Source organism: Rothia sp. CCM 9416 (assembly GCF_048513535.1).
Taxonomy (GTDB): domain Bacteria; phylum Actinomycetota; class Actinomycetes; order Actinomycetales; family Micrococcaceae; genus Rothia.
This window is the reverse complement of record NZ_JBLXXR010000002.1, coordinates 1-57671: the sequence shown is the minus strand read 5'-3', so window position 1 is coordinate 57671 and position 57671 is coordinate 1. Positions and strand designations below refer to the sequence as shown.

Annotated in this window: 50 protein-coding genes, 1 tRNA gene and 1 riboswitch (1 of these 52 running past the window's edge); of the genes, 14 read left to right on the top strand and 37 right to left on the bottom strand. The window is 58.5% G+C overall.

Annotation, left to right across the window (positions count from 1 at the left end):
- The 17 genes from ACN080_RS01335 to modA form a co-directional block, all read right to left on the bottom strand.
- Window positions 1-2715, bottom strand: partial view of a DNA-directed RNA polymerase subunit beta' gene (locus ACN080_RS01335; RefSeq protein WP_419099285.1) — the 5' portion only. 1176 nt of this gene lie to the left of the window's left edge; only the first 2715 of its 3891 coding nucleotides appear in the window; its start codon is at window positions 2713-2715; its stop codon lies beyond the left edge, outside the window.
- Window positions 2716-2784: 69 nt separating this feature from the next.
- Complete coding sequence (gene rpoB, locus ACN080_RS01330; RefSeq protein WP_419099284.1) at window positions 2785-6285, bottom strand: DNA-directed RNA polymerase subunit beta; 3501 nt, start codon at window positions 6283-6285, stop codon at window positions 2785-2787.
- Between the two features lie 346 nt (window positions 6286-6631).
- A complete protein-coding gene (locus ACN080_RS01325) occupies window positions 6632-8098 on the bottom strand; it encodes an L-serine ammonia-lyase (protein WP_419099450.1) in 1467 nt (488 codons plus the stop codon).
- 128 nt (window positions 8099-8226) lie between these two features.
- Complete coding sequence (gene gcvT / locus ACN080_RS01320; RefSeq protein WP_419112856.1) at window positions 8227-9345, bottom strand: glycine cleavage system aminomethyltransferase GcvT; 1119 nt, start codon at window positions 9343-9345, stop codon at window positions 8227-8229.
- A gap of 134 nt (window positions 9346-9479) precedes the next feature.
- Complete coding sequence (gcvP, locus tag ACN080_RS01315; protein ID WP_419112855.1) at window positions 9480-12323, bottom strand: aminomethyl-transferring glycine dehydrogenase; 2844 nt, start codon at window positions 12321-12323, stop codon at window positions 9480-9482.
- Window positions 12324-12495: 172 nt separating this feature from the next.
- A riboswitch (glycine riboswitch) is annotated at window positions 12496-12607 on the bottom strand.
- 169 nt (window positions 12608-12776) lie between these two features.
- Window positions 12777-13985 carry an MFS transporter gene (locus tag ACN080_RS01310; protein ID WP_419099281.1) on the bottom strand — a complete coding sequence of 403 codons (1209 nt, stop codon included), beginning with the start codon at window positions 13983-13985 and terminating at the stop codon, window positions 12777-12779.
- A 163-nt stretch (window positions 13986-14148) separates the two neighbouring features.
- The gene (gene narI, locus ACN080_RS01305; protein ID WP_419111572.1) at window positions 14149-14925 is read right to left on the bottom strand and encodes a respiratory nitrate reductase subunit gamma; all 777 of its coding nucleotides are present in this window, start codon (window positions 14923-14925) and stop codon (window positions 14149-14151) included.
- Window positions 14922-15752, bottom strand: coding sequence for a nitrate reductase molybdenum cofactor assembly chaperone (gene narJ / locus ACN080_RS01300; protein WP_419112854.1), 831 nt, complete (start codon window positions 15750-15752; stop codon window positions 14922-14924). The genes narI and narJ overlap by 4 nt, the downstream gene beginning before the upstream one ends.
- Before the next feature lie 2 nt (window positions 15753-15754).
- Window positions 15755-17389, bottom strand: coding sequence for a nitrate reductase subunit beta (gene narH / locus ACN080_RS01295; protein ID WP_419112853.1), 1635 nt, complete (start codon window positions 17387-17389; stop codon window positions 15755-15757).
- Window positions 17389-21111: a nitrate reductase subunit alpha gene (locus ACN080_RS01290; RefSeq protein WP_419112852.1), complete on the bottom strand. Its 3723-nt coding sequence runs from the start codon at window positions 21109-21111 to the stop codon at window positions 17389-17391. Before ACN080_RS01290 ends, narH begins: the two co-directional genes overlap by 1 nt.
- A gap of 139 nt (window positions 21112-21250) precedes the next feature.
- Complete coding sequence (locus ACN080_RS01285) at window positions 21251-22459, bottom strand: ThiF family adenylyltransferase (RefSeq protein WP_419112851.1); 1209 nt, start codon at window positions 22457-22459, stop codon at window positions 21251-21253.
- A gap of 16 nt (window positions 22460-22475) precedes the next feature.
- On the bottom strand, window positions 22476-22997 hold the full coding sequence (locus tag ACN080_RS01280; protein ID WP_419112850.1) for a molybdenum cofactor biosynthesis protein MoaE: 522 nt from the start codon (window positions 22995-22997) through the stop codon (window positions 22476-22478).
- Window positions 22987-23493 (bottom strand): MogA/MoaB family molybdenum cofactor biosynthesis protein, encoded by a 507-nt coding sequence (locus ACN080_RS01275; RefSeq protein WP_419112849.1) that lies wholly within the window; start codon window positions 23491-23493, stop codon window positions 22987-22989. The genes ACN080_RS01280 and ACN080_RS01275 overlap by 11 nt, the downstream gene beginning before the upstream one ends.
- The gene (moaC, locus tag ACN080_RS01270; RefSeq protein WP_419099273.1) at window positions 23483-24004 is read right to left on the bottom strand and encodes a cyclic pyranopterin monophosphate synthase MoaC; all 522 of its coding nucleotides are present in this window, start codon (window positions 24002-24004) and stop codon (window positions 23483-23485) included. The genes ACN080_RS01275 and moaC overlap by 11 nt, the downstream gene beginning before the upstream one ends.
- A 74-nt stretch (window positions 24005-24078) precedes the next feature.
- Window positions 24079-25407, bottom strand: coding sequence for a molybdopterin molybdotransferase MoeA (locus ACN080_RS01265; RefSeq protein ID WP_419112848.1), 1329 nt, complete (start codon window positions 25405-25407; stop codon window positions 24079-24081).
- On the bottom strand, window positions 25404-26264 hold the full coding sequence (locus ACN080_RS01260; RefSeq protein WP_419104848.1) for an ABC transporter permease: 861 nt from the start codon (window positions 26262-26264) through the stop codon (window positions 25404-25406). The genes ACN080_RS01265 and ACN080_RS01260 overlap by 4 nt, the downstream gene beginning before the upstream one ends.
- A gap of 10 nt (window positions 26265-26274) precedes the next feature.
- Window positions 26275-27051 (bottom strand): molybdate ABC transporter substrate-binding protein, encoded by a 777-nt coding sequence (modA, locus tag ACN080_RS01255; RefSeq protein WP_419112847.1) that lies wholly within the window; start codon window positions 27049-27051, stop codon window positions 26275-26277.
- A 128-nt stretch (window positions 27052-27179) separates the two neighbouring features.
- Between modA and moaA the strand changes: the two genes are divergently transcribed.
- The 4 genes from moaA to ACN080_RS01235 are packed head-to-tail and all read left to right on the top strand — an operon-like array spanning window position 27180 to window position 30502.
- A complete protein-coding gene (gene moaA / locus ACN080_RS01250) occupies window positions 27180-28322 on the top strand; it encodes a GTP 3',8-cyclase MoaA (RefSeq protein WP_419112846.1) in 1143 nt (380 codons plus the stop codon).
- 2 nt (window positions 28323-28324) lie between these two features.
- Window positions 28325-28591 (top strand): MoaD/ThiS family protein, encoded by a 267-nt coding sequence (locus ACN080_RS01245; RefSeq protein WP_419099268.1) that lies wholly within the window; start codon window positions 28325-28327, stop codon window positions 28589-28591.
- A gap of 7 nt (window positions 28592-28598) precedes the next feature.
- The gene (mobA, locus tag ACN080_RS01240; protein ID WP_419112845.1) at window positions 28599-29207 is read left to right on the top strand and encodes a molybdenum cofactor guanylyltransferase; all 609 of its coding nucleotides are present in this window, start codon (window positions 28599-28601) and stop codon (window positions 29205-29207) included.
- A gap of 56 nt (window positions 29208-29263) precedes the next feature.
- Window positions 29264-30502: a molybdopterin molybdotransferase MoeA gene (locus ACN080_RS01235; protein WP_419112844.1), complete on the top strand. Its 1239-nt coding sequence runs from the start codon at window positions 29264-29266 to the stop codon at window positions 30500-30502.
- A gap of 6 nt (window positions 30503-30508) precedes the next feature.
- Here the strand turns inward: ACN080_RS01235 and ACN080_RS01230 are convergent, their stop codons facing one another.
- The 12 genes from ACN080_RS01230 to ACN080_RS01175 form a co-directional block, all read right to left on the bottom strand.
- The gene (locus ACN080_RS01230) at window positions 30509-31150 is read right to left on the bottom strand and encodes a GNAT family N-acetyltransferase (protein ID WP_419112843.1); all 642 of its coding nucleotides are present in this window, start codon (window positions 31148-31150) and stop codon (window positions 30509-30511) included.
- A 176-nt stretch (window positions 31151-31326) separates the two neighbouring features.
- Window positions 31327-32274: an endonuclease/exonuclease/phosphatase family protein gene (locus ACN080_RS01225; protein WP_419112842.1), complete on the bottom strand. Its 948-nt coding sequence runs from the start codon at window positions 32272-32274 to the stop codon at window positions 31327-31329.
- Window positions 32275-32445: 171 nt separating this feature from the next.
- Window positions 32446-32823 (bottom strand): 50S ribosomal protein L7/L12, encoded by a 378-nt coding sequence (rplL, locus tag ACN080_RS01220; RefSeq protein WP_419110794.1) that lies wholly within the window; start codon window positions 32821-32823, stop codon window positions 32446-32448.
- Window positions 32824-32936: 113 nt separating this feature from the next.
- Window positions 32937-33446 carry a 50S ribosomal protein L10 gene (gene rplJ / locus ACN080_RS01215; RefSeq protein ID WP_419099262.1) on the bottom strand — a complete coding sequence of 170 codons (510 nt, stop codon included), beginning with the start codon at window positions 33444-33446 and terminating at the stop codon, window positions 32937-32939.
- 243 nt (window positions 33447-33689) lie between these two features.
- On the bottom strand, window positions 33690-34697 hold the full coding sequence (locus ACN080_RS01210) for an ABC transporter ATP-binding protein (RefSeq protein WP_419112841.1): 1008 nt from the start codon (window positions 34695-34697) through the stop codon (window positions 33690-33692).
- 108 nt (window positions 34698-34805) lie between these two features.
- Window positions 34806-35510, bottom strand: a complete 705-nt coding sequence (locus ACN080_RS01205) for a hypothetical protein (protein WP_419112840.1) — start codon at window positions 35508-35510, stop codon at window positions 34806-34808.
- A gap of 384 nt (window positions 35511-35894) precedes the next feature.
- Window positions 35895-36587, bottom strand: a complete 693-nt coding sequence (rplA, locus tag ACN080_RS01200; RefSeq protein WP_419111582.1) for a 50S ribosomal protein L1 — start codon at window positions 36585-36587, stop codon at window positions 35895-35897.
- 147 nt (window positions 36588-36734) lie between these two features.
- On the bottom strand, window positions 36735-37166 hold the full coding sequence (gene rplK, locus ACN080_RS01195; RefSeq protein ID WP_419099258.1) for a 50S ribosomal protein L11: 432 nt from the start codon (window positions 37164-37166) through the stop codon (window positions 36735-36737).
- A gap of 188 nt (window positions 37167-37354) precedes the next feature.
- Entirely contained in the window at window positions 37355-37852 is a 498-nt protein-coding gene (locus ACN080_RS01190) for an ABC transporter permease (RefSeq protein ID WP_419112839.1), read from the bottom strand.
- A gap of 33 nt (window positions 37853-37885) precedes the next feature.
- The gene (gene nusG, locus ACN080_RS01185; protein WP_419112838.1) at window positions 37886-38623 is read right to left on the bottom strand and encodes a transcription termination/antitermination protein NusG; all 738 of its coding nucleotides are present in this window, start codon (window positions 38621-38623) and stop codon (window positions 37886-37888) included.
- 103 nt (window positions 38624-38726) lie between these two features.
- Entirely contained in the window at window positions 38727-38990 is a 264-nt protein-coding gene (secE, locus tag ACN080_RS01180; RefSeq protein ID WP_419099255.1) for a preprotein translocase subunit SecE, read from the bottom strand.
- Between the two features lie 72 nt (window positions 38991-39062).
- A tRNA-Trp gene (locus ACN080_RS01175) sits at window positions 39063-39135 on the bottom strand.
- 245 nt (window positions 39136-39380) lie between these two features.
- Here ACN080_RS01175 and ACN080_RS01170 point away from each other — a divergent pair.
- Window positions 39381-40583, top strand: a complete 1203-nt coding sequence (locus tag ACN080_RS01170; RefSeq protein WP_419099254.1) for a pyridoxal phosphate-dependent aminotransferase — start codon at window positions 39381-39383, stop codon at window positions 40581-40583.
- Between the two features lie 334 nt (window positions 40584-40917).
- On the top strand, window positions 40918-41949 hold the full coding sequence (locus ACN080_RS01165; RefSeq protein ID WP_419099253.1) for a 6-phosphofructokinase: 1032 nt from the start codon (window positions 40918-40920) through the stop codon (window positions 41947-41949).
- A gap of 311 nt (window positions 41950-42260) precedes the next feature.
- Here ACN080_RS01165 and ACN080_RS01160 read toward each other — a convergent pair whose 3' ends face one another.
- From ACN080_RS01160 to ACN080_RS01150, 3 genes are all read right to left on the bottom strand, one after another.
- A complete protein-coding gene (locus ACN080_RS01160) occupies window positions 42261-43415 on the bottom strand; it encodes a YgfZ/GcvT domain-containing protein (RefSeq protein WP_419104837.1) in 1155 nt (384 codons plus the stop codon).
- The gene (locus ACN080_RS01155) at window positions 43408-44064 is read right to left on the bottom strand and encodes an FABP family protein (protein WP_419099251.1); all 657 of its coding nucleotides are present in this window, start codon (window positions 44062-44064) and stop codon (window positions 43408-43410) included. The genes ACN080_RS01160 and ACN080_RS01155 overlap by 8 nt, the downstream gene beginning before the upstream one ends.
- A gap of 240 nt (window positions 44065-44304) precedes the next feature.
- Window positions 44305-45054: a hypothetical protein gene (locus ACN080_RS01150; protein WP_419099250.1), complete on the bottom strand. Its 750-nt coding sequence runs from the start codon at window positions 45052-45054 to the stop codon at window positions 44305-44307.
- A 148-nt stretch (window positions 45055-45202) separates the two neighbouring features.
- On the opposite strand from ACN080_RS01150, the gene ACN080_RS01145 reads away from it, so the two are divergent.
- The 8 genes from ACN080_RS01145 (at window position 45203) to ACN080_RS01110 (ending at window position 53555) form a co-directional block, all read left to right on the top strand.
- Window positions 45203-45889 carry a winged helix-turn-helix transcriptional regulator gene (locus tag ACN080_RS01145; RefSeq protein ID WP_419099249.1) on the top strand — a complete coding sequence of 229 codons (687 nt, stop codon included), beginning with the start codon at window positions 45203-45205 and terminating at the stop codon, window positions 45887-45889.
- A 39-nt stretch (window positions 45890-45928) separates the two neighbouring features.
- Window positions 45929-46972 carry a mycothiol synthase gene (mshD, locus tag ACN080_RS01140; RefSeq protein WP_419112837.1) on the top strand — a complete coding sequence of 348 codons (1044 nt, stop codon included), beginning with the start codon at window positions 45929-45931 and terminating at the stop codon, window positions 46970-46972.
- Between the two features lie 69 nt (window positions 46973-47041).
- On the top strand, window positions 47042-49270 hold the full coding sequence (locus tag ACN080_RS01135; protein ID WP_419112836.1) for an RNA degradosome polyphosphate kinase: 2229 nt from the start codon (window positions 47042-47044) through the stop codon (window positions 49268-49270).
- A 133-nt stretch (window positions 49271-49403) separates the two neighbouring features.
- Window positions 49404-50405 carry an NUDIX hydrolase gene (locus ACN080_RS01130; protein WP_419110800.1) on the top strand — a complete coding sequence of 334 codons (1002 nt, stop codon included), beginning with the start codon at window positions 49404-49406 and terminating at the stop codon, window positions 50403-50405.
- A gap of 55 nt (window positions 50406-50460) precedes the next feature.
- Window positions 50461-51279, top strand: a complete 819-nt coding sequence (locus tag ACN080_RS01125) for a thymidylate synthase (protein WP_419099245.1) — start codon at window positions 50461-50463, stop codon at window positions 51277-51279.
- A gap of 9 nt (window positions 51280-51288) precedes the next feature.
- The gene (locus tag ACN080_RS01120; RefSeq protein ID WP_419112835.1) at window positions 51289-51885 is read left to right on the top strand and encodes a dihydrofolate reductase; all 597 of its coding nucleotides are present in this window, start codon (window positions 51289-51291) and stop codon (window positions 51883-51885) included.
- 83 nt (window positions 51886-51968) lie between these two features.
- Window positions 51969-53108, top strand: coding sequence for an aspartate-semialdehyde dehydrogenase (gene asd / locus ACN080_RS01115; protein WP_419112834.1), 1140 nt, complete (start codon window positions 51969-51971; stop codon window positions 53106-53108).
- A 9-nt stretch (window positions 53109-53117) separates the two neighbouring features.
- Window positions 53118-53555, top strand: a complete 438-nt coding sequence (locus ACN080_RS01110; protein ID WP_419112833.1) for a GntR family transcriptional regulator — start codon at window positions 53118-53120, stop codon at window positions 53553-53555.
- A gap of 59 nt (window positions 53556-53614) precedes the next feature.
- Here the strand turns inward: ACN080_RS01110 and ACN080_RS01105 are convergent, their stop codons facing one another.
- The 5 genes from ACN080_RS01105 to ACN080_RS01085 form a co-directional block, all read right to left on the bottom strand.
- The gene (locus ACN080_RS01105) at window positions 53615-54025 is read right to left on the bottom strand and encodes a PGPGW domain-containing protein (protein ID WP_419104832.1); all 411 of its coding nucleotides are present in this window, start codon (window positions 54023-54025) and stop codon (window positions 53615-53617) included.
- A gap of 16 nt (window positions 54026-54041) precedes the next feature.
- Window positions 54042-55133 carry a UDP-N-acetylmuramate dehydrogenase gene (locus ACN080_RS01100; protein ID WP_419112832.1) on the bottom strand — a complete coding sequence of 364 codons (1092 nt, stop codon included), beginning with the start codon at window positions 55131-55133 and terminating at the stop codon, window positions 54042-54044.
- A 90-nt stretch (window positions 55134-55223) separates the two neighbouring features.
- Window positions 55224-56459 (bottom strand): MFS transporter, encoded by a 1236-nt coding sequence (locus ACN080_RS01095; protein WP_419104830.1) that lies wholly within the window; start codon window positions 56457-56459, stop codon window positions 55224-55226.
- Between the two features lie 206 nt (window positions 56460-56665).
- Window positions 56666-57130 carry a MaoC family dehydratase gene (locus ACN080_RS01090; protein ID WP_419111591.1) on the bottom strand — a complete coding sequence of 155 codons (465 nt, stop codon included), beginning with the start codon at window positions 57128-57130 and terminating at the stop codon, window positions 56666-56668.
- Window positions 57127-57576 (bottom strand): FAS1-like dehydratase domain-containing protein, encoded by a 450-nt coding sequence (locus tag ACN080_RS01085; RefSeq protein ID WP_419099237.1) that lies wholly within the window; start codon window positions 57574-57576, stop codon window positions 57127-57129. The genes ACN080_RS01090 and ACN080_RS01085 overlap by 4 nt, the downstream gene beginning before the upstream one ends.
- Window positions 57577-57671: the final 95 nt, after the last annotated feature.

Below are 57671 nucleotides of genomic sequence, written 5' to 3'. Positions count from 1 at the left end.
CTCAACATTCTCGTGCAGGGTTACTGCACCGCTAGCCTGGTCAACCTGAACCAGGGGCAGAGCCAGACCACGGTGGGTACCACAGTCGTGCTCACGCACAATGACGTCCTGCGAAACGTCCACCAGACGACGGGTCAGGTAACCCGAGTTAGCGGTACGCAGCGCGGTATCAGCCAGACCCTTACGAGCACCGTGGGTAGCGATGAAGTACTCCAGAACCGACAGGCCTTCGCGGTAGGAAGACTTAATCGGGCGAGGCATAATTTCACCCTTGGTGTTAGACACCAGACCACGGATACCGGCAATCTGACGGACCTGCATCCAGTTACCGCGAGCACCAGAAGTAACCATGCGGTTAATGGTGGTGTTCTTCTCAGCCAGATTTTCCTTCATAGCCTCAGCAACCTCATCGGTTGCCTTAGTCCAGATGTCAATCAGCTCGGTACGACGCTCATGGTCGTCAATCAGACCCATAGCGAACTGGGACTCGATGTTAGCAGCCTGAGCCTCGTAGCCTTCCATAATGGCGGGCTTGGTGGGAGGCGCAGCGATATCGGTAACCGCAACGGTCACACCTGAGCGTGAGGCGTAGTAGAAACCGGTGTTCTTGAGTTCATCCAGTGAGCGAGCAACCACGTGCATGGGGTACTTCTCAGCCAGATCGTTAATCAGGGCACCCAGGCTCTTCTTGTCTGCGACACCGGTATACCAGGGGTAGTCAGCGGGCAGGGTCTGGTTGAAGATAACCTGACCGACGGTGGTCTCCACCAGCACGGGCTGACCGGGCTCGTAGCCCTCGGGGGCTTCCCAGCCCTCGTAGGGTACAAAGTCGTCAAGAACGATCTTGACCTTGGTGTAGAGCTCAATCTCGTGGCGGTCCAAAGCCATAATGGCTTCGGCGTATGAGGAGAACAGACGACCCTCGTTCTTCTCACCCTCCCGAGCGGTGGTCAGGTGGAAGAGACCGATAATCATATCCTGGTCAGGTACCGCAACAGGGCGGCCATCTGAAGGCTTCAGGATGTTGTTAGAGGAGAGCATGAGGATGCGAGCCTCAGCCTGCGCCTCGGGTGAGAGAGGCAGATGCACAGCCATCTGGTCACCGTCGAAGTCCGCGTTGAAAGCGGAGCAAACGAGCGGGTGCAACTGGATAGCCTTACCTTCAACCAGCTGGGGTTCGAAGGCCTGAATACCCAGGCGGTGCAGGGTAGGTGCACGGTTGAGCAGAACGGGGTGCTCGGTGATGATCTCTTCGAGAACGTCCCAAACCTGGGGGCGGAAACGCTCAACCATGCGCTTAGCAGACTTGATGTTCTGAGCGTGGTTCAGATCAACCAGGCGCTTCATGACGAAGGGCTTGAAGAGCTCCAGCGCCATCTGCTTAGGCAGACCGCACTGGTGCATCTGCAGAGTGGGGCCACCGACAATAACGGAACGGCCTGAGTAGTCAACGCGCTTACCCAGAAGGTTCTGGCGGAAACGCCCCTGCTTACCCTTAAGCATGTCCGAGAGGGACTTGAGGGGGCGGTTACCGGGACCGGTCACAGGGCGACCGCGGCGACCGTTATCGAACAGGGAGTCAACAGCTTCCTGAAGCATACGCTTTTCGTTGTTGACGATAATCTCGGGGGCACCGAGTTCCAGCAGACGCTTGAGGCGGTTGTTGCGGTTAATAACGCGACGGTAGAGGTCATTCAGGTCGGAGGTGGCAAAGCGGCCACCGTCAAGCTGAACCATGGGGCGCAGTTCCGGAGGAATAACGGGAACGTAATCCAGAACCATACCCAGCGGGGAGTTATCGGTGGTCAAGAAAGCGTTGACAACCTTCAGACGCTTGAGCGCACGGGTCTTCTTCTGACCCTTGCCGGTCTGAATGATGTCCTTGAGAGCCTCAGCTTCCGCTTCCATGTCAAAGCTCTCAAGACGCTTCTTGATAGCCTCAGCACCCATGGAGCCTTCAAAGTACATGCCGTACTTATCGACCATGCCACGATAGAGCGACTCGTCACCTTCAAGGTCAGCGACCTTGAGGTTCTTGAAGCGATCCCAGACGCGCTCGAGCTGCTCGATTTCGCGTTCTGCGTTCTTACGAACCGCAGCCATCTGACGCTCAGCGGCATCACGGAGCTTACGCTTCTCAGCGGCTTTACCACCCTCAGCCTCAACGCGAGCGAGTTCCTCTTCGGTCTCGCGAGCAATCAGGTTAATGTCGGCGGCAAGCTGATCCTCCAGGACCTTCTTATCGCGGTCGTGAGCGGCCTGCAGGTTAGGCAGGTCCTCGTGGCGGGCTTCTTCGTCAACATGAGTAATCATGTAGGCGGCGAAGTAAATAATCTTTTCCAGGTCCTTAGGAGCCAGGTCAAGCAAGTAGCCCAGACGGGAGGGGACACCCTTGAAGTACCAGATGTGGGTGACAGGAGCTGCCAGCTCAATGTGACCCATGCGCTCACGGCGCACCTTGGCACGGGTGACCTCTACGCCACAGCGCTCACAGATGATGCCCTTAAAACGGACACGCTTGTACTTACCGCAGTAGCATTCCCAGTCGCGGGTGGGGCCGAAGATGCGCTCGTCGAAGAGGCCTTCCTTCTCGGGCTTTAGGGTTCGGTAGTTGATGGTTTCAGGTTTCTTAACCTCGCCGTAGGACCAATCCAGAATATTCTGGGAGGTCGCCAGGCCAATACGCATCAAACCAAGTGAAGATTCGTTGGACATTTGGTCCTTATCTCTTTCCTAGTGTTTTGAAGTCTTTGAGAACAGATGAGGAATCTAACCGCTTAGGGGTTAGACCTCTTCGACAGAGCTGGGCTCTGCGTGGGACAGGTCAATACCCAGGTCATCTGCTGCACGGAAGCCTTCTTCTTCTCCATCGCGCATTTCGATGGTCTTACCGTCAGTTGAGAGAACCTCAACGTTCAGGCAGAGGGACTGCATTTCCTTGATCAAGACCTTGAAGGACTCGGGAACACCGGGTTCGGGGATGTTCTCGCCCTTAACGATAGCCTCGTAGACCTTAACGCGGCCGTGGACGTCATCGGACTTGACGGTCAGGATTTCCTGCAGGGTGTAAGCGGCACCGTATGCTTCCAGTGCCCACACTTCCATCTCACCAAAGCGCTGACCACCAAACTGGGCCTTACCGCCCAGGGGCTGCTGGGTAATCATGGAGTAGGGACCGGTTGAACGAGCGTGGATCTTATCGTCCACCAGGTGGTGCAGCTTGAGGATGTACTGGTAGCCCACCGAAACGGGTTCGGGGAAGGGCTCACCGGAACGGCCATCAAGCAGACGTGCCTTACCGGAACGGTCAATCAGACGATCGCCGTCGCGGTTGGGGTTAGCGTGATCAAGTAGCTCAAAGAGTTCCTCTTCACCGGCACCGTCGAATACCGGGGTTGCCACGTTGGTGGGGCCGGTTTCCTTGGGGAAGTTGTGAAGCTTATCGAGCCAGGCGGGGTTGCCCTCAATCTTCCAGCCCTGCTTAGCCAACCAGCCGGTGTGAACTTCGAGTACCTGACCGATGTTCATACGACCGGGAACGCCCAGCGGGTTGAGGATGACGTCAACGGGGGTGCCGTCTTCCATGAAGGGCATATCCTCAACGGGGAGGATCTTGGTGATAACACCCTTGTTACCGTGGCGACCTGCCAGCTTATCGCCAACAGTGATCTTGCGCTTCTGAGCAACATAGACACGGACCAGCTGGTTAACACCGCTGGGCAGGTCTTCGTCTTCGTTTTCGCGGTCAAAGATACGAACGCCAATAACGGTTCCGGACTCACCGTGGGGAACCTTCAGGGAGGTGTCACGGACTTCGCGGGACTTCTCACCGAAGATAGCGCGCAAGAGGCGCTCTTCGGGGGTCAGCTCGGTCTCGCCCTTGGGGGTGACCTTACCGACCAGGATGTCGCCGGCTTCAACCTCTGCACCGATGTGGATGATGCCGCGCTCATCAAGAGCAGACAGGACCTCTTCGGAGACGTTGGGGATATCGCGGGTAATCTCTTCGGCACCCAGCTTGGTGTCGCGGGCATCAATTTCGTGTTCCTCAATGTGGATTGAGGTCAGCACGTCATCGGAGATCATGCGCTGGGACAGGATGATACCATCCTCAAAGTTGAACCCTTCCCAGGACATGTAAGCAACCAAGAGGTTTTTACCGAGGGCAAGCTCGCCCTTGTCGGTGGAGGGGCCATCGGCAATCAAGCCGCGAGCTTCAACCCGGTCGCCCACCTTAACAACAACACGGTGGTTGTAGCAGTTACCGGGGTTGGAGCGCTGGAACTTGAGAATCGGGTAGGAGGTGGTGGTGCCGTCATCGTTGCGAACAACAACCAGGTCAGCTGACACCTCAGAAACCACGCCAGCTTTCTTAGCCAGAACAGAGTCACCGGAGTCAATCGCTGCATAGCGTTCCATGCCGGTACCTACAACGGGAGCCTCAGACTCCAGAAGGGGAACAGCCTGACGCTGCATGTTAGCACCCATGAGTGCTCGGTTAGCGTCATCGTGTTCCAGGTAAGGAATCAGAGCGGTTGCAACAGACACCATCTGGCGGGGTGAAACGTCCATGAACTCAATCTCGGAGGCATCAACCAGAACAGCTTCACCGGATCCATCGCCTGCACGGCAAAGGACCTGCTCTTCAGAGAAGGTCATGTCGGCGGTCAAGGGGGCGTTAGCCTGCGCAATGGTGTTGCCCTTTTCATCGTCGGCGGTCAGGTACTTGACCTCGTCGGTGACCTTACCGTTACGAACGATACGGTAGGGGGTTTCGATGAAACCGAAGGGATTGATGCGGGCGTAGGTTGCCAAGGAGCCAATCAGACCGATGTTGGGGCCTTCAGGGGTTTCGATGGGGCACATACGGCCGTAGTGGGAAGGGTGGACGTCTCGAACTTCCATGCCCGCACGGTCACGGGACAGACCGCCGGGGCCCAGTGCGGACAGACGGCGCTTGTGGGTTAGACCTGCAAGCGGGTTGTTCTGGTCCATGAACTGGGAGAGCTGGGAAGTGCCGAAGAATTCCTTGATAGAGGCAACAACCGGGCGGATGTTAATCAGGGTCTGAGGGGTGATAGCCTCAACGTCCTGGGTAGTCATACGCTCGCGGACAACGCGCTCCATACGGGACAGGCCGGTACGAATCTGGTTCTCGATCAGTTCGCCCACCGCACGGATGCGACGGTTGCCGAAGTGGTCGATATCATCAACGTCAACGCGGACGTCAACTTCCTGGCCGTCACGGACACCCTTGATAGTGGTGCCACCTGCGTGCAGAGTGACCAGGTAGCGAATCATAGCCGCGATGTCGTCCTGAGACAGAACAGAAGCAGAAGGATCGTTAACGGGAGTATCAAGGCCCAGCTTGCGGTTAACCTTGTAGCGGCCGACCTTGGCCAGGTCGTAGCGGCGGGGGGTGAAGTACATGTTGTCCAGCAGAGCCTGAGCAGCATCAACCGTCGGGGGTTCACCCGGGCGCAGCTTGCGGTAGATATCCAGCAGAGCCTCGTCGCGGGTCTGGACGGTGTCCTTCTCAAGGGTGGCGCGGATTGAGTCGAATTCACCGAATTCAGACAGAATCTTAGCCTCGCTCCAGCCAAGAGCCTTAAGCAGGGTGGTCACGGACTGCTTACGACGGCGGTCAAGACGGACGCCGACCTGGTCGCGCTTATCGATTTCAAGTTCAAACCATGCACCGCGGGAAGGGATAATCTTCGCGCTGTAGATGTCCTTATCGGAGGTGCGGTCTGCGGTCTTTTCGAAGTAGGCACCGGGTGAACGGACTAGCTGCGAAACGACGACGCGCTCGGAACCATTAATCACAAAGGTGCCGGATTCGGTCATCAGGGGAAAATCGCCCATGAACACGGTCTGCTGTTTGATTTCGCCCGTGTTGTTATTCATGAATTCGGCCTTGACGTACAGCGGAGCCGAGTAGGTCGCGTCGCGATCCTTGCACTCTTCCATGGTGTACTTGGGGTCAGCGAACTCGGGATCGGAGAAGGACAGGGACATGGTGCCCTGGAAGTCCTCGATCGGAGAGATTTCTTCGAAAATATCTGCCAGGCCAGAAGTTTGGCTGACGGAGGTGTCACCGGTTTCGGCGGCTACAGCGGCTTTTGCCGCCCAGCGTTCGTTACCGACGAGCTGATCAAAGCTGTCGAGCTGGAGCGCCAGCAGGTTGGGTACCTGCAGGGGCTCAGCGATTTTTGCGAATGAGATTCGACTGTGCGAATCTACGCCGTTAGCGGCTTTAGTATGAGAGGTGCTCGAGGCGACCAAGATGGGATCCTTCCACAGACATGTCTGTTCGTACCCGCTCCCCCGCCAGGGGTGGTACGCGAAGAACCCTGAAAAAGACAACTTGCTAAATGGGCACCTGTGCCGTGCTGGTTAGCTAGAGTATGTTCGAGGGTACTGGGGCGTACTTAAAACCTGTAACAACCTGCCCACCGCTATATGAAGGCACAGAAGATTAGGGAAGCGCAAATATTCATACTACAGCAAGCCAGCAAACTTGTCTATACCGAATATGGCCGCTTTGTGCAACCCTCCCCCTCAGAGGCCCCTTTGCCTACCAAAGGCCGCTACCCCCTCTAGAACGGTAGCGGCCCCCATGTTTTGGCTTCTAGCACTCCACCACGTTGACCGCCAGGCCGCCCATGGAGGTCTCCTTGTAACGGTGGGACATGTCCTCACCGGTCTGGCGCATAGTCTCAATCACCTGGTCCAGGGAAACACGATGCTGGCCGTCCCCACGCAGGGCCATCTTGGCCGCAGTCACAGCATTTGAGGCCGCCATAGCATTGCGCTCAATACAGGGAATCTGCACCAGGCCACCCACCGGGTCGCAGGTCAGGCCCAGGTTGTGCTCCATAGCGATCTCGGCAGCGTTCTCTACCTGCTCATTGGTTCCGCCCATCACCTGGGCCAAACCGGCAGCGGCCATAGAGGAGGCGGTCCCCACCTCACCCTGGCAACCCACTTCAGCGCCCGAGATAGAGGCTCGTTTCTTGTAGAGCGCACCGATGGAGGCGGCGGCCAAGAAGAAGTCCACCACAGCATCATCCACCACTTTCTGCCCGCGGTGGCGCACCGCTGGAACGTAGTTCAGGGCGTAGTGCAGGACGGCGGGAATAATCCCCGAGGCACCGTTTGTGGGAGCAGTGACAATCCGGCCGCCAAAAGCGTTTTCCTCGTTGACCGCCAGCGCTATGAGGTTCACCCAGTCGATAGCGAACTCGGGTGATTTTTGGGGATCCTCAGCCAAGAGGTCACGGTGCCACTGGCTGGCACGGCAACGCACTTTCAAAGGCCCGGGCAGATACCCCATACGCTCTAAGGAGGAACCGATACACTCCTTCATGACCTGGCGGATGTGGAGGATACCCGCGCGAACTTCTTCTTCGGACCGTACGGTTTTCTCGTTCTCCATTTTGAGCTGGGCAATAGAAAGACCCGCGGTGTTGGCCATATCCAGCAGCTCAGCACCCGATCCGAAGGGGTAGGGAGCCTGGGTTAGCCCGCTAGAGCCAGCACTTTCCTCATTCTCTTCCACGATGAAGCCACCGCCAATGGAGAAGTAGGTACGCTCTAAGAGCACCTGCTCCCCCGCTTTTGCGGTCACCTTAATGCCGTTGGTATGACGGGGCAAGACGGTCAGCGGTCGCAGGGTAATATCCAGCTCGCGGTAGTTAACAACCGGACCTATTATCTTGGGGGTAGCTGCACCGGGGGCGCCCTCGGCAAAGGCGGCTGATGGGTAGCCGGCAAGGGGCAGAGTGCCATCGACCTGGTTACGGTCCATGAGCGCTTCAGCTGCCAGGATATCAATAGTTTCAGGAACAAAACCGCACAGGCCTTTGAGGGCAGCGCTCATAGTTCCGTGACCTGCCCCGGTGGCAGCCAGCGACCCGTACAGGTCAATGTGCACACCGGTGACACGGTCGAGATTGCCCGCATCAATCAGCTCAGCAATAAAACGGTTGCTTGCCCGCATAGGGCCTACAGTGTGTGAACTAGAAGGCCCAATACCAATAGAGAAAAGCTCAAAAACACTGATGTCATATTCCAGGGCTTCAGCCTGCCTCTGGATACTCGGCTGGGGCGTCTTGTGCCCCGGGGAAAAATCAGGGACGTAATCAATCTCCAAGAACTTTCTGGCCTTTCCTTAAAGAGAGCGGGTGGCCTTTCAAGGGGCCACCCGCTCACCAGATTCTCTACTTACTTCTGGCGGGTGTAAAAAGGTAGTTCAACAATGTCGAAAGGTGCTACCTTACCACGGATATCGACGCTGACTGTAGCTCCCGTTTGAGCGTACTCACTGGCTATAAGAGCCATCGCAATGGGGTATCCCAGGGTCGGTGAGGGAATCCCCGAAGTGATTTCACCGATCACCTGTCCCCGCTCGTCCAAGAGCTGGGACCCGGCCCGCCCGGGGCGCTTGCCCTGGGCCTTCAAACCAACCAGGCTACGGGCGGGAGTCTGCTCTGCGGCCTCGGCCAGGGCAGCCCGACCCAGGAAGTCTGCGCTCTTCTTGGTCAGGGCAATCTCTACCAGCTTGCCCATGCCCGATTCCAAGGGGGTAATGTCCAGGCCCAGCTCGTGGCCGTAGAGGGGCATGCCTGCTTCAAGGCGCAGTGAATCACGGGCGGCCAGGCCAGCGGGCAGAATACCGTGCTTCTGTCCGCGCTCGGAGGCCAGCGCCCACAATTCAGCTGCTCTCTCGTTGGCAACATAGAGCTCAAAACCGTCCTCGCCGGTGTAGCCGGTGCGGGCCAGGAGTACACTCACGCCGTTCAGTTCCAGGGGCACCGCCGCGTAGTAGCCCAGGGAGGTGACCAGCTCGGAATCAGACGGGTCCATATCCAGCACAATGGCCTCGGAGGCAGGGCCCTGGATAGCAACCAGTGAAGTGCTAGTGGTTTCGTCGGTCAGGGTCACGTCAAAGCCCTCGGTGCGAGCGCTCATAGCTTGATAATCAACTGCTACGTTGGCAGCGTTGGGAATGACCAGGAACTCTTCTTGGCCCAGCCGGTAGGTGATCAGGTCGTCAATAACCCCGCCTGCCTCATTCAGGAGCAGGGAGTATTTGGCTTTGCCGACCTTGAGGATAGACATATTAGAGAGCAGGGCGTAGTCCAGGAAGGCGGCAGCATCGGGACCGGTGACGCGGAACTCCCCCATGTGGGAGAGGTCAAAGAGGCCAGCTGCGGAGCGGACCGCGCGGTGTTCTTCAACATCGTTGGTGTATTTGAGGGGCATGTCCCAGCCGCCAAAGTCGGTGAAGGAGGCACCCAGGTCGGCGTGGACCTGGTAGAGGGAGGTTTTCTGGGGTGACACGGTGAACCTTTCAGGCAAAAAGAAGGGGTGATGGAGTGCCGCCCCGCCCCCGGTGAGGGCGGTGGCAGCCGGGGCAGACTCTCGGTCGCTAGAAGGACTCAGTGGGCAGGTGCCCCAGGGTCTGGGCGCACGTCTTAAGCGCTCGGAGCTTCTAGGTCGAAGGCTTCCATGGGCGGGCACTCGCACACGAAGTTACGGTCGCCGCCAGCGCCGTCAATACGGGATACCGGGCTGAAGTACTTGTTCTGGCGCAGGGCCGGGAGTGGGTAGGCTGCCTGGCTTCGGCTGTAGGGGCGGTTCCACTCATCGGCGGTGACGGCCTCAACGGTGTGCGGGGCCTTACGGAGTACAGACTCTTCGGCGCTCACCCTGCCATCAATGACCTCCTGAATCTCGGCGTGAATCTGGGTCATGGCATCGATGAAACGGTCCAGCTCAGCTAGGGATTCTGACTCGGTGGGCTCGACCATGAGGGTACCGGGCACGGGGAAGGCCAGGGTGGGGGCGTGGAAGCCGTAGTCCATGAGGCGCTTGCAGACATCCTCGGCGGTGATGCCGGAGGCGGCGGTCAAATCTCGCAGGTCCAGGATGCATTCGTGGGCCACCAGGCCGGTGTCGCCGCTGTAGAGCACGGGGTAGAGTTGGCCCAGCTTCTTGGCAATGTAGTTGGCCGAAAGGATAGCTACCTCGGAGCAGGCGCGCAAACCATCGGCTCCGGTCATGGCAATGTACATCCAGGAGATAGGTAGCACACCGGCTGAACCGAACATGGCCTGGGAAATGGGCAGGGGTGCCTGGGTTAGCTTGCCCTGCTCATCGGCTTGGTAACCGTTACCGGGCAGGTACTTCTGCAGGTGGGCACCCACCGCAACCGGTCCAACGCCGGGGCCGCCACCACCGTGAGGAATAGCGAAGGTCTTATGCAGGTTCAGATGCGAGACATCCCCGCCGAACTTACCGGGCTGGGCAAGTCCCATCTGGGCGTTCAGGTTAGCGCCGTCCACATAGACCTGTCCCCCGGCCTGGTGGACCAGCTGGCAGACCTCAACAACCTGCTCCTCGAAGACACCGTGGGTGGAGGGGTAGGTAATCATGATGCCCGCAATGGTATCGCCGTACTTGGCGATCTTGGCTTTGAGGTCCTCTACGTCAATGGAGCCATCGGGTGCGGTGGCAACACCGGCTACGCTCAGACCGGCTAAGGCGGCGGAGGCAGCGTTGGTACCGTGGGCGCTCATAGGGATCAGGACCACGGTGCGCTGGGTGTCGCCCCTGGCTTCGTGATAGGCGCGGATAGCGCGTAGGCCGGCGTACTCACCCGATGCCCCGGAGTTAGGCTGCAGGGAGATAGCGTCGTAGCCGGTAATCTCAAGGAGCCAGGCGGAGAGTTCCTCAATCAGGGCCTTCCAGCCGGCGGCCTGGTCAGCGGGTACGTTGGGGTGGATTCCGGCAAATTCAGGCCAGGAGATGGGTTCCATCTCGGAGGCCGCGTTGAGCTTCATAGTGCAGGAACCCAGCGGAATCATGGTGCGGTCCAGGGCCAGGTCCTTATCAGCCAAAGAACGCAGGTAACGCATCATGGAGGTTTCTGACCGGTAGAGGTGGAAGACCGGGTGGGTCATGTACTCATCGGTGCGCAAGAGGGTTTCAGGAATCTTGTAGGCATCGCTCTCCCCCAGGGTGCCGCCCAGGGCAGTGACCAGGTCTTGGAGTACCTGCTCGCTGTGAGATTCGCCCACCGAAATGGAGATGCGGTCAGCGGAGAGGCGGCGGATGTTGATTCCGGCTTCCAGGGCTTTATCTACCAGCTGGTCGGCCTGCCCGGGGGCCTCAAAGGCTACGGTGTCAAAGAAAGTCTCGTGGACCGGGTGCAGGCCTACCTGGGCCAGAGCTTCAGCGACCCGTGCCGCCTTATCGTGCAGGCAGGTGGCAATGGCGCGCAGACCTTCGGGGCCGTGATAGACGGCGTAGGCACCTGCGGCAATAGCTAGCAGGGCCTGGGCAGTACAGATGTTGGAGGTGGCCTTTTCGCGGCGGATATGCTGTTCGCGGGTTTGCAGGGCCAGGCGGTAGGCGGGCTTACCGAAGGCATCCTTGGAGACACCGACCAGACGACCGGGCAGGTTGCGTTCCAGACCTTTGGTGACGGCCATGAAAGCGGCATGGGGGCCACCGTACCAGAAAGGCAGACCGAAACGCTGGGAGGAGCCAACAGCGATATCGGCCCCCTGGTGACCGGGTGCAACCAGCAGGGTCTGGGCTAACAGGTCAGCGATGACGGTGACTAGGGCACCACGTTCTTTGGCGGCCTGGATGAGCGGGGCGATGTCTCGGACCTGGCCGTCCTGGCCCGGGTTAGAGATGATGATGCCGTAGAGGTCGCCCTCGGGCAGGCCCTTTTCAAAGTCGGTAATAACGAAGTCAATGCCCAGGGCTTGGGCGCGGCCGCGTACCACGGCCAGGGTTTGGGGTAGGGCGCGGGAGTCGATGGCGAAGAAGCCGTTTTTGACCTTGCGGTTGGCTCGCTGCATCATGACGGCGGCTTCGGCGACTGCGGTTGCTTCATCGAGCAGGGAGGCGTTGGCGATAGGCAGGCCGGTCAATTCCATGACCGTGTTCTGGAAGTTGAGGAGGGCTTCTAGGCGGCCCTGAGAGATTTCAGGCTGGTAGGGGGTGTAGGAGGTGTACCAGCCGGGGTTTTCTAGGATGTTGCGGCGGATGACGGCGGGGGTGATGGCATCGTAGTAGCCTGCTCCAATCATCTGGTGCTTGACCTGGTTAAGGGCAGCGTAGGAGGCAATTTTTTGCTGGGCTTGGTGCTCGCTCAGGGGTGCAGGCAGGTTAAGGTCATCGGCCAGGCGGATGTTGGCGGGGATGACCTCGTTGATGAGGTCGCTCAGGGACTCGTAGCCGAGGGCGGAAAGCATGCTTTCCTGGTCAGCGGAACGGGGCCCAAGGTGGCGGTCAAGGAAGGACATGGTAACTCTCCAAGGTAAAAGTTAAACCTGCCTACAGGGTGCCCTGTAGACGGTGTCCTCCCCGCTCTGTTACAACCTGAGAGTTTTGGTTCGCGGCTTCCCTTTCACGCCTGGAAAGCGGGTGCGAATTTTGCCCCTTCGGTGGGGGTTTGACGCCCCTCTCCAGAGTTGCCTTAGCTGAGCGGTACGTGTGCCTGAGAGTTTCCCGGGGAGGGTTTGCTCCTTCGGCGCCGGCCTGGCGGTCCCTCAACCGCCGGGTATCCGGTCTCTCCCGCGCCAGTTATTAGCGACGTTTTAGTTTATCAACCCTTATTGTGCCACACATTACACAGGGGTACCATACTGGGGTACCAGATAGGGGCACAGAACTGGTTTGAAGAGTCTCAACGATTAAGCCAAACACCGCCCCTGCCCGTAGCAGAAGCGGTGTTCACAGTGGATAAAAACTGGAGTTTAGGCTTTTTTATCTGACTTCATCCAGAGTGAGATAGCCAGAGAAACCAGGCAGGCAGCAGAGAGGGCAAGAAGGCCCCAGGAATAGTGGCCGGTTGATGTGTAGGCGGCCCCCATAATCAGCGGAGGGAAATAACCGCCCAAACCACCAGCGGCAGAAACAAGGCCCGATACAGTACCGGTTTCTTGAGGCTTAACAACCTTACCCAGCCAGCCATAGATGGTGCCGGTGCCAAAGCCCACAAAGATAGCCATCAGCACGTGCAGCAAGGTATTGGCTGCGGTACTGGCAGGTTCAAAGGAGATCAGTACGGCTAGAACAGCCATAGCTAAGAAGGCTATCAAGGTGGTGAGCTTGCCCCCGAACTTATCTGCCGCTACGCCACCGCAGGGCCGGGCAAGCACGGCGCAGACGGCGAAGAGGGCTGCGAAGCTACCACCTGCAACGGCTTCGTAGCCGTAGACGTTTTGCATGTAGGTGGAGAGGAAGTTGGAGAAGGCAACGAAGGCCCCAAAGACTACAGCGTAGATGAAGCAGAGCTGCCAGGTGATGAGTTCCTTGGAGACAGCAAGGATCTTGGGCAGCATTGGTTGAGGGGTGCGGGCCTTCATAACCGGTGAATCACGGATAACCAGCCAGACCACTGCTGCATAGGCCAGGGCTACACAGGCCATAATGACATGGGTTGGGAAATAACCGAAGGCTTTGAGCATGCGAGGGTTGAAAAAGGCCGCGCAGGCTGTACCGACCATACCCATACCGAAGATACCCGTTGCTAGACCCTTGCGGTGGGGTTCAAACCAGGCGGCTGAGAAAGGGATTCCAACAGCAAAGATAGCGCCCCCGATGCCCAGGAAGAAGGCGGTGACCAGCAACAGGGTGAAGTTACCGGTTTGTCCAACTAAACCGGTGATGAAGACCATGGAACCGGTGAGGGTAAGCATGATGGTAAACATGATCCGCCCACCAAATCGGTCGGTGAGGGCACCTACCGGGATGCGGGCAACAGAACCTACGATGACGGGAGTTGCGATCAGCAGGGAGCGCTGGCCTTCGGTCAGGCCATATTCTTGGGTGTAGTACTTGGCCAGGGGGCCAATCATGGTCCAACCCCAGAAGCCGATCATGGAGGCGAGCGCCGCCATAATGACGTACTTGAACTGGCCAGCTAGCTGTGGGTCTTTTGCAGCAAGAGCTCTTGTAGACATAGTGTTTTCCTTAGTATCAGTCTTTGAAGCAGGTGATCTGTCTCAATGGGGCGGGGATTCCCTGCAGCCGGCTGGCTGGGGCTGGCATGAATTGCGACGAGCCCCCCCCCCCGGGCCAGGGGCAAGAAGGATAGCCGGCTAAGGGGAATCCTCGCGCCTTTCTTTAGTGGTGGTGGTTCTGCCGTTCGACGGCGCGAGCGTCTTTGTTGACAGAGTCTGCGGTTCCTACCGGTGACCAGCCGCGCTGGTAGTTGCGTTTGCCGCGGGAGCGGTAGACGATGTAGGGCCGGAAGATGTAGTGCAGGGGTGCGGTGAAGGCATGGACCAGGCGGGTGAAGGGCCAGAGGCAAAAGAGGATCATGGCGACAACCACGTGGATGTGGAAGGAGGTGGTGGCGCTGGCCATGGCTTCGACGTTGGGTTGGAAGTAGAAGAGGGAGCGGAACCAGACAGAGACGGTTTCGCGGTAGTTGTGGTGACCTTCGATTTCCATGGCGTTGAAGAGGGTGGCAACTGATCCGAGGACGATAGCGCTGGTGAGGGCAACATACATCATTTTGTCGTTCCAGGTGGTGGCCCGGAAGACGGTTGCGCTGGTGCGGCGGCGGTAGATCATGGCGAAGAGGCCAATGAGAGTGGCGACCGCTGCCACTGAGCCAAGGATGAGAGCGTTGAGGTGGTAGAAGTGCTCTGAGATGCCTACGGTATCGGTCCAGGACTTGGGAATAAGCAGGCCCACGATATGACCTACCAGGACCACGAGGATTCCGTAGTGGAACATGGGTGAGGCGATGCGTAGAAGTTTGGACTCGTACATCTGTGATGAGCGGGTGGTCCAGCCGAACTGGTCGGTCTTGTAACGCCAGATGGTGCCGCCGATCACGGTGGCTAGGGTGATGTACGGGAAGATCCCCCAGAGGAAGAAATCAAGGGCGTTCACTGGTGTGCTCCGTTCTGTGTGTGGGGCATAGCGGGGGCGAGACTGGGTGGGGCGGTGTTTTTGTCCGCACCGATCTTCGCTCCGGGGGTTTGCTCGTGGGGCAGAAGAAGAGGTAGCAGGCGGGGGTCACCCGGTGCTAGGGAGAGGCCTACGCTCTCTGCCGGTGGCCCTGCGGTGACGAGTTTTTGTACTTCCTCCTGGGTTTGGGGTGAAACTCCAGGCAGGGTGTGGCAAACAGCTTCAATCAGCCGGTGGTAGGGCAGCTTGTCATCGCGTAGGGCTAGGCGCAGCAGTTCCAGGGAGGGTCTGTAGGCCTGGAGGGCGGCCCGCCCCGCCCTGGCGTTGACCAGGGCGGTGAACTCAAGGACCATGGGCAGGTAGTCGGGTAGTTCCCCGTGCAGGGTGGTGACCATGCCGGAGTCCCGGTACATCTGTTTGAAGCGGGTGAGAGCCTCACCGCGCCGCCGGGTGTCACCTTCGGTCCAATAGGACAGGTGGAAGGCGTGGCGGCGAGAGAGGTCATATTCCTGCACATACTCGGCCTGAATTTCTTCCAGGCTGTGCTCTTGGTACCAGCGGCTGATGGCGGCAACACCTTCTAGAAGGTCGGTATTGCCGGTTTCAGCGGCGAGTTGGCTGAGTTCAGGTAGTAGGGCCTGAGTCTCTTGGCAGGGGTAACGCATGAGCACGGAGGTGACCTGGTAGATTACGGCATCCTCAGGGGCACCACTGCCCCAGTCCATGTCAAAGGGGTCGCCCGATGCCGGTAGTTCGGGCTCCACCTCAGAGGGGTTACGTTTGAGGAGCTTGGAGAAAAAACCAGCCACGCCTAGACCTTCTTGCTGCCGGAGGTATCGGGGAAGAGGGAGTCGGGGCGGGTTTTGCCGTCCCAGAGGAAGATATCGACTTTGCCGTCGGCACGTTGGGCGTTGGCGTAGCTGCCGGCCGATACGGGAACCGGGCGGTCACCTGGGTCGGTGAAGGCGCTGTCGTAGAGCATGCCGGGGCCGCCGTCGGTATCCAGGGAGCAACCGATTTCTTCCAGGTTGTGGGCATCTTCCAGGTGGGCTGGAGGAATGACGTAGCGTTCCTCGTACTTGGAGATAGCCATGAGACGGTACATCTCGTACATTTGGGCACCGGTCATGCCCACTGCCTGGGCGATCTCCTCCTTGCCCACCCCACCTAAGGTGATGTCACGCATGTAGGCACGCATAGCGGCCAGCTTCTTGAGCACATTGACCACGATGGTGGTGTCCCCGGCAGTGAAGAGCTCGGCTAAGTATTCCACGGGAATACGCAGGGCATCGATAGCACCAAAGAGGTTGTCCTGGCTCTCGGCATCGTGACCCTGCTCCTGGAGCAGGTCGATGATGGGTGAAAGCGGCGGGACATACCAGACCATGGGCATGGTGCGGTATTCGGGGTGCAGAGGAAGGGCGATCTTCCATTCCTTAGCCAGCTTATAAACCGGTGACTTCTGGGCAGCTGTCATCCAGGAGTCGGGGATACCCTGTTTGGCGGCCTCGCGGATTACCTCAGGGTCGAAGGGGTCAAGCATGATGTCCAGCTGTGCCTGGTAGAGCTGCTTTTCGTCGGGAACGCTGGCGGCCTCGGTCACCCGGTCAGCGTCGTAGAGGAAGATGCCGATGTAGCGCATGCGGCCCACGCAGGTTTCGGCGCAGACGGTGGGGATACCGTGCTCGATACGGGGGTAGCAGAAGGTACATTTTTCGGCTTTACCGCTCTTATGGTTGAAGTAAATCTTCTTGTAGGGGCAGCCGGTGATGCACTGACGCCAGCCACGACACTGGTTCTGGTCCACCAGCACGATGCCATCCTCCTCGCGCTTGTAGATAGCGCCGGAGGGGCAGGATGCCATGCAGGAAGGGTTGAGGCAGTGCTCGCAAATGCGGGGCAGGTAGAACATGAAGGTGCGTTCGAACTCGAACTTGATCTTCTCTTCTGACTGCTGGCGCACCTTCTCAACCAGGGGGTCCAGGTGGCCGTTTTCGGTCGCGCCGCCCAGGTTATCGTCCCAGTTGGGGCCCCACTCGATGGAGGTGTCCTCACCGGTAATCAGTGACTTGGGGCGGGCGGTGGGGAAATCATCGCCCAGCGGTGCGCTGGTCAGGTTCTCGTAGTCGTAGGTCCAGGGTTCGTAGTAGTCCGAGAGCTCGGGCTGGACCGGTGAAGCAAAGAGGGTAAAAAGCTTCTTGAAGCGGTTACCGCTCTTGAGTTCTAGACGGCCGCGCTTGTTGAGAACCCAGCCGCCCTTCCACTTCTCCTGGTCTTCGTAGCGGCGGGGGTAGCCCTGGCCGGGGCGGGTTTCAACGTTGTTGAACCACACGTACTCGGTGCCAGCCCTGTTGGTCCATGCCTGCTTACAGGTCACGGAGCAGGTATGGCAGCCCAGGCACTTATCGAGCGCCATAATCATTGATACTTGGGCCATAACGCGCATTAGTAGGTTACCTCCTGCTTGCGGCGGCGGATTCTGGAAACAATATCTCGCTGGTTACCGGTAGGTCCCAGGTAATTGAAGGCATAGGCCTGGTGGGCGTAGCCACCGATAATGTGGGTGGGTTTAACCATGATGCGGGTGACCGAGTTATGGATACCACCGCGCTTGCCGGTGCGCTCGGCCTTGGGCACGTTGACCAGGCGTTCCTGGGCGTGGTGCACGTAGACAACGCCTTCGGGCATACGGTGGGAAACCACCGCACGGCCCACAAAGACACCGTTGGTGTTCTCGCACTCAATCCAGTCGTGATCTTTCACGCCAATCTTTGCTGCATCCTGAGGGCTCATCCAGGCGTGGGTGCCACCGCGTGAGAGCGTCTGCATGTAGAGGTTGTCGTGGTAGGAGGAGTGGATAGCCCACTTGTTGTGGACGGTGACGTAGCGGACGGCAACGGAGAGGTCGCCGGTCTCGCCCAGCTCGGGCTCGCCAAAGAGGTTGTGCATATCTAGCGGGGGGCGGTAGACCGGGAGCTGCTCCCCCATCTCGCTCATCCAGTCGTGATCCAGGAAGAAGTGCATACGACCGGTCAGGGTGTGGAAGGGCTTGAGCTGCTCAATGTTCAGGGTGAAGGGCGCGTAGCGGCGGCCACCTGTTTCTGAACCTGACCATTCGGGTGAGGTGAAGACGGGAACCGGGCGGTCCTGGGTGTCGCGGAAGCGGATGCGCTTCTCTTCGTTGCCCTCGGCCAGGTGGTGCATCTTTTTGCCTACCCGTTGCTCCAGGGCTTTGAAGCCCTTAAGGGCAACCGGGCCGTTGGAGGTACCCGAGAGCGCCAAGATGGTGTCGGCCAGCTTGACGTCGGTATCTAGGGCGGGAAGACCCGCGCCCTTACCGCTGCCCATCACGCCGTGTTCTTGGGCTAGGGTTGCCAGCTCGTCGTTTACATCGACGGTCACGAACTTGGTGGTGGTTCCCAGTTTGGAGAGCAGGGGCCCCACCGAGGTGTACATGTCATAGAGAGCTGGGTAGTCACGTTCCACCACAGTAAAGACCGGCATATTCTTGCCCGGAATGCCCTGGATCTTCTGGTTCTTCCAGTCCGGGGCGTGACCACCGGGCTGGGCAATCTGGCCGGGGGTATCGTGCTGCAGAGGCACAGAGACCAGGTCCTTACGCACCCCCAGATGCTTCTTAGCCAGCTTGGAAAAGACGTAGGCCAGTTCCTTGAAAATCTGGTGGTCGGTCTTGGTTTCCCAAGGCGGGTTAATTGCCGGTGAGAAAGCGTGAATGTAGGGGTGCATATCGGTCGAGGAAATATCGTGTTTCTCGTACCAGGTAGCGGCAGGGAATACGACATCCGAGGACAGGGTCGAGGAGGTCATGCGGAAGTCGGTGGTGACCAGCAGGTCCAGTTTGCCCACCGGTGCATCGTCCTGCCAACCTACTTCATCGGGGCGGTTCTCGGCGTCCTTGCTGATCTTGGCGTTCTCATTACCCAGCAGGTGGCGCAGGAAGTACTGCTCACCCTTAGCCGATGAACCCAGTAGGTTATTACGCCAGAGCATGAGGGTGCGGGGCCAGTTAGCCGGTGCGTCGGCGTCTTCAACGGAGAACTCCAGATCCCCGGAGTTCAGGCGCTGGGCTACGTAGTCAGCGGGTGACTGGGCGGTACCGGCCTCCGTTGCTTCTGCACCCTTATCAGCCAAATCCAGGGAGTTCTCGGGGAACTGCGGGTAGAAAGGAGTCCAGCCCATGCGCACGGCGCGGGCCAAGAGGTCAGCGGTATGCACGCCGGCCAGTTCGCCCTTGGCCAGCGGTGACTGAAGCGAATCAGCAGAGTATCCGTCCTGACGGAACTGGTCGGTGTGCATATACCAGAAGCTGGTGCCAGCCTGGGTACGCGGTGGGCGGTACCAGTCCAGGGCGTTAGCCATGTGTGCCCAGCCGGTAATCGGGCGGGCTTTCTCCTGGCCAACGTAGTGGGCCCAGCCACCACCGTTACGTCCCTCGGCACCGCACATCATCAGCAGGGCCAAGATGGAGCGGTAGGTGGTATCACCGTGGTACCACTGGCAGATACCGGCGCCCATGATAATCATGGTACGACCGCCTGAATCAATGGAGTTCTGGGCGAACTGACGGGCAGTACGAATCACAGCATCGGCGGGTACCGAGGTAATAGCCTCCTGCCAGGCAGGAGTGTACTGGGTCTCTGCGTCCTCGAAGTTCGCTGCCCAGTGACCGGGCAGGCAGGGGCGGCCCACCCCGTACTGGGCCAGCATCAGGTCGAAGACGGTGGTAACTTCGTGGCCCTCAACAATAATGGTGGGAACGCCACGGGTCACTACCTTGCCTCGGCCTGAGGGCTCATCAAAAGCGGGGAGCTTAAGCTCAGCGGCACTGGTCAGGGTAGCTTGGGGCAAATCTAGGATAGAGAGCGCCGGCCTTACCCCCTCTAGGTCAAGGTTCCACTTACCCTCGTCCTGAGCGTTGTAGCGGTAACCCATAGAACCGTTGGGCACCACGACCTCGCCGGTTTCACGGTTGAAGAGGGCGGTCTTGAAGGCGGCATCGGCAGCATGGCGGTGAGCGGCCAGGTCAGCGGCGGTCAGGAACTTGGAGGGAACCTTGCTACCGTCTTCACGGGTTTCTAGGGTCACCAAGAAGGGAAAGTCGGTGTAGGTGCTGGTGTAGTCCTCAAAGAACTCCACCCGCTGGTCCACAAAGTTCTCTTTGAGAATGACGTGGCCCATGGCCATAGCCAGGGCGGCATCGGTGCCGGGCTGGGCGGGGAGCCATTCGTCGGCAAACTTGGTGTTGTCGGCGTAGTCCGGGGAGACAGAGACAACCTTGGTGCCACGGTAGCGAACCTCGGCCATCCAGTGGGCATCGGGGGTGCGGGTCACCGGAATGTTGGAGCCCCACATCATCAGGTAGGTAGCGTCCCACCAGTCGCCGGACTCCCGCACATCAGTCTGGTCACCAAAGACCTGGGGTGATGCTACGGGCAGGTCTGCGTACCAGTCGTAGAAGCTGGTCATCACACCGCCCATGAGTTCGATGTAGCGGGCACCAGAGGCGTGGGACACCATGGACTTAGCCGGAATGGGCGAGAAGCCGATGTTACGGTCAGGGCCGTAGGTCCTAATGGTGTGAATCTGGGCGGCGGCCACCATTTCTAGGGCTTCTGCCCAGCTACCGCGCACCAGGCCGCCCTTACCGCGCGCGCAGGTGTAGGCACGACGCTTGGCCGGATCCGAGACAATGGAGGCCCAGGCTTCAACGGGATCCCCCAGGCGGGTGCGAGCCTCGCGGTACATTTCCAGGAGTACACCGCGAATGTAGGGGTACTTCACGCGGGTGGGCGAGTAGGTGTACCAGGAGAAAGCCGCGCCACGGGGGCAGCCGCGCGGTTCGTATTCGGGGCGGTCGGGGCCGACTGTGGGATAGTCGGTTGCCTGGGCTTCCCAGGTAATCACACCGTCTTTGACGAAGACCTGCCAGGAGCAGGAGCCGGTGCAGTTGACACCGTGGGTGGAGCGGACTACCTTGTCGTGGCTCCAGCGGTTGCGGTAGAAAACGTCACCGGAGCGGCCACCGGTGAGGAAGGCGGCGCGGCCGTCGTCGGTTTCGTCCCACTTGGTAAAGAACTTGCCGAATTTGATGAGCTTATCGGTCATCGGCCCGTCAGGGCCTGCTGTGTGTGATGCCTGCTGAGTCATGAGTTTTAGTTTACCCAATAACTCGCATAAAAAATACCGAATAAAATTGTGTGCTAATTACCCTCCGCTACCCAGCAGAAAACGGCCTATTGGCCGGGGTCTATCAACAGCTTTGAGAGGGGCGCCGCCACCCCTTTTTTTATTCCGAGCCCCCAGTACTCAGCCAGGCGTCCAGGCCACCCTCTATGCTGTAGAGGTCACTAAAACCTGCGGCCGTCAGCAGCTTAAGCGCCTTGAGGGAGCGCACTCCGGCGGCACAGTAGAGGGCATAGCGGCCCTGGCGGCTGGGCAAAATAGCATCAATCGTCGGTTGCAGGCTGGTGTCCTGCCCAGCTTGCTCAATAAGAGACAGGGGTAGGTTAAAGCTCCCGGGCACAGCCAGCGCCCTATGCTCGTGGGGTTCGCGCACATCAAGGAGCGGCACATCGGCAAAATAAGGGGAGCCGATGATATCTGACCAGGTAACCTCAAGGCCGTACTGGTCAGGCTCGGCACCGTCCGGCTCAGGGAGCTGGTGCGGGCCTGTATTAAGCGCGGAGTTCTTGGCGGCCTCCCCCACCGGCCCGGTGGCAGAAAGAGGCTGGGAGGTCTGAGCACTAGAACCTGAATACGCCCGAGAGGCAAGCAACGGAATGTATTCCCACCTGCCGGTGAGCCCGCTGTAGTAGCCCACCTGGCCCAGCAGGGGTTGCCCGATACCGGCAAGGAGCTTGACCGTTTCAAGGGCCATAGCTGCGCCCACCACCCCAGCCAGGGCACCTATTACGCCGGCTCTTGCACAGTTAGGCACCGATCCCGGATCAGGTTCTGCCGGGTAGAGGTCCTCATAGCGGGGGCCGCGACCCGCCCAGAAAACACTCATCTGAGCATCAAAGCCCAAAATAGCGCCCCAGACGTGGGGGATGCCCAGGTGGGCCGCCGCACGAGAGGCTGTGTAGCGGGTTGGGAAATTATCGCTACCGTCCACCAGAACATCAACATCAGCCAGCAGATCAGCGGCGTTCTCATCACTTAGCCGCACTTTGAGGGAGTCAACCTGCACCAGAGGGTTGAGTTCACGCAGGGTCTGGGCCGCCGAATCAGCTTTCGAGCTACCCACCCGCGCGTAGGAATGAATAACCTGACGGTGCAGGTTCGACAGCTCAACCGCATCATCATCGAGCACCGTAATACGGCCAATCCCCGCGCCAGCCAAATACAGCAGGGCCGGGGAGCCCAAACCGCCCGCACCAATGACGGCAACATGAGCCCGGCTGAGCTTTTCCTGGCCTGCCTGCCCCAGCTCGGGTAGGATCATCTGCCTCCCGTAGAGGCGGTAGGCAAGGGGCGGGAGTTCGGGTGAGATCATGCGTTTTTCCTTCCGGCTACCGGGCGGGGGTGTCTATACCCACCCACTGCACTGATCCGTCGGTTAGTTCCTGTTCTTTCCAGATGGGCACCTGAGCTTTGATGCGGTCAGCGGCCAGGGAACAGGCGGTAAATGCGGTCCCCCGGTGGGCAGCGGCCGCCAGCACAGTCAAGGCTGACTGCCCGATAGGGATAGGGCCTACCCGGTGGGCGGCCCAGAGCCGGACCCCCGGGATCTCCTGTGCTACCGCTGCAAGGACATCTGCCAAAAAGTCAGCGGCCTGCGGGTGGGCACTGTAGGACAGGGCATGGACAGCCTGCCCGTGGTCGTGGTCGCGCACTATACCGTCAAAGACCACCAGGGCACCCATGGCAGCTGTCATGGTGGCCGCCTTGGCCTCTACCAGGAGCGGTTCCAGGGGCTCCTCGGTCACGGCAGTGAACACCACCTGAGATTCGGTAGGTTCTAGCGGTTTGCCTGCATAGGGGTTAGCCGTCGAAGCATCAAGCTGGGCATTCTGAGCGTCTTTAGTGGTCATGATAGTCCTCAAGCTGGCGGCAGATATGGGAGATAAGCGGGGTGAGTACCGTACAGCCGTCGCGCACCCCGCCCTTGGACCCGGGCAGGGTCATGATGAAGCTACGCCCGATCACACCGGCCACCCCGCGCGAGAGCACCGCCGCTGGTGTGTTCTGAAGCCCCTGCGCCCAGAAGGCCTGCATGATGCCGGGTACTTCTTTTTCTAGGTGGGGGCGTACAGCCTCTACGGTCATATCGTCACTGTTCAGGCCGGTGCCACCGCTGGTCAGGATAAAGGTGGGCAGGTTCCCAGCCTTGACCAGCTCATCAAAGTAGGGGCCGAAATCAGCATCGGCCACCACCACGGGGGCAGGGGTTTCAAAGCCCATCTGGCGCAACCAGTCAACGGCCAGGGGGCCGGATTCATCGGTGTAGATACCGCGGGCGGCGCGGGTGGAGGCCACAATCACCAAACCGGTGGAGTCCCTCGGCAGGGTGTAGGCCTTACTCATCATTCTTTGCCCCCTTGTGGGCGGCGGGCGATTGGCCTGCAACCGTCCAGTCACCGGACTTACCGCCGCTCTTCCCAAGCACACGGATACCGCTGATAAGGGCCTGCTTATCGACTGCTTTGACCATGTCATAGAGTGTCAGGGCAGCGCCGCTGACGGCAGTCAGGGCCTCCATCTCAACCCCGGTGACCCCGCGGGTTTTAACCAGTGCCTCAAGACGGATCCGGTCCTCCAACCGTTCAAAGTCCAGGGTGATTTTACCCAGGGGTAGGGGGTGGCAGAGGGGGATAATATCGGAAGTTTTTTTAGCCGCCATAATGCCTGCAACCCGGGCCAAGGGCAGGGCATCGCCCTTGGGTAGGTCGGCACCGTAGATTTTGTCGATAACATCGGGCCGGGTGATCAGGTAGCCCTCGGCAATAGCGGTGCGGGTGGTGCTATCTTTACCGGTGACATCGACCATGTGGGCGGTGCCGTCAGCTCTCAGGTGGGTTAGGTTATTGGTGTGGGTCATAGCGTCCTTGGGTTCTGCCGATGATGACGACAGCAATAAATAGGTATCTATTATACGGTATTGGTTTTTGTTGCTCAGAGCTGGTAGTAGCGCACGGTCTCTCCCCCCTTATAGGTCACGCCGGGTTCCAACTCAATCAGGGCATTAGCTTGAGCCGCGCGGTGGAGCAGGTGCGAACCGGTGGCCGTATCCGGTTCGACCAGAGCCTGCCGTGCTCCGCCCTCGGTCACCAGGTAGCGTAAGCGTGCGCGCAAGAACTGGGTCTTCTGGGCAGGAGCCTGTATGCGCTCTCCCAGCACCAACCGGCCTACTGTGCGTTCGGGTTCCTGGCCTTTGAGCCTGCCCAGGACGGGGCGAATAAGGAGGTGATAAGAAATCAGGGTGCTCACGGGGTTACCGGGTAGGCAGAGCACCGGGACGGTGAGGCCCGCTGTTTCCAGCAGGGCGAGCCCTTGGGGGCCTGCAGGCTGTTGGCTGACATGACCAAACCAGCAGTCGGTGACGCCAACTCCCTCGGGTGAGTGCTCGGCCAGGTGTGTTAAGGCCCGGCGAATGACCTCGTATTTGCCGTGGCTAATCCCGCCGCTGGTTACCACCAGGTCAGGCTTTTGACGGGCCAGCTCCCCCACCAGAAGGTTGATAAAGCTCTCCACTGCATCGGTGGACGATACCCGCTGCACCTGGCATCCGTCCTCCTGGGCAAGGGCCTGCAGCATAGGTCCGTTGGCATCAAAAATACGGCCAGCCTGCAGCTGGGTGCCCCCGTTAGTCAGCTCATCACCACCGGTGACGACTAAGAGCCGGGGCGGGGAGTAAATCTCTACTTTCTCTATGCCCTGGGCTGCTAAAGCTCCTGCGAGCGCCGGAGTCACGGTGCTCCCGGCAGGTGCCAGTAGGTCACCGGCTTTAATGTCCTCGCCGGTACTGCGCACAAACTGCCCCGGTGGGGCGGGGGCAAGTTCCACAAACTCCCCCTGAGCGGCAAAGCCGGCATCATCGCCCGGTCCGCTGAGGGGGCGGCTTTGTTCCACAGGAACCACAGTCTCATAGCCTTGGGGCAGGGGTGCGCCGGTCATGATGGGGTAGGCAATACTGTCCTTGATTTCTAGGTTTTTCGGTGCAGAACCGGTGGCAATGTCCTGCCCCACTCTAAAGGTTCGGTTAGCTTGCCCACCGGCCTGTGCGGTCAGGGCGTAGCCGTCCATCTGGGAGTTGGCGAAGGAGGGCGCGGGGTAAAGGGCCTGCAGATCGCTGGCAAGCTGACGACCTAGGCATTGATCCAGCGGTAGGATTTCGGTGCGCCGGTGCAGCCTGGTGACCAGCAGATCGCTGACCGCCTGGGCGTAGTCGCCCGGAGCGATAGGGGCACGGTCTGGCAGGGAGCTGGGCAGGTGGGTGGTCACGGGCGAAGCCTTCCTTTCAGTCTGCGAAGCCACAGGGCACAGCCTAAGGCGGCCAGAATCATCAGGTAGAGGGCAATGAGCATGAGCGCCCCGCCCAGGGCTTGGGTCATGTCGTTGGAGCTGAGCGCCAGCTCGATAGCTAGGGGGATGGTACGGGTGGAGCCCGCCACGTTACCGGCGAAGGTGACGGTGGCACCGTATTCTCCCAAGGCCCGGGCAAAGCTGAGGACGGCGGCTGTGAGCAGGCCCGGGGCGGCCAGCGGCAGGAGAACCCGGCTGGTGACTTCGGCAGGGCTGGCTCCTTCGAGCCTGGCGATTTCTTCATATTCCACGGGTAGTGCTCTGAGGGTGGTGACGGTGGTGGCGATAAAGAAGGGCAGGGCCACAAAGATTTGGGCCAGCAGGACGGCCAGCGGGGTGTAGCCCACAGATAGACCTGCGGTTTCGAGCCAGCTACCAACCAGCCCCCGTCTGCCCCAGAGGAAGAGTAGCGCCAGGCCCGAGACAACCGGTGAGAAGATAATGGGGGCGTAAATCAGCCCGTAAAGCACCCAGGTCAGGGGTAGGGCGCGGGTTCGTTCAAGAACGGTTGACAGCACCAGCGAAGTAGGAGTTCCCAGGAGGGCGCAGATAACGGTGGCCCCCAGGGCGGTGAGTGTTGAGAGACAGGTGGCTTCAAGTACTCCGGGGTCGTTGAGTAACTGGGGTAACTGCCGCCAGGGGATTCTGGTGAGTAGGGCAAGGAGCGGGCCCAGGATGAGCGCAAGTACTGCAAGGGCTGGTAGAGCCGCATGAGCTGGTACCGAGGTAAAGAGCTTTGCTCGACCTCTTGCGGAGGTGTCCCTGTTTTTGCTCATGGAATCTAGTTTAGGCGGGGTTGAAGCCGTAGTGGGCAAGAATGGCGCTAGCCTGTTCTGATTCGGCGAGCCAGCTGGCAAAATCTCTGGCTGTGGGGTTAGCCTGCCCCGCCTCAGTGAGGGCCATGGGGTAGCTATTGGATTCCAGACCGGGCAGTTCAATAATCGTAATGTTTTGGCTGGCGGAGAGCGCCTTAGCATCGGTGGAGTAGATAAAGCCGGCGTCGGCTTGGCCGCTTGAGATTTTGGTGGCAACGGCTGAGACGTTGGCTTCTTGGGTGGATTTTGCCGGTGTGATATCGGTTTGGGCCAGTTCTTGCTGGGCCAGTCGACCGCAGGGTACCTGGGGTGCGCAGAGGGCGGTAATGACACCGGGTGAGGCAAGATCATTGACTGAGCCGACGCTCGCTGGGTTACCCGGGGCTGTGGCTAGGACGAGTTTATTGCTTGCAATGACCTGCGGACTGGCTTGGGCTAGAGCGTCTATGTTGGCTTGGGCTGTCTTCATGGTGGCGGTGTCTGCCGTGATGAGCAGGTCAGCAGAGGCTCCTTCCCCCATCTGGGTCACCAGTTGGGACGAGCCTGCGTAGGTGGCGATAATCTCTACGTCAGGGTGTTCGGTGCGGTAGGCGGTTATGAGTTCTTCACCGGCTTGTCCCAGGGAAGCGGCGGCAAAGACCGTGACGGTGTGATCTGTCGTCTCTATTTGGGCAGAAGATGAGGCGCAGGCTGCCAGAGGCAGGGTCAGGCAGGCCAGGAGGCCGATAGTGGTTCTAATACGGGGCATTATGACTCCTGGTGGCCTGGGCAGACTGTTTTCTATAGATTAGTGTAGAGCAGAGTGGTGTTCGAGCTCAGGTTTCGATACCCTAAATATTACATTTTAAATACGAATTAACCTGTGGAAGTGTGGGTATGCCCCAGTCCTCTCAAACCAGTGACGCTATTAGCCTGGGGGCAAGTATCCCGGTGCGAGTCCCCCCAGCAGGGCGGGGCTCCGGCCTACCAGCCAGCGGCCCCCTTGCTGACCGCTGGGGCAGGGTTGCTACCGATTTGCGCATCTCACTCATGGATAAGTGCAATCTGCGCTGTGTCTACTGCATGCCGGTAGAGGGTCTTGACTGGCTCCCTACAGCCAGCCTTCTAACCGCCGATGAAATCTTCCGGCTGGTTGATGTTGGGGTGCGAGATCTGGGTATTGAGGAAGTTCGGTTTACCGGAGGGGAGCCGCTGGTTCGTGCCGATCTGCCGCACATTATCCGCCAGATTCGCTCGGCTTACCCCCACCTGCCTATCGCTCTAACCACCAACGGCATTGGCCTAGATAAGAAAGTAGACGCGCTCCTTGAGGCAGGCCTGAACAGGGTCAATGTTTCTCTGGACACCATCTGCCCCGAAACCTTTGCTCAGCTGACCCGCAGGGATAAGCTAGCCAGCGTGCTAGCCGGTATTGATGCGGCGGCTCAAGCGGGTCTGAGCCCTATCAAAATCAACGCGGTTCTGATGCGCGGCATCAACGACGCGCAGGGCCACCAGCTTCTAGCCTGGGCGCTTGAGGGCGGCTACCAGCTCCGCTTCATTGAGCAGATGCCCCTGGATGCAGACCGCTCCTGGACCAGGGAGGGCACCATCACCGCCCATGAGATCCGTGACAGCTTGGCCGCCCACTACGACATGGTTCCGCATGGTCGGCCCAGGGGAGCTTCCCCCGCCCAGCTCTGGGACGTTTTCCCGCTGGGGAGCACCGGGCAGTTGCCGGAGCTGTGGCCGCAGGCCTTGGGTCAGGTCGGTATTATCGCGTCAGTGACCGAGCCCTTCTGCTCGGCCTGCACACGCACCCGGATTACCGCTGACGGTAAGGTGCGCTCCTGCCTATTCTCGCTGACCGAAACCGATCTTATGGGCGCTCTGCGTGGCGGTGCAAGTGACCGGGAACTAGCCAATATCTGGCGGGGTGCCATGTGGACCAAGCCCAGGGCGCACGGTAAAGACCAGGCAGGTTTCGAGGCCCCCGACTTTACCCAGCCCGATCGTTCCATGAGTGCCATTGGAGGCTGACCATGCAGATTAACTTTTTTGCCGCGGCCCGAGCGGCAGCTGGTGTTCCCTCGCTGACCCTAGAGAGCACTGAGCTAACAGAAACCACCTTAGAAGCCCTTACGGCTTACCTGCTAACCCGGTACCCGGGAGCTACTCCCTCGGGTCAGACCCTAGCCGATATTCTGCCCCAGTGCACTTTCCTGATTGATGGGGTGGCTACCTCCGCAAAGGGCAGCCTTCGGGGCGCAAGCAGGGTCGATGTTCTACCTCCTTTTGCTGGCGGGTAAAAGAAACATGGAACAGGCCCTTTCTTTTTCAGCCCTGATTCTGGCCGGTGGGCGTTCGAGCCGGTTGGGTGGAGCCCCTAAGGCCCTGCTCACGGACGGCCACCAGACCCTGCTAGAGAACGTCCTCTCAGCCTGCCAGGGAGCCAGCTACCGTGTGGTGGTTGGCCCCGATTCTCTGCCTCTACCCCGCCAAGTGCTGATTACCCGTGAAAGCCCTGCTTTTAGCGGGCCCGCCGCTGGAATCACAGCAGGTACCCGCGAACTGGTTAAGCATCTAGCACCCGAAGCTCAGCACCAGCACTGGGTTCTTCTACTTTCCTGCGACCTGCCTCGGGTGCACAAGGCCGTGCCTGTGCTCTTGGCCGCCGCGGCTCATGCCCCCCTGCAGGTACAGGGCTTCTGGGCGCTAGCAGAGGGCATCACTCAGCCGCTGCTGGGTATCTACCGTCTCGATTCGCTCACTGCCGCCTTTAACCGGGACACGGCTCATGCCTCAGTACGCCGTTTCCTGGTACAGCTCGCACCGCAAGAAATCCCCCTGGAGGCAGCCTGGGCAACCGATATTGATACTTGGGAGGCGGCCCGTGCCGCAGGCTACAGCTACCCAGCCCCATAAGAACCGCATAAGCCCACACATCCCTTAGTCCGCCACTGCCAACGAAAGGCCCACCCGTGCATTCTGTGAGCTGGAACCATGCCCGTGCGCTCCTCTACCGCGACGGTCAGGCTCTGCCCCTACCCACCGAGTGGGTACCCCTGGGGCAGGCCATCGGGCGGGTTCTTGCCGAGCCGGTGCGCACGGTCTTACCGGTGCCCCACTACGATTCATCGGCCATGGACGGTTTTGCGGTGAGTGGCCCGCCGCCCTGGCAAATTCTCTGGCCAGCCCCGGCTGAACCGGGTGAGAATATCCACCGGCAGGTTAGCCCCCTCCTCCCCGGTCAAGCTAGGCCCATTCTGACTGGCGGCCTACTCCCGCCGGGGGCCGATGCAGTCCTGCGGCAGGAAGAGGCACTGGTTACCAGCCATAGGCTTAGCCCACGGTCGGGGGCTTTCTCCCCAGAGCGCCCCTACCCGGTAGCCGGGGCAGATATCCGCAGGGCCGGGGAAGAACTGCCCGCTGGCTCACAGGTAGCACAGGCCGGGACTCTGCTCAGTGCCCGCCATATCGGCGCCCTTGGCGTGCTGGGTCTTGATTGGCTGACTCTGTATCAGCAACCCCGCATAGCTATCGCCTATACCGGGAACGAGGTCATTACCAGTGGACTGCCCCAGCCCGGTCAGGTTCGGGACGCCTTTTCCCTGCAATTCCCGCAGATTCTTGCAGACTTTGGTGCTCGCTGTGTCAGCACCACCCGTCTGGTAGATACCCAGGAGGACTTCTTTACCTGGCTCACCACCGCCGAGGCCGACCTGCTCCTGCTGACCGGTGGCTCGTCCACTTCCAGCGCCGACTGGCTGCGCCGTACCCTGTCAGAAATGGGCGCTAACTATCTCTTCGAGTCAGTCTCTGTGCGCCCGGGCCACCCCGCTCTGGCCGCCAGGCTCCCCCACACCGCCAACCCAGCAGCGCCCCTGGTTCTGGGCTTACCGGGCAACCCGCTTGCGGCTCACACCGCCCTCTACTCTTATCTGCCTGCCTGGGTGGCAGGTTGCTACGGGCAAGATCTTCAGGAACTGCCCCTAGGCACCCTGGCAGACGCTATCCCCGGCTATCGGAAAGCAGAACTCCGGTTGCTCCCGGTTACCCTCGATACACGGGCCAATGGCCATGTGCTTACCCCGCTTGCCAAAACCCGCTCCCACATGCTCACCAGCTTTGCCTATGCGCAGGCTCTTGCCCTGATCCCTGCCCAGGGGGCTGAGGCAGGTTACCAGGTGCCTTATCTTCCACTTGTCTCTGCGCACTAAGCTGACTTATGAACCTTGGGGCTTAGCCTGTGCTTTTTCCAGCTGGCTGATGGGGGCCGGGTGGAGCATGCCCAGGGTAGGTTTACCGCTTTTGAATCTGAAGAGTTCTACAAAACCGTGGCGGGAGTATAGAGCGGCATTTCTGTAGGTTGAAGCTTCCAGGTAGGCCGGGTACTCACCCAGCTTTTCCCGGCGAAAATCAAGCAGTAGTCCCCCTACCCCCTGGCCGCGGGCTGTCTCGTGGACGCCAATAGTGTAGAGGTACCAGTGATCAAATTTGGGGCGGGCGGCCAGGAGCCTAAGTTCGGTCATGGTTGCTCGCAGTAAATTGCGCCCCAGCACCTTGTAATAGTCCGGCAGGGCCATAATATCGGCCAGCAGGTTACCTTTCTGTCCCTGGGGTGAGAGCCACAAGGCCGCCCCCACGATTTTTCCCTCCCGGTCGGTGGCAACGTCGATCAGCCCCTTAGGGCCGTAGGTGGTTCGGATCTGGAAGTCGAAGAGAGCTGCCACCAGATCTGCTCGGCCTTTGCCACCTACTGCCTCACTCATCACCGGGTCATCTTTGAAGGCGTTGGTGAGAGTTTGGGTTACTGCTGGGTAGTCCGCTTCGGTAGCTTGACGGACGGAATATGCTGGGGTGTTCATGGCGCTAAACTCCTGAATGTATCTGTTTTTCTTCCCTTACTTTACAGCCCGGTCGGGATCTTCAATGAAAAGATGGGGTGTTAAGAAAAGGGAGTTTTCCTTGGCCGAGGTCCTTATAAGTTAGGGTTTTGTACCCGGTGACGCTAGCCCTCAACAGGTTCCTGGGTTCTCTATTCTCAGGGGCACAGAGCTAGCTGAACTATAAGAGCTGCATGATCAGAACCTCCAATAACCCGACTTTGCACAGAGAGAGCGCGGGCGGGGTCAGGCTGGTTTATTAAAACATGGTCGATAGGAGCCCTTAGCCCAAACCGGTTCAAGATCCCATTAACAGGCCAGGTACCTTCAACCGCGTCGGCGGATAGAGCCGCGTCTTTACCCGTCAAAGATCCAAGCCCCGCGTAGCTGGCCAAGGAACCGTGTAGCAAAGTGGCGTTAAAGTCGCCGGCTATAAGGTCCACCTGACCTGCGGTAGCTACTGCTTCAATAGTCTCCAAATCTTCTTGCCACCTGCTCATATAGGTTGGTATAGGTGGCGCAGTGTGAACCGCCAGAAGTGATGGCCCAGCACCTTCAAGAGGTTTCAGTAAAAGCGCTCCAAAGGTCATAGGGATGTCACTAGCACTGTAACGGCCCAAAGGATCTTTAACGAGCACCAGTGTGGGCGCAACAAATTCCGCAGTGCTTGAGGAGTTGAAAAGCTGGTAGCCTTCTACCCCACCGGCAAGAGCTGGGGTCTGTGGTGAGACCTCCGGAAGTACAAGAAAATCGGGGTTTTGCGCCAAGAGTTCCGCGAGATCTTGCTCTGTGAGTGTGTCCAGGGCGTTATAGGTAATGACAGTGTATTTGGTGGTATCTGTGCAGGCTATCGCGGATCTCCCCCTGACCTGGTAGCGCTTGGCCCCGTAAGGGTCCATAAAAGCGGTTATGCTGGCAAGTCCCATCACCAGGGCGGTCCCGCCAGCAAGCACCCTGGTCAGCCGCGAGACTTTCTTGCGGGAAAGTGTAAACAGCGCAAACAGTGCCAGCCCACTACTTACCCAGGCCAGGAAAGCGGGGAAAGCTATGGCTTGAGCTAGCGGCAGCTGTACACTCAGCCAGGAGATAAGAGGAGTTCCTGGCAAAAACAGGATAGACACCCAAAGTAAGCCGGCTAGCAGTAGTAATCCCCAGAATAGCTGTGCGACGTATTTACCCATGCCCTCAGTATAGGGACTGGGCTATAAAAGCCGCAGGGGCGGCTCCCACTTTCGTGGGTGCCGCCCCTGCGCCAAAGATTAAGAATCTGAGAAAGATTACTTGAGGGTGACGGTTGCGCCAGCGCCTTCGAGAGCTTCCTTAGCCTTCTCTGCGTCTTCCTTGGAAACACCTTCAAGAACGGGCTTGGGAGCACCGTCAACCAGGTCCTTAGCTTCCTTCAGACCCAGTGAAGTCAGGGCACGAACTTCCTTAATAACGCCGATCTTCTTGTCGCCAGCAGCTTCAAGGATAACGTCGAATTCGGTCTGCTCTTCAGCAGCAGCATCGTCGCCACCGGCAGCACCGGCAACAGCTACGGGAGCAGCAGCAGTAACGTCGAATTCTTCTTCGAATGCCTTAACGAATTCGGAAACCTCAACGAGGGAGAGTTCCTTGAATGCTTCAATGAGTTCTTCGATTGAAAGCTTAGCCATGAGTTTGGCTCCTTCTGTAATCTCTTGCAGGCTCTTGTTGGCCTGCGAGCTGAAAATTTTTTGCGGGTGACCCGGTGGGTCAAAAGTCTCTTGTTTAGCTACAGCAGAAGCAATTACTCAGCTTCGGGTGCTGCGCCTTCCTGCTCTTCGAGCTTGATACGCAGAGCGTCAACGGTGCGAGCAACCTTTGCGATTGCGCCCTTTGCGCCACCTGCGACCTTGGCAAGAAGTACCTCGCGTGATTCGAGGTTTGCAAACTTGTTGATACCAGCTTCGTCGAGAGCTTCGCCCTCGAAGTAACCGCTCTTAACGATCAGCTGGGGGTTAGCCTTGGCAAAGTCACGCAGACCCTTCGCAGCATCAATGAAGTCGCCCTTGATGAATGCGATTGCGCTCGGGCCGTGGAGCTGACCATCGAATGCATCGATACCAGCTTCCTTAGCCGCGATAGCGGTCAGAGTGTTCTTTACCACGGCGTACTCGGTCTCAGCACCCAGTGCACGACGAAGGTTCTTCATCTGTGCAACGGTGAGACCACGGTACTCGGTGAGAATTACGCCGTTCGAGGTTTCAAGGAGTTCCTTGATCTCGGAAACAGCAGCAATCTTATCCTGTGTTGCCATGGTGTTCCTTCCAGTTCTTAATCCCGCCAGGCCAATAAAAAAATGCCTCGATGCGCAGGCAACGAGGCATAATACTTTCCAGCAATTTCTGGTCAGTATTTCTGTTTCGGCACCTACGCAGGTGGCTTATCAGCCCTTACCGTACCCTGTTCAGGCACAGACCGGCGGTCTTTGGTTACTCCATCTAACCACGGCCGGCTACTTTAAAGCAAGCCGCGCTCTAGATTAAGCGGGCTTAATCACTTAAAAGTAGTGCAGGTTCTCTGCATCAACTGCCCAGTACATTGTTTTTCCCAGCTCTACCCAGGGCAGACCGGGCAGAACAGCGGTGATAACCATACCTGCGGGCAGGCACAGAAGCCCTTGTGCTGTGCTCAGCTCAGTATCTCTGGCTATCAAGGCCTCCACCCGGGTTCCTGAGGTGTAGGCCCAGGCACTCCGAGGTATGACCGGCAAGGCACCCTGCCCTGCCTGGTACCGAGGTGAAAATCCGTGGGCGGAAATGCCGACCGTCATAGTCTGCCCCTCCAGTTCAGCAGGTAGCTCGTTATAGAGCGGGTTGAGCAGGCGGGCTACTTGCAGGTTTGCGGGCTTCTGTAGCAGCTGGCGGGCAGGCCCCGTCTGCACCAGTTGTCCTTGCTCCATAACAGCAATTTCCTGGCCCATCTGGAGGGCTTCATCGGGTGTGTGGGTCACATAAAGGCCGGTAAAGCCTAGCTGGTGGTGCAGAGTGAGAATATCAGCCCGGATAGCTTGGGCTAGGTGGGGATCCACGTTAGAAAGAGGCTCATCAAAAAGCACCAGGGGGGTTTTGCGCACCAGGGCGCGGGCAATTCCGGCCCGCTGGGCTTGGCCGCCAGAAAGCTGACTCGGCTTCTTATGCAGGTACTCCCCCAGCCCCAGGGTGCCGATCAGGGAGGTAAAGTGCTCGCGGTCTAGGGCGGGGGCCTTAGCTAGCCGGTAGGCAAAAAGGATGTTGTCTTGGACGTTAAGGTGGGGGTAGAGCACTGGCTCTTGGAAGATAAAGCCTACCTGTCCGTTACTGATAGGTTCACCGGCGTAGCTGACGGTACCGGTGTCGGCTTGTTCAAGCCCGGCAATGATGCGCAGCAGGGTTGACTTGCCGCTACCGGAGGCCCCCATGAGTGCGGTGACTTGCCCCATTGGTATGTTCAGGCTGAAGTTGTTAAGAACAGCCTCCGAGCCGAAGCTCTTGGTGAGGGCATCTATACGCAGGGAGACTGGGGTCATGCTCTTAAGTCTAAAAGAAAGGCAGGCCCCGCACACTGCGGATCCTGCCTTTATCTCTAGGGTTTACAGACCTGGGACTACCAGCGATTGCGGTTCAGTCCAAGGAGGCTACAGTCCATCAGAAAACCCCTCCACACTAATTCTTTCGTCGGGGAAACGTAATTCGCCTGCTTCCACCAATGCCCTGTATGCTTCCGGTAATTTTCGCCCGGTAAGCCCGGGCACCAGCCCTACCTGCTCTGAATCATTCCACAGCGTTGGCTTAAGGTGCAATCCCCATTTCAGAACCTTGTTATCAGCATCGGCTGTATAACCTACCAGTCGTGGTGCTTCGGTGCCTTCACCCGACGCAAAGACAGCGCGGGGCTGTGTTACATGTACTAAACGGCTTGGAAGTCTATCTGCTGGATACCTTGCATCCGCCCCTGGAGCGTAGGCAAACCAGCCGAACTCCTGTGTAGCTTCCACCGCAAACCAGTGAAGCGTGTAGCCCTCATAGTTTTTCTCGGTGACAGCTAATTCACTTCGCAGTAGCTCTGGGATATTCCAGACCGCAACCTGCCCCGGTTCAAGGAGCTCCGGTTGTTTGGTGGGCGCACTGGCTAAGTGCTCGATCATAGCCGCCACCTGCCCGTGCGCCCAGTGACCGAGGTTCTGTTCTCCCCAGGATATTTCACAGGTTCGGGTAAAGTAGCCTCGCCCAACCAGGGGCCGGGGCCACCGCCGGGCATGAGTCTCAGCTTCAAAGCTATAGATAGGCTCAGCATCGGCGCGGTACCCCTGGTTAAAGTCATGTTCGAGCGAGATACTCACAACTAGTTCTGAATTCTCGCGATTGCTCGTATAAGCACAGATGGTGTATTCAGGCGGGCTATCACCTTCATACTCTGCTTCAAACCGGTAAAGGTGTATGTGATGGGTTGCTGGCTCTTGCACGGCGAGCAGGCCTGGGTAAAGCGCCGTGGGGTTCATATAGCGCGGTGCATCGGAGGGGCGAGGGTACGGAAAGTACGCGACACGGTACACGGGAGGTGCCTCCTTGCTACCTTCTAACTAACGCTGGCCGTGCTTTCAGCCTACCGGCCTCTTTGCTCACAAACCAGACTTACTTGCTTCCGCTGAGGGTAAAAGACAGGTGCCCTGCCCCTCATATGGAGGAACAGGGCACCTGTCTTGCTACCTAAAGTCTCTATAAATTTAGGCTACGCTTGCGGGGTCTACGGGTACACCGGGGCCGAAGGTGGTGGCAATGGTGACCTTAGAGATGTAACGGCCCTTTGAGGATGAGGGCTTGAGGCGGTTGACCTCTTCCAGAGCTGCTTCGAAGTTCTCGGTCAGCTGCTGCTCGGTGAAGGAAGCCTTACCGATGATGAAGTGCAGATTGGAGTTGCGGTCAACACGGAAGTCAATCTTACCGCCCTTGATGTCTGCAACTGCCTTAGCAACGTCCATGGTGACGGTACCGGTCTTGGGGTTGGGCATGAGGTTACGGGGGCCCAGAACCTTACCCAGACGACCAACCTTGCCCATCATGTCGGGGGTTGCAACTGCTGCGTCGAAGTCGACCCAGCCACCGGCGATCTTTGCGATCAGTTCGTCTGAACCAACGTAGTCAGCGCCTGCTGCTTCTGCTGCTTCTGCCTTCTCGCCTGCGGCGATAACGACAACGCGGGCAGTCTTACCGGTGCCGTTGGGCAGGTTGACGGTACCGCGTACCATCTGGTCTGCCTTACGGGGATCAACGCCGAGACGCAGAGCGACCTCAACGGTTGAGTGGGGCTTGTCTGCCGCGATTTCCTTTGCTACTGCAATAGCCTCGGCGGGTGCGTAGAGCTTGTCCGCTTCGATCTTGGCTACAGCTGCCTGGTACGCTTTGCTGCGCTTTGCCATCTGCTTTTCTCCTTTGCAGGTGTGGTCTCTTATGAGCCGCGCTCGGCTCTGCCACATGCCAACCGGCTATCTACCGGTGGGCTCTTACATATATGTCTTGGTGAGGTTTTGAGGCCTCGGTATCTAGCCTGAGCTAGGGGGAAGGGTTTAGCCTTCGACGGTGATACCCATGGAGCGGGCAGTGCCGGCAATGATCTTTGCGGCAGCATCAATGTCGTTAGCGTTGAGGTCTTCCATCTTGGTCTGGGCGATTTCCTTGACCTGATCCATGGTCAGTGAGCCGACCTTCTGGGTGTGGGGAACACCTGAACCCTTAGCAACGCCTGCAGCTTTCTTGATCAGCTGGGCCGCCGGAGGGGTCTTGGTGATGAAGGTGAAGGAGCGGTCCTCGTAGACGGTAATTTCTACGGGGATGATGTTACCGCGCTGAGATTCGGTTGCGGCATTGTAAGCCTTGCAGAATTCCATGATGTTGACGCCCTGCGCACCGAGCGCGGGGCCAACGGGGGGAGCCGGGTTAGCGGCGCCTGCCTGGATCTGCAGCTTAATGATGCCTGAGACCTTCTTCTTGGGAGCCATTGGTATTTGGTCCTTTTCTTAGCTGGTGGACCGGTACACAGGAGTATGTACCGGGCGGTGGCGGGCCATGGCGACGGCCCAACCGTGCAGTGTGCGCCAAGCGTGCGCGCACACATACAGTCCTCTATCTTAGTCCCTTAAGACTTTTTAAGCCATTGCCCCGGGGAGCCTGCGGGCTGGGGTCTTGCTCACAGGCGGGTCAGGGATTCAATGGGGTCAATCCGGGCGGCTTTGCGCGCCGGGTAGATTCCGGCCAAGACACCTAGCGCTAGGCCAACACCGGCTCCCATTCCTATCACTGCGGGGCTGATAATGGGTGTCCAGGAATTAAGGAGGCTGAGGATGGCAATGGCGTTGATGGAGAAGAGCACACCGGCAAAGTATCCCAGCAGGCTGGTAATGATGGTTTCTATGGCTAGTTGCAGGGTAATACCTGCCGGTTTAGTGCCAATGGCTAGACGCAAACCTATTTCTTGGCGACGCTCCATAACCCCTACCAGGAAGGTGTTCATGGTACCCACTGCGCCGATGACCAGGGTAATCAGTGACATGGCAATCAGCAGAGTTTTCTGCTGCTCGTCCACGGCGTTTTTCAGGGTTTCGGGTGCAGGCGGGATACTAGCGCTGTAGGCGGGGCAGCCCAAAAAGGCAACAAAAAACCGCCCGGCCTGAGCCTTAGAGCTCAAACCGGGCGGTACATGTTTTATACCCTCTGGGGGTTACATCTTAGTGACCTGTGAGAAGTTCAGGGTCACAGGGGTCTCACGTTCGAAGACAGAAATCAGTACCACCATCTGAGAAGCCGCAACGTTAATCTCGGAGATAGTAGCGGGCATACCCTCAAAGGGGCCGTCCTTAACGGTGACAGCCTCGCCCACCTCGTAGCCGGTCTCCACAGCGGGAGCGGGCTTGGGCAGTTCGCCTGCTTCTGCCTGCTCAGCTTCAAAGACGGGAGCCAGCATATCTACAACCTCATCCAGGCGCAGGGGCACAGGGTTATAGGCGTCCTGTCCAACGAAGCCTGTAACACCGGGGGTGTGGCGTACTACGCCCCAGGTTTCATCGGTCAGGTTCATACGCACCAGGGCGTAGCCGGGAACACGAACACGGCGCACCAGTTTCTTGGCGGTGTTCTTGACCTCCATGACCTCTTCCATGGGGACCTGAACCTCAAAAATGTCATCTTCGGCGTTCAGAGTCTGCACCCGAGATTCCAGATTGGTCTTAACCTTGTTCTCGTAGCCAGCGTAGGTGTGAACAACGAACCATTCACCCTCCTGGCGGCGGAGCTTAGCCTTAAACTCTTCCAGCGGATCTACAGCAGGTTCAGTGACTTCCTCGGCGGAGGTAGCTTCTTCTACCTCTACAGTTTCAGTCTCTGCCAGATCCTGGTCGGTTGCCTGCTCTGCAGGTTCTACAACCTCTTCGGCTTCAGTGTGCATTTCCTGCTCGGACACGCTTTCCTGCTTTCGTCGTTGGAGTTCTATGAGGAGCGCCGTGCGCCCTACATACAAAAGATTTTATGGGGTGGGGCGGGCTTAGAGCCCGGCTCTACTACAGTTAGCTGATGCCATTGCCGAAAAGCCAGAAGGCGCCCTGCCCGAAGAGGTAGTCCAGCCCAGAGATGAGCAGGAGCATAAAAACAACGAAGGCAAGAACAACAATCACATACTGCACCAGTTCTTTACCGGTGGGTGTAGTAACTTTTTTGAGCTCTGCGAATACTTGGCGCAAAAACTGGAAAATACGACCGAAAAAGCCCAGCTTCTGGTGGGCGCCTGGTTCATTAGAATCGGCGGTCCTAGCGGCGATTGATTTAGCCATGTGAGGCCCGCCCCTTTCTAGACTCATCATGAACCGTTCGGTTCGATTGACAAAAAACCTGTGAGGCAAAAGCAGGGCGGACAGGACTCGAACCTGCAACCTGCGGTTTTGGAGACCGCTGCTCTACCAATTGAGCCACCGCCCTTTGAAGGTTACCCCTTCAAGGATGACCCAGGCGCACGGGCATAGGTCAATAGTTGTTCGGTTGCGAACAACGGTACCTACTTTAGAACATAATTTTCTCTTTGGCAATTTGAGGACAGCCCTCCCCAGCCCCACAGCCAACCACCTATGCTTAAGGGTGTAGGCCTCAGCATAGTTTTTGTTGCACCTACAGGCATCAACCACCCAACGGTCCTAAGTCACTAGGACAGAAGCGAGAACCCTCCCATGTCTCAGCGCGTATCCCGCCGCATTGGCGCTATCGCCCCCTCGGCCACCCTCGTTGTCGACGCGAAAGCCAAGGCGCTCAAGGCCCAAGGACGCCCGGTGATTGGCTTTGGCGCCGGTGAGCCTGACTTCCCCACGCCCGACTACATTGTCGAAGCCGCCCGCAAGGCTCTGGATGACCCTAAGAACTTCCGTTACACCCAGGCAGCAGGCCTCCCGGAACTCAAGCAGGCTATTGCAGATAAGACTAAGCGGGATTCCGGCATTGAGGTTGACCCCTCACAGATTATTGTGACCAACGGCGGCAAGCAGGCCGTCTACCAGGCTTTCGCCACCGTCATCGACCAAGGCGATGACGTTCTCTTGCCCGCCCCCTACTGGACCACCTACCCCGAGGCAATTCGCCTGGCTGGCGGTAACCCCGTCGAGGTCTTCGCGGGTGCCGACCTTGACTACAAGGTCACCCCCGATATGCTCGAGGCCGCCTACACCCCGGCTACTAAGGCCCTCATTTTTGTCTCGCCCTCCAACCCCACCGGCGCGGTCTATTCCCCCGAAGAAACTAAAGCCATTGGTCAATGGGCACTGGCTAAGGGCATTATGGTGCTGACCGATGAAATCTATGAGCACCTCACCTACGACGGTGTCCCCTTTACCTCCATTCTTAAAGCTGTGCCCGAGCTGGCTGAGAACACTGTTATTCTCAATGGTGTTGCCAAGACCTACGCCATGACCGGCTGGCGTGTGGGCTGGATGATCGCTCCGGCTGATATCACCAAGGCCGCTACTAACCTACAGTCCCATATGACCTCCAACGTCAACAACGTAGCTCAGCTTGCAGCACTTGAAGCGGTCTCCGGCCCACTCGATGCTGTCCATACCATGCACCAGGCTTTTGATCGTCGCCGCAAGACCATTGTTGAGGGCCTGAACGCCATCGAGGGTGTTCGTTGCCCCACCCCCAAGGGTGCTTTCTACGCCTACGCCGATGTCACCGGCCTGCTCGGTAAGACCATTGCGGGCAAGACCCCGCAGACCTCGGCCCAATTAGCCGAAATTATCCTGGAAGAAGCCGAAGTAGCGGTAGTGCCGGGTGAAGCATTTGGCCCCTCAGGCTACCTGCGCCTGTCGTACGCGCTAGGCGACGATGATTTGGCAGAGGGCCTGGCCCGTATGCAGAAGCTACTCGCTACAGCCCAGTAGAAAACTCTCAGTCGGCGGGTGTACCCTGCGCAAGCACACCTCTGGTAGCTTCATGTCTTTCATATGCGGTTGACATCAGCTAGCTCTTGAGTCAGTTTGCTTTGGGTACACCTGCCACTTCTTTTACCGGCCTCCCACCCACAATAAAATCGTTTTTGACCCTAACGTAGAGGCTGAAAACATATAACCCAAGCTATCCCACAGCTACCCACTCAACCCCAAATTCACTAGAATAGAAAACAACAAAGACCAACATGTCGGTTGCTCTCCGGGAGAAAACCGCCTAAGGTCCCACCACCACCGTTCCCCACCAGGAATATTTAGGAGACTCTCCATGAAGATCGGTCTGCTCACCTCCGGCGGCGACTGCCCCGGCCTGAACGCTGTCATTCGCGGCGCCGTCCTCAACGGCATCAAAACCTACGGCGACGAATTCGTCGGCTTCCGCGATGGCTGGCGCGGCGTTGTGGAGGGCGACTACATGGATCTGCCCCGCACTAAGGTCCGCGGTCTGGCCCGCCAGGGTGGCACCATTCTGGGCACCTCCCGCACCAACCCCTTCGACGGACCCAAGGGCGGCCCCGAAAACATCGAAATCATGATGGAGCGCAACGGCATTGATGCCATTGTTGCTATCGGCGGCGAAGGTACCCTAGCAGGCGCAAAGCGCCTAGCCGATGCCGGCCTGCCCGTAGTTGGCGTCCCCAAGACAATCGATAACGACCTCCAGGCAACCGACTACACTTTCGGTTTCGATACCGCCGTTTCCATTGCAACCGACGCGCTGGACCGCCTGCGCACCACCGGCGAGTCCCACCACCGTGCCATGGTCGCAGAGGTTATGGGCCGCCACGTTGGTTGGATCGCCCTGCACTCCGGTATGTCCGGTGGCGCCCACGCCATCCTGATTCCCGAAGTCAAGGTATCCATGGAAGAGGTAGCAGGCTGGGTCAAAGAAGTTCACGACCGCGGTCGCTCACCCCTGATCGTTGTAGCTGAAGGCTTCATCCCCGAGGGCTTTGACGATGTACTGGCCGGCAAGGGCCAGGAAAAGGACGGCCGCCCCCGTCTGGGTGGCATCGGTGAGTGGGTTACCCAGGAAATCGAACGTCTGACCGGCATTGAGACCCGCAACACCATCCTGGGTCACATTCAGCGTGGCGGTGCACCTACCGGCTTTGACCGCGTTCTCTCAACTCGCCTAGGCATTCAGGTTGTGGATATGATTCACGATAAGGAGTGGGGCAAGATGGTTGCCATGCAGGGTACCGAAATCAGGCGCGTAGACTTTGCCGAGGCTCTGGACGGCCTCAAGAAAGTTCCTGCTGACCGCTACCAGGAAGCCAAAGTACTTTTCGGTCGCTAAACAGGCGGGCGACAAGCTGTATAGAGAGAGGGCTCTACCCTTGGTTCTGAAATTTTTAAGAATCAAAGGTCGGTTGATGTAGCTGGTGACGGTAGCCAGGCCCCCCCCCGGATTGCTACCGCAGTCCCCATCACTTTTGCAGACTAGGGTATCGAGGCCCCAGCTAGCGCTTGGTCTGCCTTGAAGATGACGGCTCCAACCAGGTAGAGCTCCTAGCCACCAAGGCTTACTCAAGGCTCACATACAGATTTAGGCCCCGGATAGCTTGCACAGCAAGCTGTCCGGGGCCTTTAGACTGCCTGGGTTTTTCCCTAACTCAGGAACTGACCTTTGGTACGCCGCCCCACCACCTGGCCGGCGTCGGGAGCAACAATCAGAGTCTGCGAGCAGGCGTACTCAGTAGCCGGTGCAGGGTTGCCCTGCGCATCAAAGTCGCCGCCGTCAATAGCTCGTAGCTCAGCATCGGGAGCCACCGACCTTTTCAGAAGGGCTAAGGCAATAGGCCCAGCTTCATGGTGCAGGGCAACAGAGGTAATGACACCCACCTGCTTGGCCCCGTTCATCACGGGGGTCCCTACCGCGGGGAGAGTATGTTCAGAGCCATCAAGATCCAGGAAAGTCAGGCGACGGGGCGGGTGCCCTAGGTTGTGCACGCGCGCCACTGTTTCTTGGCCCTTGTAGCAGCCTTTCTCCAGGTGGACTGCTGTACGCATGAGGTCAAGTTCGTGAGGAATTGTTTTCTCATCAGAATCCACCCCCACCCGGGGACGCCAGGCCTCAATGCGCAGGGCATCGGCGGCCCAGGAGCCCGCTAGCTGGCAACCGTCAACGGCATCGAGTAGGCGGTGAGCAGGAATGATAGTCAGGTACCGGTGGTAGTCAGCTCCGGGGTGTTGGTTCTCTTCAACCGCGCTGTAACTGTAACCGCCAGCAGCAACACCTGCTGCCCAGGGGTCCTGCCAGATGACTCCAGCAGCCAGTGCCGGGGAGGCATCCTTACAGGTGCGAGGGTCCACCGTCGAGCCAAGAACAGCGTAGCTCTCGGTTAGGTCGGTGACTTCCACCTCTAACATGAACTTCATGCGCTTGAGGTAGTCCGCCAGCGGGGCGGCCTGAGCGCCTTCGGTTATCAGCCAGACCCTACCCCCCTGCTCCACTGCATAAGCGGAAAACTCAATGCGCCCCTGCGGGGTCAGCAAGAGAAGCTCAGTGCTAGACCCCTCCCCCAGGCCAGTAAGCACCTGGGTCGAGAGTGTCGTCAGCCAGCTCAAACGGTCAGGACCAGCCACCGTCACAATACCCAGGTGGGAGTAGTCCACTAGGGTCAGCTTGCTTCGGCGGGCAAGCGCCCGCTGCTCGGCAATCGGGTTACCGTAGTGGGCGGCGACACCGGCATCGGCTCCCGATGCAGCAAAGGCACCGGGACGGCGAAGCAGGGGGCTACTGTAGCCGCTGGGGCTAGTCAAGGTTCTCTCCACCGAACATGGTGGTGCCCAGGTCGTCACCGGTCATAGAAGAAGTCTTGCGCAACTCTGCTGATGCGTGCTTTTCTAGCTTGCCGGTGACGGGGTGAGCGGTTTCCCAGTCCCACATGAGGTTGCCGTTTACCAGGCCCCAGAGCCGGACAGAACCTGCGTATTCTTTGGAAATGTCATCTTTGAGCATGTTGCCGGTCTGCATACGCACCACCGGGCCTTTAATCATGCCCACATAGTTTTCAGTCAGCCCGCCGGGGTGAGCAATGGTGGCAAGCAGGTTAAAGCCGCCGTCTTCATTACGCAGGGCTTCTACCGATTCGGCGTCCTGGTGTACTGGGACCACTGCTGCCGGGACCAGCCCGGGGCCAAGATCACCGTCTACCTGGGGTCGGTCAATCTGCCAGAAGCCGGTTTCAAGGGTGATGGTGCGGAGCTTCTTGCCTGCATCATCAAGCAGGAAGCTCTCAGCCCTGTACTCGATAAAGGGCAGACCCTCCTGGGCGAAGGTAATAATTTGCCCGAAGGGGGTCTGTTCAGAGCCTTCGTACCAGAGGGAGCCGGTACCTTCCCAGGTACCAAGCAACCAGGAGAAGGGGACGAGCTCGGGGGTAAGGTTGGTGGGAATTTCAATAGCCATACCCCTTAGTCTAGTAGCTGCTTGACTCCGTGAGCTGGGCTTAGCGGTCAGCGTAGGTCGGGCAGAGAAAAGGCCCCCGCGCTTCGGTGCGCGAGGGCCTGATGGTTTCTACTGAAAGCTGTTTACTTCTGCCCGCGGAAAAGACCGGTGAGCACAAAGCCGATGCAGGTGAAAATAGCCAGACCTGCCAGCCCCAGCAGGACGAGGAAGAAAATTTCTAATGCAAGAATACTCATGTGGCTAGCCTATCACGCGCGTGAGGAAAGTCGCACATACATACCCAATAACTCCGATGAAAGCTACCGGCGTGACACCCAATGTCACTGCCCCGCGGCGCGGTCCTTCTTTGGGGCCTGCCGAGATGACCCGGATCCCGATGATGCCCAGCAGGATACCTACGCCCACACCAATCATGACAACCGGCTGAGCGGTTTCGGCGTGCTTGGCTAGAATAGCCAAACCCACCCATCCGGCAACAGAAACAGAGGCCAGTACCCCTGAAACACAGCTAATCACCGACTCCAGCTTGCCCTGTGCGCCCTCACCGCGGGCAAGCTCAGTCATAAAGCTGGAGACAATACCAACAGCAGCAATAGCTGGTAAGAAGGTAAGCGGGGACTCCCCGGGGTTAATCCAGGCATAAAGAACCGAAGCTAGCCCGGATAAGAGAATAATGACCGAATGTGACGTTACGCGGTGGCGCCCACGGAGTTCAGCAATACCGGTGGCAGCAGGCCAGCCGCCAGCGATGAGAAGTACAGCACCCAGCCCGGCTGCTGCCGCAACTGTTGGCGAGATAATGGCAGAAACCACCAGCGCGAGAAGGGCAAGCACCCCTGAGAGAGCAACCAGGGTATAGCGGGAGCGCCGGGTAGCACCGATTCGCCCTAAGGGCCCTTGGTAAACAGTTTTCTGCTGAGCTCGGCGGAACCTACTGAGCTCAGGAACAAAGGTTCGTATTGCTCGTGTGGAGTTCTCTTTGGTGGTCACAGTAGCCTTCGGGGTGCGGTAAGTGATGGGCCGGGTTCATAATCCCGGCTTTATCTTTATATCTTCCCGTATTACGAGCCTTTTTATCAACGTCCGGGTACCGCGTTTTATACTGGTCAAGAGTTGCTGTATAGCGAGGAGTGATGGTGTGCTGCATATTGTCGTGTTGAGTGATTCATCGACCGATGGCGCTGACGTCACCCAGTCTTTGGGTTTATTAGCACACCGGTTTTCTGTATTGCCTTTAGGTTCTTCGCTTGCACCTATCCAGGGTTTGGGGCCGGATGTGGTCATGGTCGATGCCCGCGAGGAACTGGTCGCTGCTCGCAACTGTGCCCATCTCCTGAAGGGAGCCGGGCTTAATGTGCCCTTGCTGATGGTGCTAACCGAGGGCGGCATGGCGGCTGTAGCAGCTCATTGGATGGTTGATGATATCGTTCTTGCATCGGTTGGACCGGCTGAGCTAGAAGCCCGTCTACGCCTGCTATCAGCTTACCGTGATCACCTAGCTCAGGCTCAGGATTCTATTATTCGGGTGGGGGGCGTAACGGTTGACGAGGCTTCCTATTCGGCTCGTTTGCAGGGCTCACCGCTCAACCTGACCTATAAGGAATTCGAACTCCTTAAGTTCTTGGTCCAGCACCCTGGCCGTGTTTTTACCCGCTCCCAGCTTCTATCTGAGGTGTGGGGCTATGACTACTACGGCGGCACCCGCACCGTCGATGTTCATATTCGCCGTTTGCGTTCCAAGTTAGGGCCTGACCACGAACAGTTGATTACGACGGTGCGCAATGTTGGCTATAGCTTCAACTCCCCCAGAGGTGAGTCTCGTTAGAGTAAGGAGGAAGGCTCATGGTGAGTGGAGGAGGTACCTATGAAGGCTCTTGAGGTGGTTGAATCTACCTTTGCTTCTGACTTACCCCAAGGCATGCAGGCCCTAGCTAGCTTGGCCCAGGGACAGGACGGAGCAGCTCCTTTTTCGGAGCAGGCCCATATTGAAGTTATCCGAGCAGTGAACCAACACGAGGCGGTTCCGGCTTCTGCCGTGAAGGCCTTTGAAGCGCGGGTAGCAGACCAGCTTGTAGGCTTAGCGGTGCTTGTTCTTGAAGGTGATACCTGGGTTCTTGAGGCAGCAGTAAGCCCTCAAATGCGCGGGCAGGGTATCGGCCTTACTCTAATTACCTCCGCTCTTAAAGCTCTGGAGGGCCAGCCTCTAGCGGCCTGGATCCACGGAGGCCCGCAGGAGCAAACCCCCGCTCTGGAAGCTGCCCTTGCTATTGCTCAACATTTAGGGTGGAAGGCAAGCCGGGAACTCTACAAACTAGAACTACCCCTAACCGAAGTATCGAGGCAACGCATCCTTGACCTAGCTGATCAGGCTCAGCTCCCCCATGGTCTCGAACTTATCACCTACTCACCGGAGCAAGCCCATCACTGGGTTGAACTGAATGCACGCGCTTTTGCGCATCACCCCGAGCAGGGCAGGCTGACCCTAAAGGATCTGCAGGTTCGCACGGAATCTGCCTGGTTCCGGCCCGAAGGTTTCTTCTTGGTTCATGTCTCTGACAGTACCGCAGAGGCAGAATCTAAGTGCGGCTCTGCCCTGGCCGGCTACCACTGGACCAAAATCCCCACAGACCAGGGAGCAGAGCCAGAAGGTGAAGTCTATGCCATCGGCATCGACCCCCGGTGGCAGGGCCGGGGCCTGGGTAAAGCCCTCACCTTAGCAGGTATGGCTTACCTAGCTCAGACAACCGACAAGCAAGGAAAAGCCCTAGACCGTATAGTTCTCTATGTCGATGCAGATAATACGGCGGCAGTCAGCCTCTACCGCTCTCTCGGTTTCACCCCGCTCACCGTTGACCGACAGTACCGACCCGGTGCCCCGGCAGAAGCCACCCCCTCAAGATCCAGCTGACGGGCACCCCACCGGCCCGAAGCCACAAGACCCACACTTTGTATTGACCGCAACCGCGAAAGGCTCACCATGACCAAGGCACCAGAAGAGATACCCAACCGCACCCCCATCGGGAGTGACATCAGCAAGCTAGAACGCGCTGAAACACGCGTAGACCGTATCGATATAGGAAAGAAAATTAAGCTCCCCAACCTCGAGGGTGACTTTGGCTCCGATCGTTTCCTTGACCGCGAAATAAGCTGGCTAGACTTCAACACCCGGGTTCTCGAATTGGCAGAAGATCCCAACCTCTACTTGCTTGAACGCCTGAACTTCCTCTCTATCGTTACCAGCAACCTCGATGAGTTCTTCATGGTCCGGGTAGCCGGGCTCAAGCGCCGTATCGCCACCGGTATCGCCATGCCCTCAGCCGCAGGCCTCACCCCTGAAGAGCAGATGGAAGAAATCGCCGAAGCCGCTCACGCCCTGCAAGAGCGTCAGGCACGGGTCTTCCACGAGCAGGTCTACCCAGAGCTCGAAAAAGAAAACATTCGCATTGTCGGCTGGAGCGATCTGAGCACCGCTGAGCAGGACCGCCTCTCCAACTTCTTCCGAACCGATGTCTTCCCGGTGCTCACCCCGCTAGCCGTTGACCCGGCCCACCCCTTCCCCTACATCTCCGGTCTATCGCTCAACCTGGCGGTCATTGTCCGCAATCCCCAGACCGGCAAGGAACTCTTCGCCCGTCTCAAGGTCCCCGAAACCATGGACCGGATGGTCGCCGTTGATGGCTCACGCTCGGTACGTTCATCCTCCGGTGAGGTACGCTTTATCCCCCTCGAAGTGATTATCGCTGAGCACCTCGATATTCTCTTCCCCGGCATGGAAGTACTGGAACACCACGCCTTCCGTGTAACCCGTAACGAAGACCTCGAAGTAGAAGAGGACGATGCTGAGAACCTTCTCAAAGCACTAGAGAAAGAACTGCTCCGCCGCCGTTTCGGCCCGCCGGTACGCCTAGAGGTTGAAGACACCATCAACCCAACCATTCTGGAACTCCTGGTCTCCGAGCTAGGCATCGATGAGCACGAGGTCTACAAGCTCCCCGCGCCCCTGGACATGCGCGGTCTCTCCGATATCGCTAAAACCAACCGCCCTGCCCTGCACTACCCCAAGCATGTAGCCCACACCTCCCGCTGGCTCAACGCCAACGAAACCTCCAAGGCTGCCGACGTTTTCGCCGCAACCCGCGATCACGATGTCTTACTCCACCACCCCTACGATTCCTTTGCGACCAGCGTTCAGGCCTTCCTCGAGCAGGCAGCCTCTGACCCCGCTGTACTGGCTATCAAGCAGACCCTCTACCGTACCTCCGGCGACTCCCCCATTGTCGATGCCCTCATCGAAGCAGCCGAAGCTGGCAAACAGGTCCTGGCCCTGGTCGAGATTAAGGCCCGCTTTGACGAGCAGGCCAACATCGAATGGGCCCGCAAACTGGAGCGCGCCGGTGTTCACGTGGTCTACGGCATCGTGGGCCTCAAAACCCACTGCAAGCTCTCCCAGGTGGTCCGCAAGGAACCCGATGGTCTACGCCGCTACTGCCATATCGGCACCGGCAACTACCACCCCTCCACCGCCCGCTTCTATGAGGATCTCGGTCTGATTACCTGCGACCCTCAAATCGGTGAGGACGTCTCCAGGCTTTTCAATCAGCTCTCCGGCTACGCTCCCAAGACAACCTACAAGCAGTTGCTGGTTGCCCCCCGCTCCCTGCGCTCGGGCCTGATTGACAACATCAATAAGGAAATAGAACACAAGCAGGCCGGTCATTACGCCAAGATTCAAATTAAGTGCAACTCGATGGTCGATGAGGCTATCATTGACTCCCTCTACCGTGCTTCACAGGCCGGAGTAGAAGTCAATGTACTGGTACGCGGCATCTGTGCCCTACGCCCCGGTGTTCCTGGGCTCTCAGATAACATCAAGGTGCGTTCGGTGCTGGGGCGTTTCTTGGAGCACTCCCGGGTTTTCACCTTTGAAAACGCCGGTCAGCCCAAGACCTACATCGGCTCAGCCGATATGATGCACCGCAACCTGGACCGCCGTGTTGAGGCCCTGGTACATGTTAAGGAACCTGCCCATGTGGCTTACCTGCTCCAAATGTTTGAGAATTACCTCTCGGACAAGACAAGTAACTGGCACCTGAGCGCCAACGGTTCCTGGGAACGCCATCATTTGGATGCCGAAGGTCAGCCTCTGCGTGATGTCCAGGCTTTCTACTTGGCTAGCCGGAGCAAGAAACGCAATAAGCGCTCCTAACAGTTAGCTTTGACAGGATAACTTATCCGCCCGATTCCCTCTCCAGGGCAGTCGAGGGAATACAATGTCCTTGGGTTAAGGCAAGGTTAACCCAGGGACATCTTAAATGCCCGCCCCACTATTGGAGCTCCACATGCCGCACACAGACACCTTTTACACCGCACACACAGCAGACGGGGAACTATCTATCCGCCGAGGTCCCCGCAACAAGGCCGCCGTCAATGCTGCTGGCGCGCTAATTTGGCGGCGTCACCACGACAAGCTCGAGGTACTCATCATTCACCGCCCCCGCTACGATGACTGGTCCTGGCCCAAGGGTAAGCAGGATCCGGGGGAAACACTGCCCGAGACCGCTGTGCGTGAGGTCCGTGAAGAAGTGGGTCTCCAAGTCACGCTAGGCGCACCGCTTGCGGTGACCGCCTATAAGGTCAAGGGAAAGCCCAAGGAGGTCTACTACTGGGCCGCTGAGCTCCCCGCTGGTGCACGGGCACAGGCTGATGAGGGTGAAGTTGATGAACTGCGCTGGGTAAGCCCCAAGCAGGCACGGGCGATGCTGACCAGCCCCACCGATAAGGAACCCCTGGATGCCCTGCTCCGTTTAGAGTCCGCTCAGGATCTCAAGACTCGCCCCGTAATTGTGATGCGGCATGCTAAGGCCAAGCCTCGTTCTAAGTGGGCAGGGGCAGAAGGCGAGCGCCCGCTGGCCGCTACAGGCAAGAGACAGGCTCTGGCTGTTGGGCGGTTATTACAGGCTTGGTCCCCTGAGCGGGTTGTTTCCTCGCCCTGGGTCAGGTGCATGCAAACGGTCTACCCTTATGCTAAGGCAAGTGGCCTGACCATTAAGGAAAAGCGCGGGCTGACAGAGGACAGTAATAGACGTTCACCCAAGCATGCGCGTAAAGTAGCAGAGTCGCTCTTTGAGAAGCGTGACCGTTCTGTTGTCTTGTGTACCCATCGTCCGGTACTCCCTACGGTCTTGGAGGTGCTGGGTGGGCATTTGGGCAAGTCTCTGCGCAAGCATCTGCCCGCTGCTGATCCCTACCTGAAGCCGGGTGAAATGTGGGTCATGCAGGTGTCGGTTACTCACCCTATGACCGTGGTTTCTTTAGAACAGATTAAGCCTTTTGATGACTGATTCCTTGAGGTGAGTGCCCCCGGCGCTCCCTGCCCCCTTGACTGAAAAGAAGATAATGACTGTTCCCACCCCCTACGAAGACCTACTTCGTGAGATTATGGCTACCGGCGATCTTAAGTCTGATCGCACCGGTACCGGCACCAAGAGTGTCTTTGGTCGCCAGCTGCGTTTTGACCTGGCGGAGAGTTTCCCGCTGATTACCACTAAACGGGTTCACTTTAAGTCGGTTGCTCTTGAGTTGCTCTGGTTTCTGCGGGGTGAGTCCAATGTGCGGTGGCTTCAGGAACGCGGTGTGAGTATTTGGGACGAGTGGGCTGATGAGGACGGCGAACTGGGCCCGGTCTACGGCGTACAGTGGCGTTCCTGGCCTGCCGGGGATGGGCAGACCATTGACCAGATTGCTAAGGTCATTGAGTCGCTCAAGACTAACCCTGATTCTCGTCGGCATATCGTCACGGCCTGGAACCCCGCTGAGGTCGATGATATGGCTCTGCCGCCTTGTCATGCGCTTTTCCAGTTCTACGTCAAGACCCGCCCGGACGGCACCCGTGAGCTCTCGTGCCAGCTCTACCAGCGGAGCGCCGATATGTTCTTGGGCGTTCCTTTCAACATCGCTTCCTACGCTCTGCTGACCCAGCTTATTGCCGGGCAGACGGGTATGGTTCCCGGTGAGTTTGTGTGGACCGGCGGGGACTGCCATATCTACTCCAACCACTATTGGCAGGTTGAGGAGCAGCTCAGCCGGCAACCCTACCCTTACCCCAAGCTGATCATCAAGAATAAGAAACCCTCCCTATTTGACTATGAGTTTGAGGACTTTGAACTGGTGGATTACCGGCACCACCCCACCATCAAAGCCCCTATCGCGGTCTAGGGGCAGGCTATGAGCGTAGCTGAAAAAGATTTGCCGGTACTGGGCGCCATCTGGGCCCAGGCGGGCAAGGGCGTGATTGGTCGGGCCGGTGATATGCCCTGGTACGCGCCCGAAGACCTAGCCCACTTCAAGCAGGTTACCTGGGGGTGCCCCGTGATTATGGGGCGCGCTACCTGGGAGTCCTTCCCGCCTCGTTTTCGTCCTTTACCGGGGCGTCCTAATATCGTTATTTCCTCCTCCCTTTCTGACCCCACCCTCCGCGACGGGGCTACCTGGGTACCCTCCTTAGCCATAGCCCTTGAGCAGGCGGCCCAGCTAGCACCCGATGCCACTGCCTATTGGGTGATTGGTGGCGGTCGTGTCTATGCGGAGGCTCTCACAGCTCGGAACCTGCCGCAGGTAGCTGGCGGTTGCGTGAGCCGAGTGGAAAGAACCGTCTTTGGCCTTGAATTAGAGGGCGACACCTACGCACCGGCTTTAGATGACCGCTGGGAGTTACTTGCGTCCACCGATACGCTCACCAGCGTTAAAGGCTACGGCCTTGAAGCCACAGGTGATAAGGTCGCTCTACCCTACCGTTTTGAGAGCTGGCGGTTACAGGGGTAGCCTTTCCGTGTCTACCTCGCTTTGGCCTGTAACACGAGGCTGTTCCCCTCACGCGTGCAGCGGAATAAAGCTAGACTGAAACCATGACTTTTACACCCGGTGATTCAGTAGGTTTTGTAGGCTACCGTGGCATGGTGGGCTCCGTCCTCATGCAGCGCATGCTCGAAGAAGGAGATTTTGAGAGTATTAGCCCCGTCTTCTTCTCTACCTCGCAGGCTGGTGCCCCCGCCCCTACCTTCGGCGGGGCCCTTGAAGAGGCCACTCTCAAAGACGCACACGACCTGGACGAGCTGCTTAAGCTTCCCGTGATTGTGACTGCTCAGGGTGGCGACTACACCAAGGCCGTTCATTCTGCTCTGCGGGAGCGCGGCTGGCAGGGTATCTGGATTGATGCCGCCTCCACCCTGCGCATGAACGATGATGCTGTGATTGTACTTGACCCCATTAACCGCGATGTTATTGACCGTGGCCTGGACTCTGGCGTCAAAGACTTTATCGGCGGCAACTGCACCGTCTCCTGCCTGCTCATGGGCTTAGGTGGCCTGTGGAAGCAGGGCCTGGTGGAGTGGGGTACTTCCATGACCTACCAGGCGGCTTCCGGTGGCGGTGCCCGCCACATGCGCGAGGTCCTCAAGCAGTTCGGTGACCTGAACGGCACCATCAAGGCTGAACTGGCTGATCCCGCTTCAGCGATTCTTGAGATTGACCGCAAGATTCTGGACAAGCAACGTTCTGGCGAGCTGGACACCACCCAGTTCGGTGTACCGCTTGCAGGTTCCCTCATTCCCTGGATTGATTCAGACTTGGGCAAGGGGCAGTCTCGCGAAGAGTGGAAGGCAGAGGCTGAATCCAACAAGATTCTGGGCCTTGAAGGCGATAGCCGGGTCGCTCTTGACGGTCTGTGCGTCCGTATCGCAACCATGCGCTCCCACTCACAGGCACTCACCCTCAAGCTGACCGAAGACCTGACGGTTGAGGAAATTGAGAAGATCATTGATGAAGATAACCAGTGGTCCAAGGTAGTTCCCAACGAGCGCGAAGCAACTATGCGCGACCTTACCCCGGTAGCGGCATCTGGCACCCTGGACATCCCGGTTGGCCGTATCCGCAAGCTGAGCATGGGACCTCAGTACATCAGTGCTTTCACTGTGGGTGACCAGCTCCTGTGGGGTGCCGCTGAGCCGGTGCGCCGCATGCTGAAGATTGCGACCGGCACCCTCTAAAATAGAGCTATGACCAAGCCTCAGATGCCCCCGACTCATGAGTCCCATCAGGAGCTCTGCGGGGGCATCCGTGCCTTAAACTTCAGGGTGGATAAGGCATCGGATGTTCCCCCCTATTCCCAGTTACGGCGCGCAATTATTGCGGCTAGATTTGATGGCCGCTTGGCGGCCGGTGACAGGTTACCCCCTATGCGGGCTTTGGCGGCAGAAACAGGTCTAGCAGTCAATACCGTGGCCAAGGCCTATAAGGAGCTTGAAGCTGCTGGGGCTATTGAAACCCACGGACGAGCCGGCTCCTTTATTACGGCCCTTGATTCCACGGCCCACAAGGCTCAAACGCTTACCGAAAAGTATGTAACTGCCATGCGCAAGCTAGGCTACGAAGACCCCAAAATTCTTGAGATTATTGGCCATATGCTGGGGTTAGAAGAAGCATCAGAGGGCTAGCCCCTTACCTAAAAAGGGCCCATGCACCAGGTGGTGGTGCATGGGCCCTTTGAGCTGTTTTAGCGGCCGGGTTTGCTTGTGCGGTAGTGGCATCCGCTGGGGCAGTAGTGGCTATGGTTGCTTCGCTTAGCCCATCGTTGGGCAGTTTTACGCCGGTGCCTGCGGTGGCGAGCGGCTTCAAAGGACCGCCAGGTGGCAAGCACCTTGGCACGGACCCAGAGGTTGAGCCGGTGAGCCCAGTGAAACTCGGTACCCCAGAGGCTCATGCCCATGAAGATAAAGAGCCAGCCCGGCCCAGGGGTAACCAGCATGATGATGCCGGCAAGAATACAGAGAAAGCCCAGAAGAATGACCAGGGCCCGATAAAGCAAGAGGAAAAGAGGGTGACGGCCCATAAAAGCACGTACCCGCTGCATCCGCCGGTGCAAGAGACTCCCGTCGCTACCGGCAATTTCCCGTTCAAGGCTCATAGCGTAACGTCAGGGGCTAGAGTTCAAAACCAACGACAACGGGCTCAGCAACCAGATACACGCCAAAGCGTTCTTCAACACCGGCTCGCACAGCTCGCGCAATAGCGGCAATATCGGCTGTAGCAGCACCACCTCGGTTAGTGATTGCCAGGGTGTGCTTGGTTGAAAGTGAGGCGCGACCGCCGGAAAGCTGCTGGCCCTGGCCCTCTAGACCAAAGCCCTTCTCAAAGCCAGCCTGCTGAATCAACCAGGCAGCACTGAGCTTGACCTTACCTTCAACCGTTTGGCCGGTGGCTGTGGTCACCGGGTAGCGGGGAGCGTCCTCGGGCAGAGTATCAAGGGCGGCGCTATCCACAATGGGATTAGTGAAGAAAGAGCCGGTGGAGTAGGTATCGCGGTCTGCCGGGTCAAGAACCATGCCTTTCCCCGCGCGAAGACCCAGGACAGTCTTGCGCACCAGGGCAGAGCTGGCACGCTCCCCCACAGTAACGCCCAGCTGGCGGGCAAGCTCAGCGTAACGAATGGGGGCAGACATGCTACCGTGCGGTAGCTGAAAATCAACGGTCAGCACCACATAGCGGGGTGTGCCGTTGACGCTTGACTGCTTGAGGATTGAGTCACGGTAAGCGAACTTGAGGTCGGCGTTAGCGAAGGTTTTGTAATTGCCGGTTTGACGATCCCAGGTACGCACCGAAGCAATGGTGTGGGCGACCTCTGAGCCGTAAGCACCGACGTTCTGCACGGGGGTTGCGCCAACGGTACCGGGTATACCGGAAAGAGCCTCAATACCGGAGTACTGGCGTTCTACGGTGTAGGCGACGAAGGCATCCCAGTTGTGCCCTGCTTGCACGCGCAGGTTGGCGCCGCCGCAGGCGTAGTCACCGATATTTTCGATTCCCTCCGATGCGATGTGAAGCACCGTACCGGCAAAGCCCTCATCTGCCACCAGCAGGTTAGAACCGCCGCCGACAAGGAGCAGGTCCTCCCCTGCCTCATCGGCGGTGCGGAGAGCGGCGATAATTTCTTGTTCTGTTGTTGCGCGGACGTAGGTGCGGGCGGGGCCACCGACAGCGGCGGTGGTCAGTTCACTCAATAGCTTCTCAGTCACGGGTTCCATTCTACCGGCTGGTAGCAAGCCAGTATGTACTCATTCCTGAGTCCTTCCAGATAAGCTCCCTATGAGCCTGCTGGGTGTTTGCTAGATCCTGATAGCAAGAAGCTCATCCCTATCTTTTCTGGGTGTCAGCTGGCTAGTCAGCACCAGCGAGAGCAGCACAAAAATAAGCACGGCAATCAGCCCCTTACGAATACCGAAGTGCTCGCCTAGTAAGCCCAGCAGGGGCGGGCCACCTAAGAAGGCTGTGTAACCGATGGTAGAGACAACCGATACCCGCACGGCGGCTTTCATCGGGTCGTCGGAGGCCGCCGACATACCGGTAGGGAACCCCAGAGAGGCTCCCAGACCCCAGATCAGCAAACCCACAAAACCGACCTGGACCTTGGGAGCAAAGATAAACAGGCTCAGGCCAGCGATTGCCAGGGAGCAGGTTATCCGCAAAATAAGTACCCGCCCGTACCTGTTGAGTAGTGCCGTCCCACCGAATCTGCCAACCATCATGGCCACTACAAAGGTGAAATAGCCCAGCGAGCCGATTGTCTTGCTGGTGCCGTAGTCATGGGTGAGGGCTAGGGCTACCCAGTCATTTGCTGAGCCCTCAGCCAAAGCTACACCCAGCACGAAAAGCCCAATCAGGATCGTGTGCTTATCTCGCCAGGCATCACGGACCTTATAGGCCCCAAGGGTTGCGAGCGCCTTGGTATCGTCCTGACCGTAATTTTCGGTCTGGCAGCGGGTTAGCGAGAATGCAACCAGCGCTGCCACCACCACCGCATAGCTCATCATATGGGCGACGAAGGGGAGCCCTAGCTGAGTGCCTAGAGCGCCCAGAGCTGCACCCATGACGGTGCCAATGGAGAAGAAGCCGTGCATAATCGGGGTGACGTACCGCCCCAGGGCTCGCTCGTTGGCGACCCCCTGCACGTTGGAGGCTACGTTCGACACTGCGCTCCCCAGCCCCTGTAGGCTCAGCCCCACCAGGGTCATGGGGACGCTCATATAGTAGACACCGCAACCGATCAGGGCCATACCGGTAACAGTTGTTGCGTAGGCGGCGGCTATACATCGGATCGCGCCGAAGCGGGCTACCAGGGCACCGGAGAAGCTGACAGCGCAGAAGGAACCGGCGGTCATGCCCAGAAGGAGCAAACCCATAGGTCCGGAACTCAGATTCAGCCCGGTAGCTAGGTCGGGAAGACGGGTAAGTAGCGCCGAAACCACCAGGCCGCTGGCGAAGAAGAGACTAAGGACAGCCCGGTACCAGGTACGAATCTGGGTGTCAGTCAGCTGATAAGGGACTGTACTCGATGTGGGCATACCAGGGTGTTTTCTCTCGTTCTAATTCTTTGTGTCGGCTGTCTATTCTAGCGCTCTGCTCATGTACCCCTAAGGGGGCATGATGGGGACACCTTGAGAAGTAAAACAGTAAGCACTCACGGTAGGCCGTCTCTCATTCACCGATATTAGTGGGGCCTTCCTCTTGCAAGAGGAGCACCCCTGGCATTTTTAGCCCCCTAAGGAGACTAGGCTAGCTGGACCAGCGCTTGGGCTTTCATGAGCACTTTCTGCTCTTTGCCCTGGGCGTCGGGGGCAGTGACGGTCAGGTCGACGCGGGCGGTGCGGTTTTCTTGGTCCAGGGCACCGATTTTACCGGCCACAGAAATGACGTTGCCGCCGCTGGCAGGTGAGCTCTCCCCCTCCGCGTCGGGTACCGGCACCGGCTTGGAGAAGCGGGTCTGGTAATCCACAATCGCACCGGCGTCCCCCACCCAGTTGGTCACCAGCTGGATAGCCACACCCATGGTAAACATACCGTGAGCAATCACCCCGGGTAGCCCCACCGCATTGGCAAAACGCTCGTTCCAGTGGATAGGGTTGAAGTCCCCTGAAGCACCGGCGTAGGCCACCAGATCTGCGCGGGTCACGGGAATCTGACAGGCACCAATCTCAGCACCCTTTTCTAGGGTCTCAAAAGTTATAGCAGTCATGAGTCCTCCGCCCGAACCAAAAGTGATGAGTAGCAGGTAGCTACTTTTTCACCGGAAACCGTGGTGATTTCTTCGCGGGTGCTAAGCATGGCCCCAGCCCCCATCACCCGCAGGCTATCAACGTGAACTTCAGTCAGGAGCTTATCGCCCGCCACGATGGGGCGGTGGTGGGTAAAGCGCTGGTCAGCGTGAACCACGCGGGAGAAATCGATACCAGCCTCGGGGTCAGTAATCAGAGCCGCGTCGGCCTTCTGCGCCAGAATAATGGCGAAAGTCGGTGGTGCTACCAGGTCGGTGTAGCCTGCCGCTTGGGCGGCCTGCAGATCGAAGTGCAGGGGGCTGGTCGCTTTAACAGCAGTCGCAAATTCACGGATTTTTTCACGGCCCACAGCGTAGGGCTCGGTGGGCGGGTAAAGGCGGCCCACAAGGTCTTGGTTAATAGCCATAGTCCTACTCTAGGCCCTAGGCTTCCACTCTTTAAAATATTTGCTAAATTTTCCCAAATTGTAGCCCTGTAGCGACGGCGGCCCTGGGCGCGAAA

Bases quoted from the DNA above. Each gene is read 5' to 3' on its own strand.
- ACN080_RS01260 (WP_419104848.1), bottom strand. From the start codon at position 26,264: ATGAGCAAAAACAGGGACACCTCCGCAAGAGGTCGAGCAAAGCTCTTT.
- ACN080_RS01165 (WP_419099253.1), top strand. From the start codon at position 40,918: ATGAAGATCGGTCTGCTCACCTCCGGCGGCGACTGCCCCGGCCTGAAC.
- rplJ (WP_419099262.1), bottom strand. From the start codon at position 33,446: ATGGCAACACAGGATAAGATTGCTGCTGTTTCCGAGATCAAGGAACTC.
- ACN080_RS01290 (WP_419112852.1), bottom strand. From the start codon at position 21,111: ATGACTCAGCAGGCATCACACACAGCAGGCCCTGACGGGCCGATGACC.
- secE (WP_419099255.1), bottom strand. From the start codon at position 38,990: ATGGCTAAATCAATCGCCGCTAGGACCGCCGATTCTAATGAACCAGGC.
- ACN080_RS01285 (WP_419112851.1), bottom strand. From the start codon at position 22,459: ATGATCTCACCCGAACTCCCGCCCCTTGCCTACCGCCTCTACGGGAGG.
- ACN080_RS01085 (WP_419099237.1), bottom strand. From the start codon at position 57,576: ATGGCTATTAACCAAGACCTTGTGGGCCGCCTTTACCCGCCCACCGAG.
- ACN080_RS01230 (WP_419112843.1), bottom strand. From the start codon at position 31,150: ATGAACACCCCAGCATATTCCGTCCGTCAAGCTACCGAAGCGGACTAC.
- moaC (WP_419099273.1), bottom strand. From the start codon at position 24,004: ATGACCCACACCAATAACCTAACCCACCTGAGAGCTGACGGCACCGCC.
- ACN080_RS01090 (WP_419111591.1), bottom strand. From the start codon at position 57,130: ATGACTGCTATAACTTTTGAGACCCTAGAAAAGGGTGCTGAGATTGGT.
- ACN080_RS01135 (WP_419112836.1), top strand. From the start codon at position 47,042: ATGACCAAGGCACCAGAAGAGATACCCAACCGCACCCCCATCGGGAGT.
- mshD (WP_419112837.1), top strand. From the start codon at position 45,929: ATGAAGGCTCTTGAGGTGGTTGAATCTACCTTTGCTTCTGACTTACCC.
- ACN080_RS01130 (WP_419110800.1), top strand. From the start codon at position 49,404: ATGCCGCACACAGACACCTTTTACACCGCACACACAGCAGACGGGGAA.
- ACN080_RS01155 (WP_419099251.1), bottom strand. From the start codon at position 44,064: ATGGCTATTGAAATTCCCACCAACCTTACCCCCGAGCTCGTCCCCTTC.
- ACN080_RS01105 (WP_419104832.1), bottom strand. From the start codon at position 54,025: ATGAGCCTTGAACGGGAAATTGCCGGTAGCGACGGGAGTCTCTTGCAC.
- rplK (WP_419099258.1), bottom strand. From the start codon at position 37,166: ATGGCTCCCAAGAAGAAGGTCTCAGGCATCATTAAGCTGCAGATCCAG.
- ACN080_RS01310 (WP_419099281.1), bottom strand. From the start codon at position 13,985: ATGTCTACAAGAGCTCTTGCTGCAAAAGACCCACAGCTAGCTGGCCAG.
- moaA (WP_419112846.1), top strand. From the start codon at position 27,180: ATGCCCCAGTCCTCTCAAACCAGTGACGCTATTAGCCTGGGGGCAAGT.
- mobA (WP_419112845.1), top strand. From the start codon at position 28,599: ATGGAACAGGCCCTTTCTTTTTCAGCCCTGATTCTGGCCGGTGGGCGT.
- ACN080_RS01120 (WP_419112835.1), top strand. From the start codon at position 51,289: ATGAGCGTAGCTGAAAAAGATTTGCCGGTACTGGGCGCCATCTGGGCC.
- modA (WP_419112847.1), bottom strand. From the start codon at position 27,051: ATGCCCCGTATTAGAACCACTATCGGCCTCCTGGCCTGCCTGACCCTG.
- ACN080_RS01280 (WP_419112850.1), bottom strand. From the start codon at position 22,997: ATGACCACTAAAGACGCTCAGAATGCCCAGCTTGATGCTTCGACGGCT.
- gcvP (WP_419112855.1), bottom strand. From the start codon at position 12,323: ATGTCCTTCCTTGACCGCCACCTTGGGCCCCGTTCCGCTGACCAGGAA.
- ACN080_RS01095 (WP_419104830.1), bottom strand. From the start codon at position 56,459: ATGCCCACATCGAGTACAGTCCCTTATCAGCTGACTGACACCCAGATT.
- ACN080_RS01110 (WP_419112833.1), top strand. From the start codon at position 53,118: ATGACCAAGCCTCAGATGCCCCCGACTCATGAGTCCCATCAGGAGCTC.
- ACN080_RS01125 (WP_419099245.1), top strand. From the start codon at position 50,461: ATGACTGTTCCCACCCCCTACGAAGACCTACTTCGTGAGATTATGGCT.
- rplL (WP_419110794.1), bottom strand. From the start codon at position 32,823: ATGGCTAAGCTTTCAATCGAAGAACTCATTGAAGCATTCAAGGAACTC.
- ACN080_RS01170 (WP_419099254.1), top strand. From the start codon at position 39,381: ATGTCTCAGCGCGTATCCCGCCGCATTGGCGCTATCGCCCCCTCGGCC.
- ACN080_RS01210 (WP_419112841.1), bottom strand. From the start codon at position 34,697: ATGACCCCAGTCTCCCTGCGTATAGATGCCCTCACCAAGAGCTTCGGC.
- rplA (WP_419111582.1), bottom strand. From the start codon at position 36,587: ATGGCAAAGCGCAGCAAAGCGTACCAGGCAGCTGTAGCCAAGATCGAA.
- narH (WP_419112853.1), bottom strand. From the start codon at position 17,389: ATGCGCGTTATGGCCCAAGTATCAATGATTATGGCGCTCGATAAGTGC.
- ACN080_RS01275 (WP_419112849.1), bottom strand. From the start codon at position 23,493: ATGATGAGTAAGGCCTACACCCTGCCGAGGGACTCCACCGGTTTGGTG.
- ACN080_RS01245 (WP_419099268.1), top strand. From the start codon at position 28,325: ATGCAGATTAACTTTTTTGCCGCGGCCCGAGCGGCAGCTGGTGTTCCC.
- asd (WP_419112834.1), top strand. From the start codon at position 51,969: ATGACTTTTACACCCGGTGATTCAGTAGGTTTTGTAGGCTACCGTGGC.